This window comes from Kineococcus gurbantunggutensis (genome assembly GCF_050871925.1).
Classification (GTDB): Bacteria; Actinomycetota; Actinomycetes; order Actinomycetales; family Kineococcaceae; genus Kineococcus.
In genome coordinates this window covers 1-57,671 of the sequence record NZ_JBJLSG010000004.1, presented here as the reverse complement: position 1 = coordinate 57,671, position 57,671 = coordinate 1, and the positions used below count along the sequence as shown (strand labels likewise).

Below are 57,671 nucleotides of genomic sequence, written 5' to 3'. Positions count from 1 at the left end.
CGGGGTGAACTCCTTCAGCAGCACCGTGCGCTGGGTGAAGGGCGCGGGGTCGACCGGGTCGTCGTGGATCGAGGCGTTCTCCCGGTAAGGCATCTCCCCGACCGTGTCGAGGACGACCGGGGCGCAGGCGCGCAGCGGCGCGAGCAGCGCGTCGGCCGTGGCGGCGTCTCCCACCAGGGAGAAGCGCACGTGCACCGCGAACCTGCCGCTGAGGAAGTCCGGCAGGAAGGGCAGCGGGGGGAAGCGCGTCAGGCCGATGGAGGTGGTCAGCTCGTCCGGGGCGCCCGCGGTCAGCTCGGCGTAGGCGGCCAGCACGGCGGCGGCGTGCTCACCGGCGAAGAACAACCCGCCGGCGTGCAGGTGCGTCACGGGGAAGAGCCCGAACTCCAGGGCCGTGACGACGCCGACGTTGCTCTTCGAGGCGAGCAGGCCCCACAGCAGGTCCGCCTCGGGGGAGTCCTCCCCCCGGTTCTCCAGCTGGTGCAGCTCCCCGTCGGCGGTGACCACCTCCACGGCGGTGACGTGGTCGGAGGCCCACCCGTGCAGACGGCCCATCGTGGGGCTCAGGCCCCCGCCGAGGGTGTACCCGACGACGCCGACCAGCGGCGAGGAGCCGTTGAGCGGGGCCAGCCCGTGCTCGGCGGCGGCGTCGACCACCGCCCGCCAGCGGACCCCGGCCCCCACGCGCGCCGTGCGCCGTGCGGGGTCGATGCTCACCCGGTCCATGCGGCGGGTGGTGATGAGCACCGCGCCGTCGGCGGGCAGGGAGGCCTGGTGCCCGGTGGCCATCACCGCCACCGGCAGGTCGTTGCGCACCGCGAAGCGCACCGCGGCCTGCACGTCGGCGGGACCGGCGGCACCGACGACGACGGCCGGTGCGTGCGAGACGGCCAGGTTGTACGGGGAGCACTCCTCGGCGTACCCGTCGTCCCCGGGCAGCAGGACCTGCCCGTCCACCGCCGCGGTGAGCGCGTCGAGGCCGTCCAGCACGGGGGCCGGCGCGGACGAGGGGGCGGTGTCCGAGGGGTGTTCGGCAGAGAGGGTCACGGGATCTCCTCCAGCGGGTCGAGGGGTCAGCGGGTCGGTAGGTCGGTGGGTCGGCGGGTCGGTGGGGCGGTGCGTGCGGTCGCCGCGGTCGGCGGTGTGCGACCAGTGCACCGCGCGGACGTCGACGGGGCGTCGACGGGGCGTCGATGGGGCGTGGACGTCTCGGGGAGGTCGCCGCCAGCACGATCTCCGTCGGCGCGGCCCGTGCGGTTGAGGGGCCGGGGCACGCGGCGCCTGGTCAGCACGAACGACGGGACGCGGGGGTTGGACCGTCGCGGGGCCTGGTGCAGCGCGACGACGGTGGCGCCGCCGGCCTCGGCGAGGCACGACGCCTCGTCCGGCAGCAGGGTGTTCGAGACGATGACGTCCGCGTCCGCGCAGGCCCTGACCACCGCGGGGTGCAGCACCTGCGCGTGCGCGGCCTTCATCTTCACGAACCCGTCCAGGTACTGGTGCACGTCCGTGTTCCGGAGGAGCTCCTGCCCCTGGTCGGAGCGCAGGAACGCGCGCATGTCGAACCCGAGCGGCACCACCGGGATGCCGACGGCCTCGCCGAAGCGCGTGAGGTCGTCCGTGGTGGCCAGCACGACCTCGTGCCCGCGCTGGACCAGTTCGGCCCCGAGCACGGCGGCCGGCTGGACGTCGCCGCGGGAACCCGTGGCCGGGACGGTGGTGCGCACGGTCAGTGCACCTCGCTTGCGGGTGCGGCACTGGGCCGTCGACGCGACGTCCCGTCGACGGGCTGCCTGCTGCCGCCGGTCGTGGCGACCGCCGGGCGCGGTTCAGGCGGGGACCTGCGCGAACCACGCCGAGCAGGCCGCGGCGAAGGCGGCAGGCTGCTCGACCCAGGGCATGTGCCCCGCCTCGGCGATCAGCTCCAGCCGCGAGGTCGGCACGGCCGCGTGGGCCCGCGCTCCCTGGGTGACCGGGTCGCACTGGAAGTCGTCCTCGCCGTAGAGCAGCAGGGTGGGGACGGTGATGCGGGACAGGCGGGGCAGGAGGTTCTCGCTCTGGAACCCCGAGGCCTGCGAGTAGGCGAGGACGGTGTCGTCGAACTCCATCCTCGAGAAGGCGTCGGCGGCCAGTTCCGGCCGGTGGAAGTAGAACGCCCCCGTGGCGTCCAGGACCTCCTGGATCGTGGGCCGGCGCTCGCCGCCGCCGCTCATCAGCGCCACGGCGGTGTCGACGTAGTCCGGGTGCTCCCGGTAGAACGGCTCGGCCCGCTTGGCCTCGATGCGCCGCAGCAGCTCCGCCGTCCGGACGTCGTCGGCCGCGACGATCGCGTCGATGGCGATGATGCCGAGCAGGTGGTCGCTGTGCTCGGTGCCGTAGGCGAGGACCTGGTGCCCCCCGCCGGAGTGGCCGGCGAGGAAGACGCGCTCGGCGCCGAGGTGGACGCGCAGGGCGTCGATGTCGGCGGTGAAGTGCTGCAGGGTGTACTGGTCCGCCTGCTCCGGGCCGGTCGAGGCACCGCTGTGCCGGGTGTCGAAGTAGACGACCGTGCAGTGCTCCTCCAGCACCGGCAGGGGGACGAGGTGGCTCACCGCCGGCCCCCAGCCCGAGGCCGGGACCAGCATCACCGGTCCGGCGCCCCGGACCGTGTAGTGCATCGTGAAGCCGTTGACCGGGGCGAAGTGCTCGCCGGGGGACAGGTGGGGCGACCGGGGGGTCGGGGTCTCGGGCACCGTGGTCCTCCTCGTCGTGCCGTCGGCGTGGTGCGTGCGGTGCGTGCGGTGCGTGGCTCCCCGGCCGGCCGGGGCGCCGCGCCCGTCGTGGGCGTGGGCGTGGGCGTGGGCGCGTGCGCGCGGGACCAGGGGCCCACCGTCCGGGCGCGGCCCGGGCTGCGCCGGGGTGAGGACCTGCCGCAGGGCGCGCAACCCGTAGTGGCAGCGCGACTTCACGGTGCCGGCGGGGACGCCCAGCACCGCGGCGGCCTCCTCGATGGACAGCTCGGCGAGGTGGACCAGCTCCAGGGCCTCGCGGTGCTCGGGCGACAGGCGCGCCAGCGCGTCGCGCACCGTCAGCGCCGCGACCACCCGGTCGGCGTGGTCGTGCTGCTGCGGGACGGTGGTCGGGGACTCGTCCACCTCCTGCGGTCGGGCGGCTCGCGCCCGCGCCGCGTCGGTGACGAGGTTGCGCACGACGGTGAGCAGCCAGCCGCGCACGGAACCGCGGTCGGCGACGAGCTCGTCGGAGTGGCGCCAGGCGCGCACCAGCGCCTCCTGCACGACGTCCTGCGCTGCGGCGTGGTCGCCCGTCAGCAGGAGGGCGTAGCTGCGCATCGCGCCGCCGTGCTCGTGGACGACGTCGAGGAGGACGCTCTCGGCGCGGTGGGCGGTGCGGTCCTGCGCGGCTGCGCGGGGCCGGTGGATCGTGGTGGTGGACACGGGGACTCCTCGGACTGCGGCGTGCTGGGAGCGGTCGGTGCGAGCAGTCGCTGTGAGCAGTTGCTGCGAGCAACCGACCGGGGGCGGTCCTCGGCCCCGGTGACGGGACGGAGGTCCGCGGCGGACGGCCGATCCCGCGGGGCGGACACGAGCACGGCCCAGCGGGGAACGTCCCGGAAACTACGCGGGCGGCGCCGAGCGCGCCAGGGGTTCCGGGAGATCCCCAGGGAGTTCCCAGGGTCGCTGCCTACCGTCGCCGGCGTGACGAGATCCGCAGGACCGGTTCGTGCCCGTCGCGCCGCGGGGGAGCTCCTCGAGGTGGCCCCCGGCGTGTTCTGCGTGCGGACGCCGCTGGCGAACTGGTACCTCCTGCGCGCCGGTCGCGACCTCACCCTGGTCGACGCCGGCTACCCCGGCCAGGCCGGGCTGCTGCTGTCCTCCATCGCCCGGCTCGGGCACGAACCGCGCGACGTGCGCGCGGTCCTGGTGACCCACGCCCACGTCGACCACGTCGGGGGCCTGCCGGACCTGCTGCGGGCGGCGCCCGGCCTGCCCGTGCTGCTGGACCCCGTCGAGGTGGCGCACGCGCGGCGCGAGCGCGTCGAGCAGGTCGGCACGGCCACGGTCCTGCGCCACGCCTGGCGGCCCCGGGTGGCCGCCTGGGCGGTGCGCGCGGTGCGGTGCGGCGGCACGGCGCACGTGCGGGTGCGGCGGGCGGCGGCGTTCCCGGCCCCGTCCCGGGGCGGGGCCCTCGACGTCCCGGGAGGGCCGGTGCCGGTCCCCACCCCGGGCCACACCAGCGGGCACAGCGCGTTCCTGCTGCCCGAGCACGGGATCGTCCTGACCGGTGACGCGCTGGTGACGGGGCACCCGCTGAGCGCCGAGCGCGGTCCGCAGCTGCTGGAGGGTTTCTTCCACCACGACCCCGCCGGGACCGTCGCGAGCCTGGACGTGCTCGCCGCGCTGCCCGCCGACGTCGTGGCCCCCGGGCACGGGGAGCCGTGGCGCGGCCCCCTCGACCGCGCCGTCGCCCGGGCCCGCCGGAGCTGACCAGCCCCCGCGGCGGGGCGCGCGCCGCTCCGGAGGTTCCCGTCCACGACCCGTCGACACCTCGTCGACGCGCGTGCGCTGCAGTGGAGCGGTCGTCGGGGCACCGGCGCCGACAGGTTCCTCACCCCCGGGAGGTGGCGGTGGACACGACCGTCAGCAGGTCCCGCGCCGCCGTGCTGGCCCCCGCGGCGCTCGTGCTCGCGGCGGCCTGCTCCGCCGCCGTCCTGGCCGTCCACCGCGCCGCCGCCCAGGTCGTCGACGACTTCCGCCACGCCTGTTCGCCCCCCGCGCCCCGGGACGCGCCCGGCGTGCACCGGCCGGGCGCCCGGCGGCTCCGCAGCCCGTGACCGCTCAGCCGTCCCGGCTCCAGTCGACCAGGAGCGTGCGGCACAACCCGTCCCAGGTCATCGGGTCCCACCCCGTCAGGGTGCGCCAGCGCCCCAGCCGGTACCGGACCGTGTTGACGTGCACGTGCAGCGCCGCAGCCGTCGTCGACAGCGAGGACCCCGCGTCGGCGAAGGCGGTGACCGTCTGGAGCAGGTGCGGGTTGTCCGCGGCCGCCCGCAGCCCGGGTTCCAGCACCTGGCGCAACCGCGGCGCCTGCCCGCTCAAGCTGACGGGGAGCCACCACCGCTCGAACGGCACCACCTCGCGGCGGGGGTCGGCGTGCGCCAGGCACAGCACGGCGTCGCGGTAGCTGTCGACCGCCCCCTGCACCCCCGGCCGGCTCAGGCCCACGCCCGCCCGCACCTCGGCGCCCACCCGCCGCACCCTCGCCACGAGCGCCGCGGGGTCCACCCCCTGCAGGACGGCGACCATGACCTGCCCGACGTCGGCGACGTGCAGGTGCTGCAGGGCCCGCCGCGGTTCGCGGTCCCGTTCGTGCCAGCGGCGCACCTGCTGCTCCGACCAGCCGCTGATCGACCAGCACACCACCTGGAAGCGCCCCGTCAGGTCGTAGCCCAGGCTGGCCGCGGTGCGCTCGACGGCCTCGCGCTCGACGGCTCCCTGGCTGAGCGCCTGCACGAAGCGGTGGGTGGAGCGGATGTCGACCTCTTCCAGCACCCGGGTGGTCTCGCTGTGCCCCTGCGCGGCCGCGGCGGTGATGGCCTGCATCCAGGACCACACGCCGTCCACCCGGCCCAGCAGGTCCAGCTGCAGCTGCTGGTCCCCCGACTCGTCGGCGAGCTGCTGGATCTGCGCCCACAACCGCTGGAACCCGACCTGGTACGCGCCGATCAGCGCGTCCAGGGGAACGCCGTCGTGGGCCCGCTGGCGCCCCAGGTCCCGCGCGGCCTCGAGCTCGCGGGGACCGGGGCCGCGCCCGGCCGCCAGCCCGGTCACCATGCCGCGCAGCTGGCCCTCGGTGTGCCGCACCTGCTCGGACACCGCCACGGTGCCGTACGAGGCCACCCGCTCGCGGATCAGCTCGATGACCTCCACGGTCAGGGCGGGCACCCGGCTCTGCGCCCGGGCGTAGAGCTGCTCGATCGCCTCCACCGGTCCCCCCACCCCCGACCCGCCGGGCGTCCCGGCGCCCCATCCTGACCGGAGGCGCGCACGCGGCGCACCTTGTGGGATCCACAAGGTGCGGGCGCCCATCTCTGACGCCCTGGACCTGTCGCCCCGCCGGCGCGGCGAGGACCCTACGAGTACCGCCCGGCAGCAGGGCGGGGCCTGCGCGCACGACCCGGCAGCAGGCACCGGTGACGTCGCCCGTCACCCGAGGGGGGAGTGCCCGCACGTGTTCCACGACGACGCAGAAGACCCCGGGATGTTCCCGCAGCACCTCGAACTCAGGCTCCTCGGACCCGTCTCGATGCGCTGGCGAGGGGCCGAGGTGGACCTCGGCACCCCCCAGCAACGGGCGTTGTGGGCGGTGCTGCTCCTGCGCGCGCGCCAGCTCGTGCCCGCCGAGGAGCTCGTGGACGCGCTGTGGGACGAGCAGGCGCCCGTCGGTGCCCGCACGACGGTGCGCACCTACGTCTCCCGGCTGCGCAAGGCGCTCGCGGCCTGCGGGGCCGGCGAGCACGTCCGGCTGGAGTCCCGCTCGGGCGGTTACCTGCTCTCGGTCCCGCGCGGTTCGGTGGACGTGGAGCTGTTCCAGCACGAGGTCGCCGCGGCGCGGCGCAGCGCCCGCACCGGGGAGCGCGACCGGGCGCGCGAGCAGCTGCGCACGGCGCTGTCGCGCTGGAGCGGTCGCGCGCTCACCGGGGTCGACGGCCCCTGGCCGGCCGCGCAGCGCGCGCACCTGGAACTGCTGCGCACGGACGCGCTGGAGGAGTCCTGGACCCTGGAGGTCGAGGCGGGGCCCGAGCCGGGCACCGTCGCCGACCTCGTGGACGCGGTCGCCGCGCAACCCCTGCGGGAGCGGCGCCGGGAGCTGCTGATGCTGGCGCTCTACCGCTCCGGCCGGCAGGCCGAGGCGCTGGCCGCCTACCGCGAGGCCCGCGAGTTCCTCGCGGGCGAGCTGGGCATCGACCCCGGTCCGGCCCTGCAGGCGCTGCACCAGCGGGTGCTGCGCTCCGACCCCGAGCTGATGGGGCCCGGACCCGCCGGACCCACCGGTGCCCGCGAGCCGGGCGGGGACCCGGCCGGAGCCGACCGGGTCCCCGTCGCACCGGTCCCCCCGGCGCGGGCACCCCTCGCCCCGGTCCCCGCCCAGCTGCCGCCGCCCGCCGAGCCGTTCACCGGGCGCGGTGAGCTCCTGCACCGCCTGACGACGGCCCTGACGGGCGTGCAGGGCCTGGTGGTGGAGGGGCTGACCGGGCTGGCCAGCACCGGGACCAGCGCGCTGGCCGTGCAGGTGGCCCACCGGGTGCGCGAGCACTTCCCCGGCGGGCAGCTGTACGTCGACCTGCGCGGGCCCGACGCTCCGGTGCAGGCCCACGAGGTGCTGGGCGCGTTCCTGCGCGCCCTGGGCGTCCCCGCCGCCGCGGTGCCCGCCGCGAGCGCCGAGCGGGTGGCCAGCTGGCGCACCGCGACCAGCGGCCGGCGCCTGCTGGTGCTGCTGGACCACGCCAGCAGCGCCGCCCAGGTGCGCGACCTGCTGCCCGCCGGGGCCGGCAGCGCCGTGCTGCTCACCAGCGCCCGCCGCTTGGCGGACCTGGTCCCGGTGCGGTGGAGCACCGTGGGGGCCCTGGAGCCGGCGCAGTCGCTGGAGCTGCTGGCCTCGGTCGCCGGCCGCGAGCGCGTCCTGGCCGAGCGGGAGGTGTCCGAGCAGGTGGTGGCCGCGTGCTCGCACCTGCCGCTGGCCGTGCGCGTCGCCGCCGCGCGCCTGCTGGACCGCCCGGGCTGGAGCGTGGCGCAGATCGCGGCGCAGCTGGCCGACGACCTGCGCGAGCCGGTGGTCATGGCCGCCGACTGCGCGATCGTCGACGCACCGCTGCAGCGCGCCCAGGACGGTCTCGGACCGGTCCTGGCACAGGCGTTCTGCCTGCTGGCCGTCCCCGACTGCGCCTGGCTGGACGAGGGCGCCGCCGCCGCCGTGCTGGAGGTCCCGCCGGTGCGGGCCCGGGGCGTGCTGGAGGAGCTGGTGGACGCGCACCTGCTGCTGGCCGCCGCGGACGGCACCTACCGCTTCCCCGGGCTGGTCAAGGCCTTCGCGCGCCGGCAGGCGTGGGCGCAGCAGGGCCACGAGCGGTGCCGCTCGGCCCTGCAGCGCCTGGTGCAGCACCACGCGCGCACGCTGCGCGGGGCGGTGCCCGCCCAGGGCGGCGCGGTGCGCGCGCCGGGGACGGCGCGCGCGGAACTGCCGGTGCCGGTGCTGCAGGAGTTCCTGGCCGCGCTCCCGGTCGCCTGAGCGGGAGCGCGGCACGTCCGCGCCGGGCGCACGCCGCCCCGGCGCCGAACCACCCCGTCCACCGGAGGAGAACCGTGCACGAACCCGACCTGCGCACCCGCGCGACCGCTCCCGCCCTGCCGGGTGACCAGCTGCGCAACTGCGCCTCCTACTACTCCGGGTACGGCCGGCGGGAGGACGGTGCCGGTGCGCTGCTCTACCGCAGCGGCCTGGAGCACCCCCTGTACAACGGGGTGCTGCGCTGGCGCGGCACCGACGGCACCGACGGCACCGACGGCACCGACGGCACCGACGGTGCCGGTGCGGCCGTCACCGCGGCCGGTTCCCGGCTCGCCGGCCTGCCGTGGTTCTGGTGGGTCGGACCGGACAGCGACGAGGGCGTGCGGGACGCCCTGCGGGCCCGGGGCGCGGTACCGGCGGGACGGATGCCCGTGATGGGCGCGGCGATCCGGGAACGTCCCGTCACCACGCCCGTCGAGGGCGTCGACGTCGTCCGGGTCCGGACGCCGCAGGACCTCACCCGGTGGGCGCAGGCGTACGCGCGGGCCTTCGGGATCGAGGAGCGGCTCACGCTGCCCGCGGAGCGGGGGAGGCCGCCGGCCGAGCCGCTGGTGCGCTTCTCCGCGCGCGCCGGCGACCGGGTGGTCGGCACCGCCGCCCTGCTGCCGGCGCACGGCGTCGCCGGCGTGTACGTCGTGAGCACGCACCCCGAGCACCGCGGCCGGGGCATCGGCACGCTGATGTCGCAGACCGTCCTGCAGGCCGGTTTCGACGCCGGTCTGCGGGTGGCCACGCTGCAGGCGAGCGAGCAGGGGGAACCGCTCTACCGCCGCCTGGGTTTCGAGGAGTGGACGGCGTACGAGCTGTTCACCCTCCCGGCGCGCTGAAACCCGCCGGGCCGACGGGATCGACGCCGACTGCGCGGCGTCGTCGCCGACCGTCTCGTCCACCGCGCTGTCGACGCCCGTCGACGTGCTGTCGACGTGCTGTCGACGTCCTGTCGACGCGGCGCGCGGGGGTGAACCCCGGCGCCGCGCGGGCCGTGTGCAAGGAGCGGTGGGAACCGGCGGGCACGCCCGGCAGCGCACCGCCGAGGGGTTCCGCGGACAGCGGCCCCGAGGCGGTCGCGGCTGACGGGCGCGACGCGGTTCCGGTTGCACCGCAACCGCACAGCTCACCTGAGGAGAAGACCATGCGCACCAAGATCCTCGTCGCCACTGCCCTGACCGGCGCCGCCCTCGTCGCCGCCGCCGCGCCCTCGTCCGCGGCGGTCCCCCCGCAGACGGCGATCCGCTTCGCCCGCGGTGCGGAGTCCGCCACCGTCTCCGGGCACGTGGCCGCGCACGGCGACCGCCGCTACGTCTTCGACGCCACCGGCGGGCAGACGGTCAGCATCCGCTTCACGCGCAGCACCTCCGCCGAGACCTGGACCCTGGTCGGCCCGACCGGCCCGTCGGTGCACAACGCCGGGAGCCCGTCGCAGACGAGCTTCACCTACCGCCTGCCGGACACGGGGCGCTACTACCTCGACGTCGTCTCCCCGCGCGCGGCCGACTACCGCCTGCAGGTGAGCATCCCGCGCGGGCAGACCATCGCCTTCCCGGCCGGGGGCACCAGCGCCACCGTCTCCGCCCGCGTGGCGGCGCAGCGGCCGGCCGAGTACGTCTTCGCCGCCCGCGCCGGTCAGCGGGCGCACGTGCAGCTGTCCGGCTCGCCCACCGCGGCGTTCACCCTGACCGCGCCGGACGGGCAGCCCCTGCACACCGCCGCGTCCGAGCAGCAGCGCGACGTCAGCGTGACCCTGCCGGCCACGGGCCTGTACCGGCTCGCGGTGCAGGACGCCACGGCCGGCACGCGCACCCTGACCCTGAGCATCCCGGCGCGCTGACGGGCCCCACCACCGCACCCCCCGGCGAGCGGTGCACGCCGGCGGCCCGGGCGTCCGCGCTCCCGAGCCGCCGGCTCGGCCGCACCGCTCCCGGCGAGTTCTTGACCAGTCGGTCCACCACGCGTACCGTTTGAGACCAACCAGTCAACAACATGGACGGAGACCCACCGTGACCGCAGCACTCACCGGCAAGACCGCCCTCGTCACGGGCGGCACCTCCGGCATCGGCCTGGCCGTCGTGCGCCGCTTCGTGCAGGAGGGGGCGCACGTCGTCCTGACCGGGCGGCGGCAGCCCCAGCTCGACGCGGTCGCGGCCGAGCTCGGGGACGCGGTGACCGCCGTGCGCGCCGACGCCTCGGACCCCGCCGACGTGGCCGCCCTGTTCGAGGCCGTCGCCGCCCGCGGGAGCGGCCTGCACGCGGTGCACGCCAACGCCGGCAGCGGCGAGTTCAAGCCCCTGGCCGAGGTGACGGCCGCCGACGTCGACACCGCCTTCGCCACCAACGTGCGGGGCACCACCCTCACGGTGCGGGGCGCGCTGCCCTTCCTGGAGGAGGGCGCCGCGATCGTGGTGACCGGTTCCACCGCCGCCTCGGGCACGGAGAAGAGCTTCGGCCTCTACGGCGCCTCCAAGGCGGCGGTCGCCACCTTGACGCGCACCTGGGCCGCCGAGCTGGCCCCGCGCGGGGTGCGCATCAACACCGTCATCCCCGGCCCGACCGAGACGCCCGGCCTGAAGGGCCTGGCCCCCGGCAACGAGGACGCGCTCGTGCAGCAGATCGCCGGTGGCCTGCCGTTCGGGCGGGTGCTGCGCCCCGAGGAGGTCGCCGCCGTCGTGCTGTTCCTGGTCTCCGAGCAGAGCTCGGGCATGACCGGCAGCGAGGTCTTCGTCGACGGCGGCTCCACCATCGCCTGACCCCGAACCCCACCCGCGACCCACCCGCACCCGCCCGCACCCGCCCGCGAGGAGGACACCCGTGATCGACCGCACCACCCCCGCCCCGTTCACGGCCGGGCGCGCGCCCGCGCCGCTGCCCCTGCCGCGGGCCGGCGCCCTCGACGGGGGCGACCCCTGCGTCCCGACGGCGGCGACCCCGTGAGCCGGCCGCTGCCCACGAGCACCCCGGCGGCGGGCCGGGGGTGGATCGGCGTCTCCTCCGTCGCCCTGGGCTCCTTCGCCATCGTCCTCTCCGAGTTCCTGCCCGTCGGGCTCCTGCCCTCCATCGCCTCCGACCTGGACGTCCGCATCGGCACCGCCGGCCTCGTGGTCGTCACCACCGGCCTCTTCGCCGCGATCGCCGCTCCCGCCGTCACGGTGGCCGCCTCCGGCCTCGACCGCCGGGTCGTGCTCGTGGGCCTCAGCGCCCTGCTGGTCGTCTCCGACGCCCTGGCCGCCCTGGCCCCGGCCTTCCCCGTCCTCCTGCTGGCCCGGGTGCTGCTGGGGGTCAGCCTCGGCGGGTTCTGGGCGATCGGTGCCGGCATCGCCGGGCGGCTGGTGCCGGCCGGGGACGCGATCCGGGCGACGTCGCTGATCACCGCGGGCATCTCCGTGGCCACCGTCGTCAGTCTCCCGCTGGGCGCGGCGGTCTCCGCGCTGGCCAGCTGGCGGCTCGCCTTCGTCATCGGCGCCGTGGTGGGCCTGCTCGCGCTCGGCCTGCAGCTGCTGACGCTGCCGAGCACCCCCGCGACGCACCGCGTGCGGGTCTCCACGCTCGGCGCGCTGTTCCGCGTCCCGCGGGCCCGGATCGGGCTGGTCGCGGCCGCGTTCGCCTTCGCCGCGCAGTTCGCCGCCTCCACCTACGTCACCCCCTTCCTGCAGGACCGGGCCGCCGCCGGTCCCGGCACCGTGACCTTCGCGCTCCTGGCCTTCGGCGTGGCCGGGATCGCGGGCAACTTCGCGGCCGGCGCGACGCTGGGCCGCAGCGTGCTGGGCACCACGGCGGTCGCGAAGGTCGTGCTCGCGGTGACGGTGGTGCTGCTGCCGCTGCTGGCGCGCTCGACCGCCGCGGTCGTCGTGCTCGTCGTGGTGTGGGGCTTCGTGTGGGGCGCCCTCCCGCTGGCGCTGCAGACCTGGATGTCCACCGCCTCGCCGGCCGGTGCGGAGACCGGGCTGGCGCTGTTCGTCACCACGATCCAGCTCGCCCTCGCGGCGGGCTCGGTCCTCGGCGGCGCTGCGGTGACCTCCTCCGGCCTGGACGCGGACTTCCGGCTCGCCGGCGCGATCGCGCTCGTCGGCGCTGTCGTGTTCACCGCGGCGGGCTCCCGGCGCGCCGCGGCCGCCCCCGCCACCACCGCCCCCACCGAGGACCCGACCGGCGGTGCGCACGAGCGCGCGAGCGCGCAGGCCGCACCGCCCCGGGGGTGACCCGCGCCGCGCGCAGCAGCGCTGGCATTCCCGTCCTGCCCGCCCCGTCCGCCCGACACCACCTGGAGCGACCGTGAACGCCTCTCCCGCACCCACCACGAGCCTCGACCTCGGAGGCACCACCCTCACGTACGTGCCGGACGGCGAGTTCCGCGCCGAACCCGCCGTGGCCTACCCGTCCGGCCACGAGGACCTGTTCACCGACGGCCTCGACGTCGTGGACGAGAACGGCATGCTCGTCCTCAGCGTCGGAGCGCTCCTGCTCACCACCGGCGACCGGCGGGTGCTCGTCGACGCCGGCATCGGCGCCCGGACCATCCCCCTCGTCCGGCCGGGGACGACGCGCGACGCGTACATGCGCGGCGGCACCCTGCTGCAGAACCTCCACGAGATCGGGGTCGAACCCGACGAGGTCGACGCCGTGCTGCTCACGCACCTGCACGCCGACCACGTGGGCTGGCTCGGCGACGAGTCCGCGGACGGCGCGCCCACGTTCCCGAACGCCGAGTACTGGGTCACCGACGAGGAGCGGGAGTTCTGGTCGCGCCCGGAGCACGACGGCGACCCCGTCGGCCCCCGGCCCCACGAGCTGCGCATCGTCGACGCACGACGTCGGCACCTGGTCGAGGGCTCCGAACCGGTCGAGGGGGTGAGGGCCGTGCGCACCGCCGGACACACCCCGGGACACGTCGCCTTCTCGGTGGCGGGGACCCGCGCCCGCGCGCTCGTCGTGGGCGACGCCGTGCACTGCCCGGCGGAGGTCCTGCACCCGGGGATGGCGTGGGTGGGCGACCACGACGCCGCGACGGCCGCCCGCACCCGCGAGGGCCTCGCCGACCGCGTCGCCCGCGACGGCGCCGTCCTGGTCGGCCCGCACTTCCCGGACGCGGTCTTCCGCCGGTACGACCCCGCCGCGACGCCGCCGCTCACCCCCCACGCGGCGTAGCGGCGCGCGGGGACGGGCGTCCCCGCTCCCGCGGTGGGGGACCGCCGCACCCGGTGGGCAGCCGCGGTCGGGGCACGTGCCCTCGCCGCCGTGCGCCATGATGGACGAAGCGGTCGAGAACCCGATCCGAAGGACGGCCATGCCCAGACCCCGCACGTTCGACGAAGCCGACGTCATCGCCCGCGCCCGGACGGCGTTCGCCGAGACCGGCTTCGCCGGCACGTCCCTGGACACCCTCCTGGAGGCCACGGGCCTGGCGCGCCAGAGCCTGTACAACGCCTTCGGCGGCAAGAAGGAACTGTTCATGCGGGCGTTCCTCAGCGACGCCGCCGAGGCCGTCGACGCCGTCGAGTCGATCCGGCACGGTTCGGACAGCCCCCTCACGCGCATCCGCTCCCAGCTCGTCAAGGTGGCCGTCGAGCACGGCTCGGCCCAGGCCGCCCCGTCCCTGTTCACCAAGGCCGCCGTCGAGCTCTCGGCGCGCGACCCCGAGGTCGCCTCGGCGGTCGCAGCCGCCTTCGCGTCGATGAGCGAGCACTACGCCGCCTGCATCGCCGAGGCCCAGGCCGCCGGCGAGATCGACGCCGCCGCCGACGCGGACTCCCTCGGGGCGTTCTTCTGCGCCGTCATCGAGGGCATGTCCACCCTCGGCGGGACGGGCGCGCCCCGTGCGACGCTGCTCGACATCGGGCTCACCAGCATGGCGGCCATCCCGATCACCGACCTCGGCCGCGACCACCTCGGCACCGACGACGGCGACTGGTCCTGAGGGGGCGGCGTCGAGGGGTGGTGCGCGGTTCCCGCGCGGTGACCGCACCACCCCGCCGGGCCCACGGCCGGCCGAGCGGCACGGCGGCGGGGGCGGTGCCGAGGGCGCGCACCGGGCTCGCCGTCCTGGCGGGCGCCGCCAACGCCAACTTCCTGCTCGCCCCGCTGCTGGGCACCCGGGTCGACCTCGCAGCGGGGGTCATCAGCGAGCTGTCGGTGCCCGGTCAGCCGGGAGCGGTGTGGTTCCGCCTCGGTGACGGGTCGGCGGGCCTGCTGTGCTCGCTCCTGGCGCTGCCGGTGGCCCTCGGGTGGTACCGGTCCCGGCACGACCGGTCCCGGCGCGATCGGTCGCGTCACGGGCGTTCCCGGCGCGAGGGGTTCGGTGCGCTCTGCCTGGGGGTGTTCGGCGTGTCGACCCTGCTCTCGGCGATCGTCCCGCTCGCCTGCGCGCCCTCCCTCGGCCCGTGCCCGGCGTCCGCGGCACCCGCGGAACTCGTCCACGACGCGGTCAGCGTCGTGGGGACCCTGGCGGCGGTGGTGGGTGTCGCGGCGCTGGCCCACCGGGCCCGGGGGTGGTGGCTGTGGCCCGCGGTCGTGCTGACCGCGCTCGTGACGGCGGGGACGGGCGCCTACGAGGTCGTCACGTTCCTGCAGGGCGGCGGCGGCGCCGGGGGGGCGGCTCAGCGGCTGCAGGTCGTCGCGGTGTCGTGCTGGGTGGTGCTGGAGGTCGCGCACCGGGAACCGGACCGGGGCCCGGGTCGAGGCCGAGCCCGGGGCCGAGTCCGGGGTCGAGCCCGGGGTCGAGCCCGGGGGCCAGCCCAGGGTTGAGCGTGCGGTGGGGCCGGGGGACGCGTGGCGGTGCGGGTCCTCAGCTCGCCGGCAGGTACCGCGCGGCGAACACCAGCCCGTAGGGCAGGTCGTCGCGGGCGGTGGTCCAGGTGTGCCCCTGCCCGGCGACGTCGCGGCGCGCCACGGGCCAGCCCCTGGCCTGCAGCGCCCGCGTCAGCGCGTCGACCCCGGGCACCTCCGTGGCCCGGGTACCGGTGCCCAGGAACACCGGGACCGGGGCCGGCACCGGCAGCGAGGGCAGGTACGAGGAGGGCGAGACCGCTGCGAACCCCTCGGCCGGGAGCACGTCGCGGAAGGAGTCCCCGGGGTCGCCGAAGGGTTCCAGCGCGATGAGCGGCCCCCAGGTCCCGCGGTGGCGCAGGCCCTGGTCGAGGGCGCAGTAACCGCCGGCGCTCATCCCCGCCAGCACCCGCGACGACGCCTGGGCCCGCGTGCGGTAGAGCGCGTCGACGCGGGGCACGAGGTCGCGGTAGAGGTAGGTCTCCCACTCGGGTCCGCCGGGGGAGTCCAGGCACTCGGTGTCGGCCAGGCCGGAGTTCTGGTCGGGGGTGACGGCGATCACCGGCGGGATCAGCTCGCGTGCGATGAGGACGTCGAGGGTGCGGGCGGCGTCCCCGGCGCCGAACCAGTCGGTGGAGCGCCCCGGCGAGCCCGGCAGCAGGAACACCACCGGGTAGCGGCGCTGGGGGTGGGTGGTGTACCCGGGCGGCAGGTACACGTAGGTCGTCGTCTCCGGCACGCCGAGCGCGTCCGACCCCAGCCGGAAGGAGGTGATCGTGCCGCCCCCGGAGCGCAGCTCACCGGTCACCGCGAACCGCGCGGCCTCCAGGGTCGGGACGTAGCCCGTGACCGCGTTGGCCGTCGTCGCCGCGGTCAGCACCAGCGCCACCAGCGAGCCCGCGGCCCAGGGCACCCGGTGCCGCCGCCGGCGGCAGGAGCGCACCGCACCGACCAGCACGCACAGCAGCACGAGCGCGCACGCCACCGCCGGCCACGGCGAGCTCAGCCACTCCGACGGCGGGGCGAGGGCCCTGACGACGGCCGGGGGGAGGTGCACCGGTGCGACCGTCACGACTCCTCCGACACCGCTGGTGACCCGGCCAGCACCACCGAGCAGACCACCACGACGAGCAGGGCGGCGGCGGTGGCGGGCAGCCACCCGGCCCGCACCGAGTCGCCCAGCAGCACCGGACCCGCCAGCGCCGGCACCACCACCTCCACCGCCCACAGCAGCGCCGTCACCGGCCCGACCGCCCCGCGCTCCAGGGCCGCCGCGTACCCCAGGGTCCCCGCGACCCCGGCGAGCACCACCGCCCACCCCGCGGGTTCCAGCGCCGTGCGCCACCACGCGCCGGGGACCGTCACGGCGCGCGCGCTCAGCGCCGCCACGGAGCACCCCAGCCCCGCCAGGACCGCCAGCGCGACGGGGCCGCCGCGCCGCAGGGCCAGGACGCCCAGCAGGAGCACGGCGGCGACGACGCACGACCCCACCTCGACACCCCTGCCGACCGCGGCGGGTGCTCCTTCGCGCCCCGCCCGTGCGAGCACCCCCAGGGCCGCGACCAGCGCCAGCACCGCCGCGGTGTCGCGGCGGCGCAGCCGCGTCCCGAGCACCACCCGGGCCAGCAGCACGGTCAGCGCGAGCGAGGCCGCCAGCAGCGACTGCACCGCGAACGCCGGCAACCGCCTCAAGGCGACCAGGGACAGCAGCCAGGCGACGGCGTCGCAACCGAGCCCCGCGAGGTAGAGCGGGGAACGCAGGCCGGCGGCGCGCACCCCCACGGCCTGCAGCAGCGAACCCGCCGCGTAGCCGAAGGCCGCGAGCGCCGTCACCGCCGCGGGAGCGGTCAGCGCCGCGGTCACGGCGCGCGCCGTCCCAGGAAGCGCCCGATGACGGGCAGTTCGGCGACCCCCTCGGCGCCGGCGATGGTGAGGCCCTGCGCGGCGGCGAACTCCACGGAGTCCAGGACGACGTACCGCGGGCGCCACTGCGGGTCGTACTTGGCGTTGAAGCGCCACAGCGACTCGATCTGCGCGTTGCGCGACAGGGCGTGCAGCGCCCGCCGGCCGAGGTCGGCCACCGCGCCCGAGCGCTCGCCGGCGACGAGCTCGCGCAGGACGGCGAAGTTCAGGCCCAGTCCGCGCATCCCGTTCTCGGCCAGGTGCTGGGCGGTGGCGACGACGAGGGCGTCGGTGAGGCCGTTGGGGACGTCCTCCGCGGTGGAGCGGCGCATCACGTCCAGGGAGTACCCCTGCACGTCGGCGGCGGGGACCCACTGGACGAACCCCGCGGGGCGCCCGTCGGCGAAGCGCGCCACGCTCAGCAGCAGCCCGGTGTCGGCGGGGTCGAACAACCGGGACAGCGTCATGGAGTAGCCGCGCTCGCTCCCGCCCTGACGGGACTCCCCGGCGATGGCCAGCAGCTCGTCCCGCTCGCTCGCGCTCAGCGCCGCGGGGTCGTGGAAGGTGATCGCGATGCCCGTCCTGGCGACCCGGTTGACCGCGCCGCGCAGGCTCTTCGCGTGCGACCCCTTGAGGCTGAAGGTGGTGCAGTCCAGGACGGCCTCGTCGCCCAGGTAGACCGGGCGCAACCCGACGGCCTCGTACGCCGGCAGCCAGTCCGCCGCCGCGCCGACCACGGCGATGGACCACCCGTTGCGCTCGACGTGGTCGAGGAACTCCGTCAGCAGCTCCCCGCGGCGTCGCGCCGGGCCGACGGGGTCGGGCGAGACGAGGCAGACGCCGTTGCGGACGCTGTGGGCGACCACGCCCTCGCCGAGGTCGGTGCCGACGAAGAAGAAGTCCTTGTCGTCGCGCAGCGCGAAGTAGTCCAGGGTGCCGCCACCGTGGCGGGCGACGATCCCCCTGGCCCGCTCCCGGTCGGCCAGGCGCTGGTCCACGCTGAGCGCGCGGGGCCGGTGCGGGGAGGACGAGGTCCAGCCGAGCACCACCAGCAGCACGAGGCCCAGCGCCAGCAGGGCGGGGTTCAGCAGCGGCAGGAACACGTGCCCCTCGCCGCCGTGCAGCTTCGGCAGCGGGGTCCGCCGGTCCCCCACGAGGCGTTCCACGACGGCCTCCACCGTCTCCCCCGGGTGCCGCTCGGCGCCGACCGCGACGACCATCGCGGTGGAGACCGCGAGGGTGAGCAGCGCGCCGAGGCTCAGCACGCGCACCGCGCGCCGAGCCCCGGCGGCGCTGGGCAGGACGGGGAAGGCGCGGGCGTTCAGCGCCAGCCAGACCAGCGCGACGACGTCGAGCAGGGCCTCCTCGACGTCGATCCCCTTCAGCAGGTGCAGACCGGCGGACGCGCCCAGCAGGCCGACCGTCGTGCCCCAGGCCAGGCGCTGGCCCCGGCGCAGGCCGCGGGCCAGCAGCAGCAGCGCGACGGAGACCGGCACGAGCACCGTCGTCGCGCTCAGCGGGACGACCAGCGGCAGGACCTGCAGCAGGGGTGCGAAGCGTTCGCGCAGCGGCGGGGTGAGGGCGGAGAGGACGCCGACGACACCGAGCGCGGCGACGAGGGCCGCGCCCAGGCGCCGGGTCCGTGCCCGGCGGGCCCTGCCGGCGAGCAGAGGAGGGAGCACGTTCCGCAGTGTGCTCCGGCGCGCACGGTTCCGGCCCGCAGGACAGCACTTCCCCGGTCAACTCCCGGGCAACTCCCAGACGAGGGGGCGGGCGTCAGCTTGCGGCTCGGGTGCGGCGGGGCGAGATGCGATCTTCATGCTCGGGAAACACGGTCGAAACACGCCTCGCCCCAGACTCGTCGCAGTACCTGTCGAGCGACAGGTATCTCCCCGCCACCCACCGGAGGGACCGACGATGTCCGTTCCCGCTCCACGTGCGCGTCCCGGTGCCGCCGGCTCGCCCGACAGCAGCGACCTCGGCCGCTTCGGCTACGGCCAGCAGCTGCGCCGCGACGTCGGCCCCTTCGCCTCCTTCGCCGCCGGCTTCTCCTTCGTCTCCATCCTCACCACCGTCTTCCAGCTCTTCGGGCTGGGCTTCAGCTTCGGTGGCGCCGGGTTCTTCTGGACCTGGCCGCTGGTCTTCGCCGGTCAGCTCCTCGTGGCCCTGTGCTTCGCCGAGCTCGCCGCGCGCTACCCCATCTCCGGGGCGGTGTTCCAGTGGTCCAGCCGTCTGGCGGGAACCGACATCGGCTGGTTCACCGGCTGGGTCATGGTGATCGGGCAGGTCCTCACCGTCGCCACCGCCGCCATCGCCCTGCAGGCGGTGGTGCCCGCGATCTGGTCCGGCTTCCAGCTCGTCGGCGGAGCGGGTGCCGACTCCTCCCCGCTGTCGGCGACCGGCGCGCAGAACGCCGTCGTCCTGGGCTCGGCCCTGCTGGTGCTGACCACCGTCGTCAACGCCATCGGGGTCCGGCTGATGGCCGTCATCACCTCCGTCGGAGTGGTCGTCGAGATCGTCGGTGTCATCGCCCTGATCGTCGCCCTGTTCAGCCACGCCGAACGCAGCCCTGCGGTCGTCATGACCACCCGGGGCGCGGGGGAGGGGAACTACCTCTTCCTGTGGTTGGCCAGTTCCCTCATGGCCGCCTACGTCATGGTCGGCTTCGACTCCGCCGGTGAGCTGGCCGAGGAGACCCGCGCCCCGCGGGCCACCACCCCGCGCACCATCCTGCGCGCCCTGATCGCCTCCGGGGTCGGTGGTGCGCTGATCCTCGTCGGCGGGGTCGTCGCCGCCCCCAGCCTGCTGGACGGCGAGCTCGCCGCCGGGGGCCTGGCCCACGTCCTCACCGCCCGCCTCGGCGACGTGGGGGGCCGCCTGCTGCTGGCCACCGTCGCGATCGCCGTCGTCGTGTGCACCCTCGCCGTGCAGACGTCGGGGTCGCGGATGGTGTACTCCATGGCCCGGGAGCGGGCCTTCCCGTTCGCCTCGGCGCTGGGCAGGGTCTCCGCACGCACCGGGACCCCGATCGGCGCGGCCGTCCTCGTCGGCCTCGGCGCCGCCCTCACGCTGGCGGTGAACTGGAAGCAGTCCGCGGTCTTCACCGCCCTGACCAGCTTGTGCATCGCCCTGCTCTACCTGGCCTACCTCGGGGTCACGCTGCCGCTGCTGGTGCGCCGGCTGCGCGGGCAGCTGCCCGACGGTGTCGACGAGTTCGGCCGGCCCCTGTTCTCCCTGGGGCGCTGGGGCGTCCCCGTCAACGTCCTGGCGGTGCTCTACCAGGTGGTCATGGTGGTCAACCTCGCCTGGCCGCGGGCCAGCGTCTACGACCTGACCGGAGGCACCTGGTGGCTGCAGTACTCCGCCCTGCTGTTCATCGCCGCGACGCTGCTGGTGGGGGCCCTGTGCCACAGCCGCAACCGGGCGCGCCACGGCGGTCCCATCGTCCTGGGGGCTGCGCAGACCAGCACCCCGAACCCCGCCCCCGTGGAGGAGCCCGCATGAGCACCGCTGCCGAGCGCAACACCTCGACGGTCCTCGCCGCGCGCGCCGACGCCCGCGCTCGGGCCGCCGAGACGGCGCCGTGGACGCCGTACCTGCCCGCCTCCTCCTCGCCGTTCGCCCCCGCCGACGTCGATCCGGCGACCCTGACCTGGGCGGAGACCGTCGCCCCCGGCGGGTACACCTCCAGGGTCCTGGCTCGCGGCACCCGGCTGCGCTTCAGCGACCCCACCGGGGACGCGTGCGCCAACGTGCTGCTGTTCTCCGCGGTGGCGCCGTGGGAGCGGCTCAACGTCGCCGACACCCAGAAGATCCCCTGGCAGGCGTACCTGGGGGAGGGCCACCCGCTGCTCTCGGGGGACGGACGGGTCCTGGCCAGCGTCGTCGCCGACACCTCCTGCCGCCACGACGCGTTCTGCGGCACGTCCTCCGACGCGTGGAACGTGCGCAAGTACGGCGACGCGGCCCCGGAGGGGCCCAGCCCGTCCGGTCGGGGACTGCTCACCCTGGCCGCCTCCAAGCACGGCCTGGAGCCGCGCGACCTGCCGCCCAGCATCAGCTTCTTCCAGGGCGTGCGGGTCGAGGCCGACGGCGCCTTCCGCTGGCTGGGCTCGGCCGGCCCCGCCGAGGTCGACCTGCTCGCCGAGCTGCCGCTGACCGTGCTCGTCGCCAACACCGCGCACCCGCTGGACCCGCGCCCGGACTACACCGTCGGGCCGCTGCGGATCCACGCGTGGCGCTCGGTCCCGACCGGGCCCGCCGACGAACGGTTCAGCCGGAGCCCCGAGCTGCACCGCGCCTACCTGAACACCCTGGACCACGCGGAGGCACGAGGACTGTGACCACCCCTGCGACCACCCTCGTGAACGGCACCGCGAGCGGCACCGCGACCGGTGCCGGCACCCCGCTGGACTGGAGCGGACCGCTGGTGGACGGTGAGGTCGTCCTGGACGAGCGCATCGCCGCCCGCGCCCCCTGGTCCGCCGTCGTGCGCGCCGGGCACGTCCTGACCATCGTCGACGTCGGGGGCAACCAGTCGGCCGACTGCCTGCTCTTCGCCGAGGCGGACCGCTCCGAGCGCTACAGCGCGCCGGACACCCTGGCCTGGCAGGGCAACGCGTACGTGCGCACCGGCACGGTCCTGCGCAGCCAGCACGGCAACCCGCTGGCCACGGTCGTCGCCAACGAGGTGGAGCGCCAGGACACCATCGGCGGTGCCTGCGGCAAGGAGTCCAACACCCTGCGCTACGGCCACCACACCGCCCACCAGCACGGCTGCCGGGAGAACTTCCTGGCCGAGGGCGCGCGCCGGGGGCTGTCCGCCCGCGACCTGGTCTCCAACCTCAACTGGTTCATGAACGTGCCGGTCGAGGCCGACGGCACCCTCGGCATCGTCGACGGCATCTCCGCGCCCGGCAAGCGCGTCGCCCTGCGCGCGGAGGTCGACCTGCTGGTGGTCATCTCCAACTGCCCGCAGGTCAACAACCCCTGCAACGACTTCAACCCCACGCCGCTGCGCACCGTCGTGACCGCGCCCCGGGAAGTGATCGCATGAGCTTCGACACCCTGCTCGTCGCCAACCGCGGCGAGATCGCCCGTCGCGTGCTGCGCTCGGCCAGGCACCTGGGCCTCAAGACCGTGGCCGTCTACTCCGACGCCGACCGCGCCGCCCCGCACGTGCGTGAGGCCGACACCGCCGTCCGCCTGGGGCCGGCGCCGGCGCGGGAGTCCTACCTGCGCAGCGAGGCGATCCTGCAGGCGGCGCTGGACACCGGCGCGGGTGCCGTGCACCCCGGCTACGGGTTCCTCTCCGAGAACGTCGACTTCGCCCGCGCCTGCGAGCAGGCCGGGATCGCCTTCGTGGGCCCCACCCCCGCCCAGATCACCGCCTTCGGCAGCAAGCACACCGCCCGGGAGCTGGCCGGCGGGGCCGGGGTGCCCATGCTCGCGGGCACCGGGCTGCTGGCCTCGGCGCAGGAGGCCGTGGCCGCGGCCGAGAGCATCGGCCTGCCCGTGATGCTCAAGGCCACCGGCGGCGGCGGGGGCATCGGCATGCAGGCCTGCGCCAGCGCGCAGGAGGTCCACGAGGCCTACGAGCGCATCGTGCGCCAGGCCGCCGCCAACTTCGGCTCCACCGGCGTCTTCCTGGAGCGCCTGGTCCGCCCGGCCCGCCACGTCGAGGTGCAGGTCTTCGGCGACGGCCACGGCCGCGTCGCCGTCATCGGCGACCGCGACTGCTCCCTGCAGCGCCGCAACCAGAAGGTCGTCGAGGAGGCCCCGGCCCCGGCGCTGCCCGGCCACGTGCGCGCGCAGATCGCCTCCACCGCCGCCGAGCTCATGGCCTCGGTCGCCTACCGCTCGGCGGGCACGGTGGAGTTCGTCTACGACCCGGTCCGCGAGCAGGCCTCCTTCCTGGAGGTCAACACCCGCCTGCAGGTCGAGCACCCGGTCACCGAACTGGCCTACGGCGTCGACCTCGTCGACCTCATGCTGCGCCTGGCGCGCGACGGCGCGAGCGACCCCGCGCTGCAGGACGTCTTCGAGCGCGAGTGGGCGCCCAGCGGTGTCGCGGTCGAGGCGCGCGTCTACGCCGAGGACCCCGCCAAGGACAACGCCCCCAGCCCCGGGCTCGTGACCAACGCCGAGTTCGCGGCGCTGTCCGGGGTCCGCGTCGACGGCTGGGTCGAGACCGGCTCGGAGGTCACCCCCTTCTACGACCCCATGCTGGCCAAGGTCATCGCCTGCGCCCCCGGCCGCGACGCGGCCCTGGACCTGCTGGGGGAGGCCCTGGGCGGCTCCCGCGTCGACGGCGTCGTCACCAACCTCGGCCTGCTGCGCTCCCTCGTGGACGACCTCCCGCTGCGCTCGGCCACCCACTCCACCTCCACCCTCGACGTCACCGCCGACCCCGACCCGCGCATCGACGTCCTGGCTCCCGGCGCCATGACGACGGTGCAGGACCTGCCCGGCCGCCTGGGGTACTGGCAGGTCGGCGTGCCGCCGTCGGGGCCGATGGACCCGTGGTCGCTGCGCGAGGCCAACCTCGCCGTCGGCAACCCGGCGGGAGCACCGGGGTTGGAGATCACCGCGACCGGCCCCACGCTGCGGTTCTCCACCGACACCGTGGTGTGCGTCACCGGGGCGCCCGCGCCGATCACGCTGGACGGGGCCGCCGTCCCGATGTGGGAGCCCGTGGAGGTGCCCGCGGGCGGGCACCTGGCCATCGGCACCGCGACCGGGCCGGGCCTGCGCCTGGCCCTGGCCGTGCGCGGCGGCATCGACGTGCCGCGCTACCTGGGCAGCGCCTCCACCTTCACCCTCGGCGGGTTCGGCGGCCACGGCGGCCGCGCGCTGCAGGCCGGCGACGTCCTGCGCCCGGGCACCCCCGAGGGCGAGGGCTTCACGACCATCGCCGGCCCCGTGCCGGTGGAGCGCCGCCCCGAGTACACCGGCGACTGGGTCATCGGGGTCACCGAGGGGCCCCACGGCGCGCCGGAGTTCTTCACCCGCGCCGACCTCGAGGAGTTCTACGCCACCGACTACGAGGTGCACCTGAACTCCGCGCGCACCGGGGTCCGCCTCGTCGGCCCGCGCCCGCGCTGGGCGCGCACCGACGGCGGTGAGGCCGGGCTGCACCCCTCCAACATCCACGACACCCCCTACGCCGTGGGCGCCGTCGACTTCACCGGGGACACCCCCATCGTGCTCGGCCCCGACGGCCCGTCGCTGGGCGGCTTCGTCTGCCCCGCCGTCGTCACCTCCGGGGAGCTGTGGAAGCTGGGCCAGCTGCGCCCGGGGGACCGGGTGCGGTTCGTGCCCGTCCGCGAAGCCGAAGCCGCGAACCCCCGGCTGCGGCGCGCCGACCCGGCCGCGGCAGCCGGACGGGGTGACGGTGACGACGGCGTCCTGGCCCGCGTCCCCGCCACCCCCGGCCGCCCGGCCACGACCTACCGGCGCGACGGCGACGACAACGTCCTCGTCGAGTTCGGCGACATGGTCCTCGACCTCGGCCTGCGCATGCGGGTCCACGCGCTCATGCGAGCCCTGGAGGAGCACCGCCCCGCCGGGGTCCTCGACGTCACCCCCGGCATCCGCTCGCTGCAGGTCCACACCGACGCGAGCGTGCTGCGCGCCTCGCAGCTGGTCGGCCTGCTGCGCGAACTCGACGACGCGCTGCCGCCGACGAGCGACCTCGTGGTCCCGTCCCGGCGCGTCCGGCTGCCGCTGTCCTGGGACGACCCCGCGACCCACCTGGCCATCGAGCGGTACATGGCCGGCGTGCGCGACGACGCCCCGTGGACGCCCTCGAACCTGGAGTTCATCCGCCGCGTCAACGGCCTGGGCTCGATCGACGACGTCTTCCGCACCGTGTTCGAGGCCAGCTACCTCGTCCTGGGGCTCGGCGACGTCTACCTCGGCGCCCCCGTGGCGACCCCGCTGGACCCCCGCCACCGCCTGGTGACCACCAAGTACAACCCGGCGAGGACCTGGACGGCCGAGAACTCCGTCGGCATCGGCGGGGCGTACCTGTGCATCTACGGCATGGAAGGGCCCGGCGGGTACCAGTTCGTCGGCCGGACGACGCAGGTCTGGAACCGCTTCCGCCGCGGCGGGCTGTTCCAGGAGGACCCGTGGGCGCTGCGCTTCTTCGACCGCATCGAGTGGTACCCCGTCTCCGCCGAGGAGCTGCTGGAGCTGCGGGCGGAGACCGACGCCGGCCGCGGTCACGTCGAGACCGAGGAGGGCACGTTCTCCCTGGCCGAGCACCAGCGCTTCCTCGACGACAACGCCGACACGATCCGGGCCTTCCGCGACCAGCAGGCGGCGGCCTTCGCGGCGGAGAAGGACCGCTGGCGCGCCTCGGGGGAGTTCGACGTCAAGGCCGAACCCGCCCCGGTCGTCCCCGCCGGAGCGGTGGACGTGCCCGCCGGGGCGGTCGGGGTGCAGGCGCCGTTCGCCGCGACCGTGTGGCAGGTGTCCGCCGGAGCCGGTGCTCACCTCGGCGACGGCGAGCGCGTGGTGGCCCTGGAGGCGATGAAGATGGAGACCGCCGTGACCACGCCCGTCGCCGGCGAGCTGCTCGAGGTGTACGTCAAGCCCGGCGAGGCCGTCAGCGCCGGACAGGTCCTCTTCGCCGTCCGTCCCGCCGAGGAGGCCGCCGCGTGAACCGCACCGAGCTGGAGCAGAGGATCCGGCGGGCCTACGCCCGCATCGCCGCCGCCGAGCGACCCGAGGTGTGGATCTCGCTGCGCCCGCTGGAGGACGTCCTGGCCGAGGCCGTGACGATCGACCACCGGGCGCCGCTGGCGGGCACCCTCGTCGCGGTCAAGGACAACATCGACGTCGCCGGTCTGCCCACCACCGCCGCCGCGCCGTCGTACGCCCACGAGCCCGAGCGGGACGCCACCGCCGTCGCCCGCCTGCGGGCGGGTGGTGCGCTGGTGCTGGGCAAGACGAACATGGACCAGTTCGCCACCGGTCTGGTCGGCACCCGGAGCCCCTACGGCGCCGTGCGCCACGCCTTCGCCCCCGAGCGCGTCTCCGGCGGCTCCAGCTCGGGCTCGGCCGTCGCCGTCGCCCTCGGCTTCGTCGACGTCGCGCTGGGCACCGACACCGCCGGCTCCGGGCGGGTCCCCGCGGCCCTGCACGGCCTGGTGGGCGTGAAGCCGACGCGCGGGCTGATCCCGACCACCGGCGTGGTCCCGGCCTGCCGCAGCCTGGACTGCGTCACGGTGTTCGCCCGCGACCTGGACACCGCTCGCCGGGTCGCCGAGCACCTCGCCGGGCCCGACGGGCGCGACCCGTCGGCCCGCCCGGACGCACCGCTGCCCGCACCGGCCGCCCGCCCGCGCATCGCGGTCCCCGCGCCCGAGCACCTCGAGGGTCTCGCCGACGGGTGGGCCGAGGCGTTCACCCGCTACGTCGAGACGGTCCGCGCCACCGGCGCGCAGGTCGTCGAGGTCGACATCGCCCCGCTGCTGGAGGCGGCCGAACTGCTCTACGGCGGTGCGTTCGTCGCCGAGCGGACGGCCGCGGTCGGCGCGCACATCGCCGAGCACGCGCACCTGGTCGGCACCGACCTCGACCCCACCGTCGCCGGCATCGTGCGGGCCGGGCACGACGTCACCGCCGTCGAGGTCTTCCGCGACCGCGAGCGGCTGGACCACCTGGGCGCCCGTGCGGGTGAGCTGCTGGCCGGCACCACCGCCCTGCTCACCCCCACGACCACGTGGCACCCCACGCTCGCCGACGTCGCGGCGGACCCCGTCGGTGCGAACTCCCGGATGGGGCGCTTCACCAACTTCGCCAACCTGCTCGACATGGCCTCCCTGGCCGTCCCGGCCGGGACCGTGGCCGGCCTGCCGTTCGGGGTGATGCTCACCGGACCCGCCTTCAGCGACCGCACGCTGGCGGCGCTGGCGGCGCGCTGGGCCAACCCGGCGGTGGACCTCTTCGTCGTGGGCGCCCACCTCAGCGGCCAGCCGCTCAACCACCAGCTCGTCGCCGCCGGCGCCACCCTCCTCGGCCCCGCCGCGACCGCCCCGCAGTACCGGCTCTTCACCCTCGACACCGCACCCCCCAAGCCGGGCATGGTGCGCGATCCGCGAGGCGCCCGCATCGAGGGGGAGGTGTGGCGGCTGCCGGCCAGCGGCTTCGGGACCTTCGTCGCCGCCCTGCCGCAGCCGATGAGCATCGGCGCGGTGACCCTGGAGGACGAGCGCGTGGTGCGGGGCTTCCTCGCCGAACCGGTCGCCCTGCGCCAGGCGCAGGAGATCACCGCCTCCGGTTCCTGGCCTGCCGCGCAGGCGGCGGCTCAGGCGGCGGTGCGCACGCGGGCGCACCGGGTGGCCGTGGCAGGATCGCTGCCGTGAGCGGGCAGGCGGGCGCCGGTCGGGTGGGTCGCCCCCGCACGCGCGGGCGCGCCGCGGGAGCCGGGACCGCGCGCGAGGAGATCCTGCGGGCGGCTGCCGCGCTGTTCGGCGAGTTCGGGTACGCCGCGACCTCCACCCGCGCCATCGCCGACCGGGTCGGTGTCCGGCAGGCCTCGCTCTACTACCACTTCGCCGGCAAGGACGAGATCCTGGCCGAGCTGCTGGAGGGCTCGGTCCGTCCCACCCTGGACGTGGTCGACGCGGTGCGCGCGGTGGCGGGCGACCCGGCAGCCGCCCTGTACGCCCTCGTCGTCGCCGACGTCGAGACCCTGCTCGCCGGCCCGCCGGGCATCGCCGCGCTCTACACCGCGCCGGAGGTGCGCCAGCCCCGCTTCGACCTCTTCCGCGAGCACCGGCAGGACCTGCTCGCCGTCTACACCGAGCTCGCCGCGGACCTCGTCCCGGCCGACCACCCGGTGACGCCGCAGGTGGCGGGCGCAGCCTGCATGCACCTGGTGGAGATGGTGGGGGCCTTGCCGTCGCGACCGGACCTGGGTGGACAGATCGCCCTGTGCTGCCTGGGAGTGGTCGGGATCACCGGGGAGGGTGCTGATCGAGCGGCGCGGACGGCGGCCCGGGTCGCGCAACCGGCGACCTGACGGCGCCACCGGGGCGCGAGCCCGACCACCGGCGCAGCCGGCTCGGACGGCGCGCCGCTGCTGCTGACCGCAGCTCGGGAACCGTCACCGATCGACGGGTGCCACCCGTCGCGAGAACGAAGGGTCTGACGATGTCCGTTCCGCCTCAGGGCGAGCACCCCCGGGACACCGAGACGTCCACCGACCTCCACGAACGCGACGTGGCCGCCCCGCACGGGGACGGCGCTCCGCGGTGGCGGCTCGGCCGATCGCGCCCCAGCCGGCCTCCGCGCGGTGCGCAGCCCCCGACGAGCGGGCGAGCGAGCCCCTCGCCACCCGGCCGGCAGACGTGGCGGACGCTCATCGCACGTGCACTGCTCAACCGGACCTTCATCCGCTGACCCGGACGCACCGGAGCTCGACCCGGCGGCCGGCGGACGGCTCAGGTGCCGGCCCGCCGCGCGTCCGCTCCGGCTGCGGGTGCACCGCGGTGCACCCGCACCAGCTGCTCCCCGAGCTCTGCGAGGCGCTCGCGCAGCTCGGGCGGGTCGAGGACCTGCACCCCGGGCACCGCGCACAGCTGGTCGGCGGCGACGTCGACGCCCTCCAGCCCCAGCCGCACCTCCACCCGCCCACCGGGCAGCTCGGCGGCGTCGTGCACGGCCGAGGCGGTGAGCCGGCCCGGGACGTGCCGCAGCAGGTCGGGCAGGCTCCGGGCGGGCAGGACCAGACGGACCCGGAGGCGGCGCAGGTCGGCGTCGAAGGCGTCGGCGGCGGCCTGCCAGTAGCGCTGCAGGTCGAAGCCGTCCGGGCGCACGACGGCCTCGGCGCGCACGGTGGCCCTCTCCACCCGCGAGGTGCGGTACGTGCGCGGCGCCCCGCGGTGGGCCGCGACCAGGTACCACCGCCCCGCCTTGAGCACCAGGCCCAGCGGGTCGAGCCGGCGGGCCACGGTGCCCCCGCCGCGCCGGTAGCGGACGTCGACGCGGTGCCCGCTCCAGACGGCCCGCGCGAGGTCGCCCAGCGCCTGCTCCGGCACCGCGGGGCTGAACCAGCCGGTCGTGTCGAGCAGCACGCGCTGGTTCACCACGTCCAGCTGCGCCTGCACGCGGGCGGGCAGGCCGGAGCGCAGCTTGGAGCGGGCGACGGCGAGCACGGCCCCCAGGCCCAGGTCGGCGGCCGCTGCGCCGCCGAGCCCGAGGGCGGTCACCTCGTCGGGCGAGAGGCCTTCGACGGGGGAGCGCCACCGCTCGACGATGCCGATCCCCCCGCCGGCGCCCTGCAGCGCGTACAACGGCGCCCCGGCCAGCTGCAGCGCCTGGACGTCGCGGTAGATCGTGCGGACCGAGACGCCGAGCTCGGCCGCCAGCGCGGGCGCCGTGGTGCGGTGGTCGCGCTGGACGCACAGCAGCAGGGCGACGAGCCGGGAGGAACGCACCTCCCGAGCGTAGTGACGGACCTGACAGCAGCTGTCAGGTCCGTGCCCCAGGGTGGGTCCTGTGACCTCCGCTGAAGGACCCCTGTCCGGTGCGGTCGCGCTCGTCGCCGGCGCCACCCGCGGCGCCGGGCGCGGGATCGCCGTCGCCCTCGGCGCCGCCGGCGCCACCGTCTACGCCAGCGGCCGCAGCAGCCGCGCCGGCCGGTCGGACTACGGCCGGCCCGAGACGATCGAGCAGACCGCCGACCTGGTCCGGGCCGCCGGCGGCAGGGGCGTCGCGTGCGTGACCGACCACCTCGATCCCGCCCAGGTCAGGGCGCTCGTGCGACGCATCGACGACGAGCAGGGGCGGCTGGACGTCCTCGTCAACGACATCGGCGGCGAGCACTACGTCGACTTCGGCAGGACGTTGTGGGAGTACGACCTCGAGCGCGGCCTGGCCCTGCTGCGCGCCGGCCTGGAGACGCACCTGATCACCAGCGCCGTCGCGCTGGGCCTGCTCACCCGCCGGCCCGGTGGGCTCGTCGTGGAGGTCACCGACGGCACGACGGCGTTCAACACCCCGCGCTTCCGCGAGACGGTGTTCATGGACGTCACCAAGCACGCGGTCAACCGCCTGGCCTGGGCGCAGGGGCACGAGCTGGAGCGCGTGGGCGGCACGGCCGTCGCGGTCACCCCCGGCTGGCTGCGCTCGGAGATGATGCTCGACGTCTTCGGCGTGAGCGAGGACACCTGGCTCGAGGCGACCAAGCGGCCGAGGACCGACGGTCCCGATCCGGCGGACTTCGCCGTCTCTGAGTCGCCGGCGATGATCGGGCGCGCGGTGGCCGCGCTGGCCGCCGACCCCGCCAGGGCGCGGTGGAACAAGGCGTCGGTCACCTCCCACCGGCTGGCCGAGCACTACGGCACCACCGACGCCGACGGTTCGCGTCCGGACGCCTGGCGGTACGTGCAGGAGGTCCGCGAGAGGGGTCTGCCCGCCGACGTCACCGGGTACCGCTGAGCGGGGCCCTGCACCTGGTCGGGTCCGCCGCGCGGTGCGGTGACGGGAGGGTGGGGCGGGTCGACCCGTCCTGGCCGGTCGAGCGCGCCGCAGCGGCCGGGTCGTCGGCACCGCCGGCGCCCGCCGCGGTGACGGAGCGGGAATTCCCGATGCGGATCACCGTGCGGCGCTAGCGTGGTCACCTCCGTCGCCCGATCGGCTGACGGAGGCGTCGGCGCAGCGGCCGGCGCGACGACCGGTCCCGGGTTCCGACGCCCCCGGCGGTCACCAGGAACCCGTGGGCTCTGCGCCGGGCGCGCACCGTGCCCGGCGGTGCCGTGGACCCACCAGCGAACCACCCGAGGAGAACCTGTGAAGCGCACCACCACCGCCACGGCCGCCCTGGCGGCCGCCCTCGTCCTCGCCGGCGCGCCTCCCGCGTCGGCCACCGGGCCGGGCGTCCACGACGCCGCCGGACGCGGCGACGACCTCGCGCCCGTCGCGCTCGGCGTGCTGCCGGGGTCGCAGGGTTCCTTCGCGACGGACCTCGACGACCGCGACCGGGTCGTCGGATGGGCGTACGTGGACATCTCCACCGCGCGCAGCCACGCGTGGCGGTGGAGCGACGGGCGGCTGACGGACCTGGGGACCCTGGCCGGGCCCGAGGGGTACAGCTTCGCCTCCGCCACGAACGACCGCGGCCAGGTCGTGGGCACCAGTTCCGCGCCCGACGGCGCCGGGCAGGTGGGTTTCCTGTGGGAGGACGGCGTCATGACCGCGCTCAGCACGCCCCAGGACGCCTTCTCACCCGCCGACATCGACGACCGCGGCCGCGTCGTGGGCACCGGCGGCGGCTCCGGCAGCCTGCGCGCCCAGGTGTGGCGGAACGGGGTCCTGACCACGCTGCCGGCGCCGGCCGAGTGCGCCCAGACCACCGCCGGCGTGCTGAACGACCGAGGCACGATCGTCGGCGCCTGCTACACCAGCGGCGGCGAGGGGTACGCGCTGCTGTGGCAGGGCGCCGGGCGCAGCGTGCGCGCCCTGGACGCGTCGATGCAGGTGCACGACGTCGACGACCGCGGCTGGCTGGCCGGGCAGGACCTGACCACGGGCCGGGCCACGGTGTGGGCGCCGCAGCGCGGCGGCGGGTGGCGCGCGGTCGACCTGGGCGCCGGCGAGTCCTCCACCGCGCTGGACTTCGGCCGCGCCGGCGAGGTCGCCGTCAGGGGCGCCACCGGTTCCGGGACGGGGGTGCGCGCCCTGCTGTGGCGGCGCGGGGAACTGACCGTGCTGCCCGGCGGTGACGGCTACGAACCCGCGGCGGCCAACGCGCGCGGGCATGTCGTGGGGTCCTCCTTCCAGGTCACGCCCCTGCTGTGGCGCTGAGGCGCTCACCGTGCTGACGCCGGCCCCGCTGTCGGTCACCCGCGCTCGCAGGCACGTGCGCGTGACCGCGCTGAGCGGGCCGCCGCGACGCTCACGCGGGGGGCCGACCCGCCCCCCGGTCACCTCCTGCGGTGCCACCGCCCTCGCGCTCTCGGGCCGCAGCGGCGCGCAGGGCGGCACCGGCGTCGTCGTACAACTGCTGCACGCCCCCGCCCGGGCGGTGGTCCGCGCTGCCGGTGGAGACGGTGACCCACCACCCGGCGATGTCGTCCTCGGCGACCGCGCGGCGCACCCGCTGGGCCAGGCGCTCGGCGGACTGCGCGTCCGTGTCCGGCAGCAGCACGGCGAACTCGTCGTCGCCCACCCGCGCCAGCAGGTCCGTGCGGCGCAACGTCACCTGCACGCGCGCGGCGACCTCGGCCAGCACCGCCTCACCGGTCCGCTGCCCCGCGATGTGGCGGATGCGCTCGAAGCGGTCCACGTCGACCAGGGTCACCGCCAGGGGAGCGGGGTGGCGCTCGAGGCGGGCGAGCTCGTCGGCCGCGCGCTCCTCGAACCGGCGGCGGTCCGCGGCGCCGGTGAGGGGGTCGGTGCGCGACTGCTCGTGCAGCCGGCGCGTGAGCAGGCGCACCTGCTCCCGGGACGCCTCGGCCTCCTGCGCGGCGCTGCGCACGGCCAGTTCCGCGGCGACCACCGCGGCCAGGTCCTCCAGCAGCTCCAGGTCGTCCTCGGACCACCGCCGGACCACGACGTCGGCCGCGCAGAAGGCGCCCAGGGTGTGCTCGCCCTGGCGCAGCGGGAAGCCCGCGTAGGCGCGCGCGCCCATCTCCAGCACCGCGGCGTGCTCGCGGTAGGCCGGGTCCCCGCGCGCGTCGAAGAGGACCACCGGCCCGTCCAGGCGCACGACGTGCGCGCACAGCGAGTGCGACAGCGGCGCCCAGCCGCGCGAGGCCCACGGCTCGGGCAGGCCCACCGCGGCCTGGACGACCTCCCGGTCGGCGTCGACGCACGAGACCATCGCCAGCGGCACCCGCAGCACGCGCGCGGCCAGGCGCACCAGGCGCTGCAGCTCGTCCGCGTGCTCCCCGGCGCGCACGGCCGCGCGGACCGCCCGGAGGCGCTCGGCCTCCGCCAGCGGCCCGGTCGGCGGCTGTGCGGACCGGGGCACCGGTTCATGCTCACCCCGCGCGGGCACCCCGGCAAGCCGCGCCGGGCCCGCGGTGCGGGTGCAGCCGCCGCGCCGCCACCGCAGCCGCCCCGCACCCGCCGCTGCGGCAGCGGGGCGGGTGCGGGGCGGGTGCGGGGCGGGGAGGCGGTGCCCGGTCAGCGCCCCGAGGAGCGCTTCGACTGGGCGAAGAGCCAGTCGAGCATCACGCCGTTGGAGTACGTCGGCACCCAGGAGAAGTGCGGGTTGACCGGCGTGGTGCCCTCGGTGAACGCGGTGAAGAGCGTGTGGCTGCCGACGGCCTGCGCGCGCCGCCACTGCGCCCTGGCGCGCGCCTCGTTCTCGGCGTCCGGCAGGTTCCCGGCCCACTCGTCGCGCACCACCGGCGTGCCGGTGGCCTCGATGGCGTCCATCATGTGCCAGTCGGAGTCGGCCCGGTCGAAGAGCACCGACGCGTCGTCGATCGAGTGCGTGGCCCAGATCGGGATGTCCGCGACCACCGGCGCGCTGTCCAGGTCGGCGTACCCGGTCACCGGCAGCGCCGCCGCGAACAGGTCCGGGTGGCGCGGCAGGATGTCCCACGTGCCCATGGAGCCCATCGACAGCCCCGTGATGTAGATCCGGTCGGGGTCGACGGGGTTCTCGCGCACGGTCCGCTCGATGAGCTCCATGAGCGCGGACTGCACCGAGGGCACCTCCCACACCGACGAGCCCGCCGGCACCGGTGTCACCGACGGCGGCGGAGCCTGCGGGGCCAGCACGATGCTGGGGTTGCGCGCCTGGCGCTCGGGGCGCGTGAACGAGACCGCCAGCTCGTTGGCGATCAGGTTGACCGTCCCGTCGGTGCCGCGCTCACCGGCACCGTGCAGCGCCACCACCAGCGGCACGCGCCCCGCTCCGGAGGGCCGGCCGCGCTCGCGCCCGTCCGCCCACGGCCCGCGCCCGCCGCCGCGCCCGTCGCGCTGCGGGGAGAACAGGCCGTACGCCAGCGTCTGCCCGGAGGTGCCGGTGTACGACCCGCGCGCGAAACCGGCGTCGTCGGGGCTGAGGACGCCGTCGTTCACCACCGCGGGCCCCTCCGGGACCACCACCCGCCCGCGCTCGTCGCGCACGTCGGCGACCTGGTCGATCGAGTACGCCCCCTCCAGCGGCAGCACGTGGGTCAGCTGCCCGTCGTAGGTGGAGGCGCTCGCGTTCGCGTCCTCGGTGCTCAGCTCGACGATGACCCAGTCCCCGGAGCGGTCCCCGCGGCCGGCGCGCTCGGGCTCGTCGTTGAGGTACGCGCGCGTCACCGTGCGCGCGGACGTGCTGCCCTGCACGCTCGCGCTGACCTCGAACGCCTCCGCGGGGACCTCACCACCGCGCAGGTGCACGTCGCGGTCGTAGTGCACGGCCACGGCCGTGACGAAGTAGCCCAGCGGCTGCACCTCGGCGATGACGTCCGCGCCCAGGACCCGCGGCTGCGACTGGCCCGGCGGCGACCACGACGACGGCGCCGCCGCCGCGGCTCCGCAGGGGGCCAGGAGCAGCGCTCCGGTCGTCACGGCCAACGCCACGCGCACTGCTCTCTTCACCGGGCACCTCTTCGTCGGGGCGGCGCGGCGCGATGCTCCCGCTGCCGCAGACCGGAGCGAACACCACGTGCAGTAGTGCCGTCAACACACCACGTAGGACGTGGACTGCCGAGTGCGGCGGTGCACCGCGCGACCGAGCGTTGTGCGCGGTGGCCGGCAGGGCTGATCGTGCTGTGCACCGGCCAGCCGCAGCAGCGAGCTGCAGCGCTGGGGGAGACGCCTCCTCAGGAGGGCCGGGCCGTCGGGGGGTGCGCGTGGTGCGGTGTCGGTGGGCTGTCGCCGGCGCGGTCCTGGTGGTGCCGTTCCTCGCCGCCTGCGGCGGTGCTGAGCCGCCGCGGTCTCGCGATCTCGCGGTGGAGACCTGCCGGGACACGGCGGTGCGCCAGTACGAGCTGTCCGGCGCGGGTGGTGACGTCGAGGTGCGCGAGGTGCCGGTGCAGCAGGGGGAGGGTTTCGAGGTGACGGGCTCCTGGCAGGACGTGGACCGGGTGTGCAGGTGGACGCAGGTGCGCACCGGTGCTCAGGCGCGGACCGAAACGTCGATCGATCGTCGTCGAGCTGGAGCGCGCAGCACGAGGCGGCGGGCGGGGCCGGCCAGGAGGGCGCGCGCCGCACGCTGCCGTCGCGCGGGTCCAGGACGCGGCGGCCACCGGTCGGGTGGCGTCCACCGCGCACGGGCCGGAGCCGAGCTCGGTGCGGGCAGACCACGGGCACCACGAGCACCCCTGCGACAGGATTGCCCGGTGCAGACCTCCTCCGCCGTCCCCGAGCTCCTGGCGGTCCCGGACCGCGCACCCGACGACGTCCTGCAGGACCTGCGCCGGCGGCTGCTGGCCCACCGGCCCGTGCCGCTGCCCGCGCTGCCGGCCGGCGCGTCCTGGGACCGCGGCACCGACGCCGCCTTCCTGGCCGAGCTGGTGCACCACTGGGCCGGCGCCTACGACTGGCGGGCCCACGAGCAGCGCATCCGCTCCTGGCCCTGGCACCTGGCCCACGTCGACGTCGTCGACGGGACCGGCACGAGCAGCGGGGCCCGGGCCACCCGCAGGACGCCGGTGCGGGCGGTGCACCAGCGCGCCGCTTCCCCCGGTGCCACCGCGGTGCTGCTGCTGCACGGCTGGCCGGACTCGGTCCTGCGCTTCGAGCGGGTCCTGCCCCTGCTGGCGCGCCACCACGTCGTGGTCCCGGCGCTGCCCGGCTTCCCCTTCGCAGCGCCCGTGGCGGGTGCGGGCATGTCGGCGCGGCAGATCGCCGTGGCGGTGGCCGGGCTGATGGCCGACCTGGGGTACGCCCGCTACGTCGTCTCCGCGGGCGACGTGGGCTGCGACGTCGCCGAGCACCTCGCCGACCTGCACCCGGACCGGGTCGGCGCGCTGCACCTGACCGACGTGTCCCAGTACCACTTCCTGGTCCACCCCCCGAGCGACCCGAGCCCGGCCGAGCGGGACTACCTCGCCCACGGCCACGACTGGCAGGCCCGCGAGGGGGGCTACATGCACGAGCAGCGCACCAAGCCCCACACCCTGGCGGTCGGGCTGGGGGACTCCCCCGCGGGGCTGCTGGCGTGGCTGCTGGAGAAGCTGCACGGCTGGACCGACTGCGGCGGCGACGTCGAGACGGTCTTCTCCCGCGACGAGCTGCTCACCTGGGTGGCTTCGTACTGGGTCAGCGGGTGCATCGGCACCTCCTTCACCCCCTACGCCACCGGCGGGGACCTGCCGCGCAGGGTCACCCCGCCGGCGGTGTTCACCGTCTTCCCGCACGACCTGGTCAACGCACCGGAGGAGTTCGCCCGCCGGATCTTCGACGTGCGCTCCTGGCGCCGGGAACGCTCGGGAGGGCACTTCGCCGCCTGGGAGCAGCCGCAGGCCTACGCCGCCGGGGTGCACGAGGCCGTGGAGCTGGCAGCGACCTCCTCCCGCTGAGGTGCCCCGGCCACCGCTGCCCCGATCCCCGGTGGGGGCCGCCCCCGCTCCCGAGCGAGTCGACCGCGACTGGACCGCACCGTGACCGCGACGCCGCGTCAGCTCGCGGAACCCCTCCGGCGGTGCACCCCTCGTGCCCCCGCGCGCCGAGGTGCTCAGCCCTCGAACTGCACGACCCGACGCACCTGGACCGTGCCGTAGGCGGCGGTCGGCACCCTGGCCGCGAGCCTCAGGGCCTCGTCCAGGCCGGGGACGTCGACGACGTAGAGACCGGCGACGGTGCTCGCAGGTGCGGGGGTGCCGGGGTGCTGCACCGACCGCCTGAACCCGCGTCAGTCGTGGCTGCGGTGGATCACCATGGTCGGGTGCGACCCGAGACCGCCGCCGTGCTGGGTCCCGTGCTGCGCGACTGGGACAGCAGCGGGATCGGCTACCGGGTGCAGGAGGACTGGGCGCCCTCGCCCTACGACCCGCCCTGTGGGCCGCGCTCGGCTGCGGCGGTCGCGGTGGTCTGGACCGCGGACGGCTGCGGCACCGGCGTCCTCACCGGCGCGCCCGGGGAGCCGGTGACCGCGCAGATGGTGCTCGCCGCCGCCGACGCCTTGCACGACGCCGTCGTCGAGGGCCGCCTGCTGGGGACGACGACCTGGCCGCCGTGCCCGCTGCACCCGGGCACGCACCCCCTCACCCCACGCCTGCACGAGCCCGACCGGGAGCAGAGCCGCCACCCGGGGCGGGACCTGCACCCGCACCCCGGTCCGGACCGGGTCCGCCACCCGGACCCCGACGTGGTCTGGGCGTGCGCGCGGACCGGTCAGGCGGTCTGCCGGGTGGGGGAGCTGGGGAGCGTTCCGGCTGAGCGGGCGCCGGGGTGAGCTGAGCGCGGTCGGCGGCCGGTGACCGTTCACCGAGCGCGCCGTGGCTGGACGCACCGCACGTCGTGTCGCCGATCAGGATCCTGCTGTTTGCCCGCCCACCTGCAGGTCGACCAGGACCCCTTCGTCGAGCCCGTGCGTGACGTCGCCCAGCACCGGTGGACATGTCTGGTCGCGGAGCGCGCGAGCTCGGAACCCCTCGTCGTCGAAGGTCCAGTCCGCGCCGCTGACCTCCCGCAAGCGCAGGCTGCCGGGAACCGGCAGCCACGACCGGTCCTGCTCTCCGTCCGGCACGCCCAGACGCCGGTCACACACGATGACGCGGGTGCGCACGGTGGTGCCGGCCAGCGGCTCGGACCCGTGCAGAGCTCCCTCCTCCGGGGTGACGTGCCACTCCGCGCGCAGGTGGCCACGGCTCACGCCACGGCCCGCACCCGCGGGGACGAGCACCTGGGGCGGCAAGGCGTCGAGGTCGACGTCCTCGTCCAAGGCTGCGCGGTCCCAGCGGTCCTGCGGATCGGCGGGGACGAAGACGACCCGGTAGCCCTGCAGCGGCTGGCCGACCACGGGCCGCGGAGAGCAGCACTCGATCTCCCAGCTCGCGATCTCGAACCGCAGGACCTGGCCGCTTCCCGACGAAGGAGGTCTGGTGACCGCCCGCACGCCGGAGGGAACTGCTTCGGTGGAGCGCTCCATGCTGAAGACCCGCGCACTCGACGAGTCCGGAGCGCGAAGGCTCCGGGCGCGGGGTACCCGACGACGCTGAGGTTAGCCGTCGGATCAGCGCGGGGACAAGATCGGTGGTGGTGGCGAACCCCGCGCGCCGATGCAGGAGGAGCAGCGAGACGACCCGAGGGTGCGCCGCGGCTCGTGATGACCTCCGGGCCATCGACACGGGCGTCGAGCCGTCGACCGCGAGCGCTGAACTGCACGCGGCGCGGGCCGAGGTGCACCGAAGCCACGGGGAGGTTCGAGGACTTCAAAGGGGACCTCGATGCCGGCAGGACCGCCCTGCGGCGAACGATGCGCGAACACACCTCTCACCCCGGTCGGTGACGACGACGCCTACCGGGCCTGCACTCGATGCGCGGCGCTCGACGACGGTGCTGGCGTCACCACGTCCTCCGTCGAGCAGGAGAGGTGTCTGTGCCCGTGTCCCTGGCTGCCCCGCGCCCGCGCAGCGTCAAGCGCGGGGCAGCCAGGGACTGGCGCAGCTGCACGGGCACCGGCGCCGGCTGCGGTGGGGGAGGGCCGCCCTCGCTGTCGGCGTGGGCGAGGAGCGAAGGAGGGAGGGCCGTGCGGCCAGCCGCAGCCCTCCCGCAGGGCGTGCTGGTCCTGCCCACCGGTGAAGAAGGCCAGCGTCCAGCAGTGCGGCCGGGGCGATCGGCTCCAACGTGCCCTCCTGGACGCTGGCCTCCTCCTGCAGGCCCTGGTCGGTCACGGGCAGCTGCGGCTGGCCGGCTGTGCCGCCGGTGGGTGCGGGGGGCGTCGGCGGATGCCGGTCAGAGTTCGATCTTGCGGAAACTCCACTGGTGCGGGGCGCGCCGGACGAGTGCAGCCGGCGGTTCGGGCAGCTGGAGCGGGCCCTGGCCGGTGGCGATGACGACGATCCGCTCGTCGGCCGAGACGTACACGTCCCTCGTCCACCCGGTGCGCACGGCACCGCGCAGCCAGTCGACGAGGTCGTCGAGGCGGCCCTCGGCGGCGCGGACCTCCCACATGGTGGTCATCGTGCGCCGCGCAGCGGCGGGACGGTCGGCATCTCCTGTGCTGCGTCCAGATCGGCCTGCGTGAGCCGGAAGGCTTGCGGGTAGTCCGACCGCGTGGTCCGCCGCGCGGGTTCACTGGTGCGCCAGGTGTAGTGGCACCGCAGGCACTGCAGCACTTCCCACACGCCGGGGACGGGGCTGGTGGTCAGGACGTCGAGCGTCTCGTGCGCGCAGCGCGGGCACATGGTCTCCTCCTTCAGGGGCATGGGGTTCACCGGGACGCCAGGAGCGCCGTGAGCTTGGCGACCCACTCGGGCGTCTCCGGCAGGTCGTTCACCGGCTGGCTGTAGTGGCCACGGGTGTCGGGCGCCACCGGTGTCGTCGCGTCGATGACGAGCTTGTCCGTGATGCCGGCGGGGTTCGACCCCGGGTCGAGCGCGACGACCGACATGTTCGGCAGCTGCACGAGGTCCCCGGCCGGGTTGACCTTGCTGGACAGGGCCCACATGACCTGCGGCAGGTTGAACGGGTCGACGTCCTCGTCCACGACGATGGCCATCTTCACGTAGCCCAGACCGTGCGGGGTGGTCATCGCGCGCAGGCCGACGGCCTTGGCGAAACCGCCGTAGCGCTTCTTGGTGGAGATGATGGCCAGCAACCCGTGGGTGTACATGGCGTTGACGGCCTGCACCTCCGGGAAGTCGGCCTTGAGCTGCTGGTACAGCGGCACGCAGGTCGCCGGGCCGATGAGGTAGTCGACCTCGGTCCAGGGCATGCCCAGGTACAGCGACTCGAAGATCGGCGAGGTCCGGTGCGAGACGCGGTCGATGCGGACGACGGGCATGCTGCGCCCGCCGGAGTAGTGACCGGTGAACTCCCCGAACGGGCCCTCGGCCTCGCGCACCCGGGACTCGATGACGCCCTCGAGGACGACCTCCGAACCCCACGGCACGTCGAAACCGGTGAGTGGGGCGGTGGCGATCGGGTACGGCGACTCTCGCAGCGCCCCGGCCATCTCGTACTCTGACTGGTCGTAGCGCAGCGGTGTGGAGGCCATCAGCGTGATGATCGGGTCGTTGCCCAGGGTGATGGCGACGGGCAGGTCCTCGCCTCGCTCCTCGGCCTTGGCCAGGTGCAGGGCGATGTCGTGCACGGGAACGGGCTGGATGCCCAGGCGCCGGCGGCCCTTGACCTCCATGCGGTAGATCCCGACGTTCTGCTTGTCGAAGTCCTCCGGGTCGTCGGGGTCGCGGGAGACCGTGGCGGCCTTGTCGAGGTAGAACCCGCCGTCACCTTCGTTGAGCCGGAACAGCGGCAGCAGGTCGAAGAGGTTGATGTCGTCACCGGAGACGGTGTTCTCCCGCCAGGGCGCGTCCTCGCGGCGCACCGGGGCGACGGGGAACCGCTCCCAGCGGCGGATGAACTCCGCGACCTGGTCCTTGGTCGGGGTGGTGGGTTCCAGGCCGAGCGCGATGGCGTGGTTGGGCCAGGAGCCGAGGGTGTTCAGGGCGATGCGGGCGTCGGTGAAGCCCTCGACGTCGTCGAACCACAGCGCGGGGGCCTGGTCGCCGAGGCGGCCGGTGGCGTTGGCCGCGGCGGCCAGGTCGGGTTCGGGCTTCACGCGCTCGGCAACGCGCAGCAGCTGGCCCTTGGCCTCGAGGGCGTCGAGGAAGGACCGCAGGTCGTCGTGGGACACGACTCTCCTCCAGTGTCGCTGGATCAGTTCTCGGGGTGTTCGTCGACGAACTCGGTGCGGGCGGCCTTGAGGCCGTCCCACCGCTTGGCGCGGGGGGACTCCAGGCCGAACTGGTCGAGGATCCGGGCGACGACGTGGTCGACCACGTCGTCGATGGTCAACGGGTGGTTGTAGAACGCCGGCATCGGCGGGACGATCCGCACGCCCATCCGGGACAGTGCGAGCATGTTCTCCAGGTGGATGTCCGACAGGGGCGTCTCGCGCGGGACGAGCACCAGCGGGCGACGTTCCTTGAGCACGACGTCCGCGGCCCGGCCGAGCAGCCCGTCGGCGTACCCGGCGCGGATGCCGGCGAGCGTCTTCATGCTGCACGGGACGACGACCATGCCCTCGGTCTTGAACGACCCCGAGCTGATGGTCGCGGCCTGGTCGCCCGGGCCGTGGACGACGTCGGCGAGGTCGGCGACCTGCCGGACGGTCAGCCCGGTCTCCAGCTCGACGGTCGTGCGCGCCCACCGGGACATCACCAGGTGGGTCTCGACGTCCCCCAGCTCGCGCAGCGCACGCAGCAGCGCCACGCCGAGGGGGGCTCCGGTGGCGCCGGACATGCCGACGATCAGCCTCATGCTCACCTCAAGACGTTCGTGTACGAACTGGTGTTGACTGTACTCGTTCGCCTACGAACGAGCAACGGAGGGGTCGTGTTCGACGACGAGCTGTTCCACGTCCTGCGCCGCGTCGTGCAGGAGCACACCGCGCGCTGGCAGGTCGCGGTCCCGGAGCTGACCAAGCCCCAGTACGCCGTGCTGCGCGCCGTGCAGCAGGAACCGGGCATCGAGCAGTCCGCGCTCATCGCCGCGGCGGCCAGCACCAAGGCGACGCTGGCCGAGATGCTCCAGCGACTGGAGCGCCGCGGGCTCATCGAGCGTCAAGGCGACCCGCGGGACCGCCGGCGGCGCTACGTGCACCTGAGCGCGGAGGGGCGGCGAGTGCTCGACGAGGTGGTGCCGCGCGCGGGGGAGGTCGACACCTCCTTCACCCGCCACCTGTCCGCCGCCGACCAGGACCGGCTGCTGCGGCAGCTGCACCGGATGCTGGCGGGCTGAGGGTCAGGCCGGGCCGTCGGCCCCGACGTCTCGGCCGACCCGCAGCCGAGTTCGACCCGGCCACTTCTGCAGTCCGGCTCCTGCGCGACGTGACCGGGCCCGCAAGCTGTGGCCCGGCCCGGTCACGTCAGCTCGGCAGAGGTCACGTCAGCCCCGCGGAAGGGGGAAGTGACCTGTCGGTGCTGTGCCGAGCTTGTCACCGGCCGGCGAAGAGCGGGCCAGGCTCACAGCCGCCGTGCGCAGTGCGCCCGCTACCGCTGGCAGCGGCCGGGCGATGCCCAGGCCGCGTCCGTGGAGAGCGCGCCACAGCACCACGGGCACCCGCCCGCAGGCGGTTCGGATCTCATGCCGTGGTGGGCCTCGATGATGTGCTCCAGCGTGTGCCGGTCGGCCTGGCCGGTGGGTCAGCTGCAGGACGCGGCCGTGGACCATCACGCCCCCGCCTTCGCTGCGATCTTCTGCCACGTTCACGGCAGGTTCTTGGACCTTCGCCGCGCGTGTGCGTAGCGTGCAGCCCGCCCCGGCGCTGCAGCGCCCAGTGGCCAGCTGCTTCGAAGGAGAACAGCATGAAGCTCCGTCTCGTCCCCACCACGCTCGTCGCGGCCGCGAGCTGCCTCGTGCTCAGCGCCCCGGCCACCCCGGCTGCTCCGCGCCCCGCGGCGCACGGCACCAGCGCATCCGCCGCTACCGGCACCTCTGCCGCTACCGGAATCGACGGCGCCGACGGCGCGGGCGGTGACCGCTCCGGGGACTGGGTCGCCGCCTGGACCACCTCCCCGCAGGGCGTGTACCCCTACGGCTACACCGTCGGCCAGCCAGGGACCCCCGGCGAGGTGCTTCAGGGGTTCGAGCAGCCCCTGCTGACCCAGGCCCTGCCCGAGCGCCAGGCCCAGGACCAGACCCTGCGCATGATCGTGCACCCCGGCATCGGCGGTGAGACCTGGCGCGTGAAGCTGTCCAACCGCTTCGGCACCCGGCCCGTCACCTTCGCCCGGGCCAGCGCCGCCCTGCAGGAGAGCGGTGCCCGCCTGGTGCCGGGCACCAGCCAACCCCTCACCTTCGCCGGTCAGGCGTCGGTGACCCTGCAACCCGGTGAGGAGGTGCGCAGCGATCCCTTGCGCGCGCACCTGAGCGATGCCGACGCCCAGCGCTCCAACGTCGCCATCAGCCTGCACGTGACCGGCGCCAGCGGCCCGATGACCTGGCACGCGGCGTCCTTCACCACCTCGTACCTCACCGACCCCGGCGCCGGCGACCACACCGGTGCCGTCGGTGACGACGCCTTCGCGCACCCGACCACCTCCTGGTTCTTCGTCAGCGGCTTGGAGGTCCAGCGCCGCGATGCCGCCACCGTGGTCGCCCTGGGCGACTCCATCACCGACGGCTTCTTCTCCACCGTCAACGGCGACGACCGCTGGCCGGACCTGCTGCAGCGCCGCCTGCTGGACACCCGCGCCGGCAGCGGCGGTGGCGGCTGGGGCGGTGGCGGCTGGAGCCGCGGCGGCAGCGGCCGGGACAGCGGCGAGGAGGTCATCTCCGTGGTCAACCAGGGCATCGGGGGCAACATGGTCACCCGCGTCGGGCGCCTGCCCGGTGGCTGTCAGCCGTGCGACGGGCCCAGCGCCGCCGACCGCCTCGAGCAGGACGTCCTGAGCCAGCCCGGCGTGCGCGCGGTCATCTGGCTGGAGGGCATCAACGACCTCGGCGGCGGTGGTGCCGCCACCGCCGAGCAGGTGATCGCCGGCATGCGCGAAGTCGCCGCCCGCCTGGACGAGCGCGGCATCGCGCTCATCGGCGCCACGTTGACCCCCTCGGGCGGCAGCGCGGTGGGCCCGGACTACGGCTCGGCGCGCACCGACGCCGAACGGCGCGAGATCAACGACTTCATCCGCTCCAGCGACGTCTTCGACGCCGTGGCCGACTTCGCCGCCGCCACCGAGGACCCCGCCGACCCCAGCCGGCTGCTGCCCGCCTACGACACCAACACCTCCGTGGGCGGCGCCGGCGACGGGCTGCACCCCAACCGCGCCGGGTTCCAGGCCATGGCCGCCACCATCGACCTGCAGCGGCTGCGCGACCTCGTCGAGGACGCCGCCGCCGCGCAGCGCGAGGCCGCCTGAGCGGCCTCTCCAGAGCACCGGGTCGGGTGGGTGCTCGAGGGACCCGACGTCCCTGCCCGTCCCCGTGCGTCCCCGTGCGCGGTCGTCGGCTCCGCGTGCGGTGCCTCGTGCCGCGAAGGGCGTTCCCGGCGCAACGTCCTGTCAGTGCCCGCGGAACGCCTCGGCCAGCCACCACGATCCGCCGTCGTCGGAGATCTTCGCGTCCAGCACGAAGGGCACCCGGCGCGGACCGGCCAACCACGCGTCGAGCGCGTGCAGGTCGTCCACCGAGCGCACGACGGCGCCCCGGGCGCCGAAGCCGCGGCCGACGGCGGCGATGTCGACGTCGGGGAAGGTGACCGTGGACAGCTCCGCCCCGCCGGGGCCGAAGTGGTGCACCTCCGCGCCGTAGGCGGCGTCGTCGTAGCAGACGATGAGCATGCCCAGGCCGAGCCTGACCGCCGTCTCCAGCTCCGCCGCGGCCATCAGCAGACCGCCGTCGCCGGTGCCCAGCACGGGCAGGCGGTCCGGGCGGGCCAGCGCCGCGCCGATGGCCGTGGCCAGCCCGAGTCCAACGGACTGGAAGGCCTGGGTGAAGCAGAAGCCGCGCTCGTCCGGGACGCTGAGGTAGGCGCTGGGGTAGCCCATGAAGTTGCCCGAGTCGATCGCCACGACCCGCTCGCCCGGCAGGCGGCGCTCCAGCTCGCGGCTGAGGACCCGCGGGTCGATCGTGGTCGGCGTGGAGGTGTCCGGGGTCTGCACGTCGGCCCACCGGCCCTGGGCGGCGATGCGGGCGCCGACCTCGCCGGTGCGGTAGCCCCGGGCCGGTCGCGGGTCGCGCTCGAGCAGTTCGGTGAGCACGTCGGCGGCGCTCTGCCCCACGTCGCCCAGCACCCCCAGGTCGATGCTGCGGTTCACGCCGAGGGAGGCGTCCTCCAGGTCCACCTGCACCACCGTGGCGCCGCCACCTATGAGCGCACCGTGGCGCGTGGTCCACGTGTTCAGGGTGCAGCCCCAGCCGACGAGCAGGTCCGCTGCGCTGATCAGCTCCGCTGCCAGGGGGGTGGAGAAGCCCCCGGAGATGCCCAGGCAGAACGCCTCGCCGTGGAAGAGGCCGTTGGCCACCGCGGAGGTGGCCAGCAGCGCCCCGCTGCGCTGGGCCAGCGCGCGCAGCTGCGGGCCCGCGTCGCGGGCGCCGCGCCCGGCGACGAACACCGGCCGCTGCGCGCGTTGCAGCAGGTCCGCGAGCTCGCCGACCGCTGCGCGCGCCGGGCGCACCGGCGCCGGGCGGCGCAGGGGCGCGGCCGCCGCGCCCTGCGGTGCGGGCTCTACCTGCACGTCCAGGGGCAGGGCGAGCACCACCGTGCGCCGCTCGTGCACGGCGGTGCGCACCGCGCGGGTGACGTCGGCGAGCGCGCTGGTGGCCGAGTGCACCCGCTCGGCGACCGCGCCCACGCTGCGCGCCAGGGCGTCGGTGTCGATCCGGAAGTTCGAGCGCACCGCGGAACCGGCGGTGTCCGCGGTCAGCACCAGCAGGGGGGTGCGGCTCTTGGCGGCCTCGGCGATGCCGGTGATCGCGTTGGTCAGCCCGCACCCCTGGTGGGTGCTCACCGCCGCCAGCCGGCCGCTGGTGCGCGCGTAGGCGTCGGCCATCGTGGCCGCCCCGCCCTCGTGGCGCGCGGCGGTGAACGGCACGCCCGCGGCCACCAGGGCGTTGGTGACGGCGAAGTTGCCGCTGCCCACCACGCCGAAGACGTGCGCCAGGCCCAGGTCGGCCAGGGCCCGGGCGACCAGCTCGGCGACCGTGACCGCCGCCGGCTCCACCGCCGGCTGCGCCGCTCGTCCGGTCCCGGTCCCCGTCGTCGCGCCGGAGGCGCCCACGCCCTCCAGAGCGCCCACGTCAGCTCCTCTCCACCAGGGCGTACACGCGCGCCGGGCTGCCGGTGCCGCCCACGATCGGCAACGGGGAGACGATCAGGACGGCGCCCGTGGCGGGCAGCCGGTGCAGGTTCTGCAGCTGGGTCAGCCCGTACTTGTCGGCGCCCAGGAGGAAGTGGTGCGCGGGGAAGGCCGGCTCGAAGCCCCCGGCGGCACCGGCGTCGATGCCCACGGTCTCCACGCCGAACCCGGAGATGGGGGAGTTCGCCAGCCACGTGGCCGCCCGCACGGACGGGCCAGGGGTGTGCGGCCCCTGCTCGTCGGCGTTCAGGAAGCTCTCCTGCGAGCCGGCGCGCGCGCTCCAGCCGGTGCGCAGCAGCAGCCAACTCCCCGCCGGCAGCGGACCGTGCTCGCCCTCCCAGGCCTGCAGGTGCTCCGGCTCGAGCAGGAAGTCCGGGTCCGCCTCGGCTTCGGCGCTCTTGTCGATCACCGCGACGGGCCCCAGCAGGCGCGAGGGCGGGATCTGCTCCACCGAGCGCCCCGCACGACCGGTGGCCCAGTGCACGGGGGCGTCGAGGTGGGTGCCGGTGTGCTCACCGGTGTGGATGTTGTTCCAGCTCCACGCGGGCCCGGCCTCGTCGAAGTCGCTGACGGCCTCCAGGCTCAAGGCGATGGTGTTGGCGAAGGGCGCCGGCAGCTGCAGCACCGGCGTGCTCGGGCTCAGCGGAGCGGTCAGGTCGATCACCTCGACGTCCCCGGCGGCGAGGGCGGCCTGCAAGGTGGCGAGGGTGCTCATCGTGCTCCTTCGAGGTGCTGCTCGAGCGTGCCGGACGCACGCGAGTGTGCCGAGGCAGCCGCAGCGGCAGATCGGTGGGCACGCGCCGGATCGGCGGGTGCGAGGGGCGCCGGCTCACCGCGAGGCGAACCGGCGCACCGCGGCGGCCGCGCCGCCACGGCGCACCCGGCGCTCCTGGCGCCGTTGCAGCGCCAGGAGCTCACCGGCGACCAGGTGCCCGGAGGCGCCGCCCAGGCCGGCTCCGGGGTGGGTGGAGGCACCCAGGTGCCACAGTCCGCGCACCGGTGTGCGGTGGCGCCCGCTGCCCGCCAGCGGGCGCCACAGGAAGCTCTGGTCCAGCTGGGCCGATCCGCCGTAGGGGTCGCCGTCGACGGCGTTGACGTTCGAGCGCTGCAGGTCCGCCGGCGACAGGACGTCGAGCCCGCGCACGGCGCCGGGCAGGTTCGGCGCGTGGCGCGCCAGCCGGGCCAGGACCCGCTCGGCGTAGGCCCCGGCGAGCTGCGCGCTCCAGCCCCGCGAGGTGTCCAGCTCACCGGCGGCATCGCCCACCGGCGTGCCGGGCAGCTCCTGCAGCTGCAGCCACAGCGTCCCCGCCCCGGCCGGGGCGCGGCTGGGGTCCAGCAGCGCCTGCTGGCCCACCACGACCGTGGGGCGGCGCGGCAGCAGACCCGCCTCGGCCTCCGCGCACGCGATGCCGGTGCCGGCCGAGCCGTCGGTGAGGTGGACCAGGGGCACCTCGTCCAGGCGCGCATCGCTCCAGCGCAGCGGCTCGGACAGCGCCACGTGCACCTGCATGGCGGCGCGCCCGTAGCGGAAGGAGGCGGCCTGCTGCCGCAGCTGCGCCGGCACCGCCTCCGGCGGCAGCAGGTCGCCGTACAGGGCGGTGGGGCTCACGCTGGCCAGCACCGCCCGGCGCGCCGCCAGCACGGAGCCGTCCGCCAGATCCACACCGCTCACCCGCCCCTCGCGCACCCTGAAGCGGCGCACCTCGGCGCCGGTGCGGATCACCACCGCGCGCTCGCGCAGCAGGGCGCTGAACGCCTCCACGAAGCGGGCGGCCCCACCCACGACGACGGGCAGGCCCGCGCCGTGCAGGGTCGCGGCGAACACCGGGATCATCAGCCCGCCGCAGGCGTGGTCGGGGGACAGGCCGGCGTGCAGCAGCCAGGGCACCCACAGGTGGTCGACCTCCGGGCCGCGGAACTCGCGCGCGGCGAAGGCGCGCCCGCTGCTGAGCGCGTCGCGCACCCAGCCCTCGCTGCCCCGCACGCCGTTGGCCCGCAGCATCTGCAGCACCGGGCGCAGCACCGACACCGAGCGCAGCTCCGTGCCGAAGAAGCCGCCCAGGGCAGCGGCGCTGCGCCCGAAGCGCTCCAGCTGCGCCAGGTAGGCCCGCGCGTCCGCCGGGTCGGCGAAACCCGCTGCGGTGCGCTGCGGGTCGCGCTGGGCCAGGGTGACGCGGCCGTCGTCGGCCACGCTGGCGGTGAGCGCCGCCTCGGTGTTGGCGTAGCTCAGGCCGTGCCGGTGCAGGTCGGCGCCCAGCGCGGCGTAGGCGCCGCCGGTGACGAACAGCGGGTGCCAGGAGGAGAAGGTGTCGTGCACGTACCCCGGCACGGTCCGCTCGCCGGAGGCGATGAACCCGCCGATCTGCGCTGAGCGTTCCAGCAGGGTGACCGACCACCCCGCTCCCGCCAGCTCGGCGGCGGCGACCATGCCGTTGATGCCCGAGCCGACCACGATCGCGTCGCTGTGCGCTTGGTCCATGCTCGAGCAGGGTAGGCCGGTGTCGCAGCCGCGACCAGGGCCGCCGGCAGCGCGACGACCGATCTCCTGGCCCGAGACCCGGTTGCTGGCCAGAGCGGCCGGCCCGGCGACCGTCGTGGTCGCCGGGCCGGTGTCCTCTCCGGGCGCTGGGGTCGCCTGGGGGTGCCTGCGCGGGCAGCGCTGCCTACGGGCGGGCGGGTGCCTGCGGCAGTGCCGGTGCGGTGCCCGGAGCGACGTGGCCGTCGGCGAGGTGCTCGAAGGCGTAGGCCATGGCGACCAGCTCGGCGTCCTGCCACGCCCGGCCCATCAGCTGCAGGCTGACGGGGGCGCCGTTGGCGTCGAGCCCGGCGGGGAAGGCCACGGTGGGCACCCCCGAGCTGCCCGAGGGGGTGTCGCGCCGGCCGAAGCTGGAGCGGTTGCCGCCGCCGTCGTTCAGGCTGATCTCGGAGAGCAGGCCCGGGTAGACCACCGCGTCCAGGTCGTTGGCGTCCATCCACGCGGCGATGTTCGCCTGGTACTGCGCGCGGTAGCCGCGCCAGGCCGCCACCTCCGCCTCGCTCATGCGCGTCTTGCCCTCGCAGTACTGCGGGCTGTAGCGGGTGTAGGGCAGCTTGTCCTGCGAGCAGACCACGTCAGTGGGGGAGGTCATGCCCAGCTCCGGGTGCGTCTCGATGTAGCGGGCCCAGCCCTCCCAGTTCACGTCCACCTGCGGGCGCTGCGGCGCCAGCGGGCCCTCTCCCAGCTGAACGACCTGCGCGCCGGCGGCCTGCAGCTGACCCAGCGCGGCCTCGGAGGCCTCGATCGTCGTGGTGGTGCCGTACGGGTCCTGCCAGGTGGAGGGCAGCAGTCCGATGCGCTTGCCCTGCAGGGCCCCCTCGTCCAGCACGCTGCGCCAGTCGGCGGGCCGGTGCGCGTCGGCCTGAGCGGTCTCGGGGTTGAGCGGGTCGGTGCCGGAGGTGACGTTGAGGATGTCGGCCAGGTCGCTCACCGAGCGGGTCATCGTGCCGGCGTAGTCCTGCAGCCACGACAGCGGCATCACGCCGCGGTCGGACTGCATGCCGTCGGTGCCGCGCAGCGTCACCAGGGACGCCGCGCTGGCCGGGGCGTACAGGGAGTCCCCCGTCTGCGAGCCCAGCCCGGCCGCGGCCATGCTCGTGGCGGTGGCCACCGCCGAGCCTCCGGAGGAGGCCAGCGCCGAGCGGGAGGGGTCGAAGGCGTTCCACACGCTGCCGTAGGCGCTGTCGGAGTACGAGCCGGAGGTGGCGTACTCCTCCATGCTGGCCTTGCCGATGATGATCGCCCCGGCGCCGCGCAGCTGGGCGACCTGGTAGGCGTCCTGGGCCGGGCGGAAGTTCTCGAAGGTCAGCGAGCCGTTGGTGGTGGGCATGTCGCGGGTGTCGTACAGGTCCTTGACCGCGATCGGGATGCCCAGCAGCGCCCCGCGCTCCCCGTTCGCGCGGCGGCGGTCGGCGGCGGCGGCCTGCCACAGCGCGTCGTCGGCGACGGTGGTGAAGGCGTTGAAGGCGAACTGACCCTCGTCGTAGGCGGCGATGCGGTCCAGGTAGGCGCGGGTGATCTCCACCGAGGTGGTGCGGCCGGCCTCCATGTCCGCCTGCAGCTGCCCGATCGTCTTGTCCACCACGTCGTAGGAGGACGTGGTCACCGCCGCCGGCGCGGTGGGCGCGTCGGGCTGGTGCACCCTGGCGGCGCCGCGCCCGCGGCAGTGCCCGGGCCTCAGGCCCGCGTCGGCGGGGGAGAGGTCCTCGAAGTTGGCGATCGAGCAGATCTCCTGGCGGCTCAGGCCTTCCAGGTCCGGCCGGTCGGCCAGCCGCGCTGCCACCTCGGTGACCGCGCTCAGCTCCGCCGCGGCGCTGGTGGCGGTGACGGGCTGGCCCACGACCACGAAGTGCAGCAGCGAGGCGCTGCGCCCCGGCGCCAGGGTGAGGGTGTTGACGTAGGCGGGGAAGTTCGCCGCGTGCCCCTCGGTGCCCATCGGCTGGGTGAAGGTGTCGCGCAGCCAGTTGCCGGTGCGCTCGAAGGAGCCCAGCACGGTGGCGCTGGGCCCGCCCGTGGTGGGCGTGGTGCCGGGGGTGGTGCCCGGTGCGGTGGGCTCGGCGGTGCCGCTGGCGCTGGCCGTCCACACGTCGCCCGGTGCCGCGGTCGCGTCGCCGCTGGAGGTGGCCGCGATCCGGCTGGCGGTGGTGCCGGTGGCGCCGTAACCGGTCTGCCCCCCGAAGGCGACCTGCACGCTCAACGCGCGGCGCGTGGTGTTGGTGAAGGTGTCCAGCCAGCGCCCGAAACCCCCTGCCTGCTCGATGTCGACGGTGCGCGAGATGCGCACCCCGCTCAGGTCGATCGAGCGGGTGCTCTCGAAGCGGCCCGGCTCGCGCTCGCTCAGACCGAACCCGCGCATCAGCTCGCCGTCGAAGCGGTGCGGCTGCCCGCCGCCAGGTCCGGTGTGGGAGCCGTGCGCCTGCACGCTGACGCGGATGCCGCCGTAGCCGTTGAGCATCGTGGAGTACGGCGCCTGCACCCCGGTGCCGATCTGGGTGGCGCGGATGCTGCCGGTGTCCACGCCGGGCGCGGAGGCGTCTTGGACGCCCCAGGCGGTGCCGCGGGCGTCGCTGACGTAGGTGAAGGCGCTGGCCGTGCCGGCCGGGACGACCAGCACGGCGGCGGCCAGGGGGGCCGCGACCAACGCCGTCAGACGTGACCTTCTTGTCACGGGGGGATCTCCTCGCTCGAGGGTGCCGAGGTCGTGCGGACCCGGCGCTGCCCTGGGAGGATCGCCCGCCTGTGTTTCTGCTGTGTTTCCGCCACGTGACGATGAGTGCCTGAGCGCACCGACCGAGCGCCGGCACCGCACCCCGGTGCGCACCCGAGCCGGGTTCGCGTGCACCTCGCGCGCGCCCGGCCCGCGCGTGCGGGCGGGACGATCGGTGAGGACGTCGGTCAGCGCGGCGGTCAGATCTCCTCGACGCCGGGCAGCCCGGCGGGCTGCTCGGGCGGCAGGGTGTCGTAGGTGGCCACCGCCACCGGGGGGCGACGCCGGGGGGTGCGGCCCCGCTGCGGGTGCGCAGGCCGGTCCTGATGTGGTGCTCCAGGACGTTGCGCGACCAGCCGTGCTCCAGCGCCTCGGCGGCGTACCAGCGCCGGGTGAAGACGGTCGCGCGGCCTCGAGGAGGTATCCACCACCGTGCAGCAGCACACCTCGCTCCCGGGTGTGCTGCTCGCGGAGGGCACCTCCCGCGCGCTGGAGGAGGGGCGGCGACCCCCTCGCGCGCGGGAATCACCCTCGCTCGTGGGGTGAGGGACCGTGGAACGTGCGGTGTGCGAGGTCGTGAGCGGTGGCGCCACTGCGCAGGAGGTGTCCCCGCACCGGGACCGAGCGCTCGTCGACCCGTGCGCCTCTCGCTCGGGTGGGCTCGGCCGGGCGCGCGTCTCGCGCAGCGGGGAAGGACGAGCCGGAGCCGTGATCCCCGCTTCCCGGGAGGTTCCTCCAGCCGCGAGGCGGCGTGGAACTCGACGGGCGAGGGTCTGGGCACGATCGGAGCCTCTCGGCGGACGCTGGTCCTTCACGGGGTGTGGGGCGATCCGCGGGTGAGGCAGGTCCAGGTGGTACCGGATCGTGCGGCAGACCCCGCTGCTTGACGCTTGCTGTGAGCGATGGTTGTATCCATACAGTCCTGGTGCCGTCGCGGAGGGTGCGCTTCTCGCCTCGCGCAGCCTGCGCCGCAGCGCCAGACGCACGGTCGCCAGGATCGGATCGGTGCACGACGAGCACGGGAACGGCCCGTCGTGCGGAGGGTTCTGGTTGAGGTCGCTGTCGACGTCAACCAGGCGCTCTCGCGGGGCAGAACCCTCTCCGGGAGTCGTGCGCCGGTGGGCCTGCCCGAGGGACGTGTCGCACGCAGCGACCACGACGCAGAGGATCGAAGGAGCGGGCTCGTGCAACGACGAACGAGAACAGCCCCCACCAAGCGGGTGGCCGCAGCTGCGGTCGCGGTGACGATGACCCTGATCGGTGCAGGGCCCTCGGCGACGTCGGCCTCGGCGGCCACGGAGCTCATCAGCAACGGCGGCTTCGAGGACGGCTTGACCGGCTGGTTCGCCAACAACGGCAACGCCGGGGACAGGGCGCAGCTGGCCACCACCGACGACGCCTACTCCGGGGACAGCGCCGTGCTGGTCACCGAGCGGGGCTCCACGGGCTCCGGCCCCATGCAGGACCTGTCCGGCAAGCTGCGGGCGGGGCAGACCTACGAGCTCAGCGCCCGCATCAAGTACGACGACGCCGACAGCCCGGCCACCAAGCAGTTCTTCATGACCATCCACTTCGGCGGTGGGTCGTACGCGAACATGGGCACCGTCACCGTCCAGCGCGGTGAGTGGGGCTTGATCGAGGCCACGTTCACCGTCCCGGCCGGGCAGGACGTCAGCACCGCCCGGGTCTTCCTGGAGACCCCGTGGGTGGCGGACCCGCAGGCCAACCCGGACACCCACCTCATGGACTTCACCGTCGACGACGTCTCCCTCGAGGGCGTCGAGGCCCCGCCACCGCCGCCGCCGGCGTCGCGGACCGTCGAGGTCGTGGGCAAGCTGCCCGGCGACAGCAACCCGCTGATCTCGCACAAGTTCGGCGCCGACGCGTTCGCCATGGTCGACGGCGACCGGGTGTACCTCTACATGACGAACGACACCCAGGGCTACGCGCCCGACCCCGCCACCGGCGTCTCACCGCAGATCGACTACGGGGACATCAACCAGCTCACCGTCATCTCCTCCGAGGACCTCGTCAACTGGACCGACCACGGCGAGATCCAGGTCGCGGGCCCCAGTGGTGTCGCGCCCTACACGAACAACTCGTGGGCGCCCGGCGCGGTGCAGAAGACCGTCGACGGGGAGGAGAAGACCTTCCTCTACTACGCCAACGGCGGCGGATCCAGCAACGTCATCGTCGGGGACTCCCCGCTGGGTCCCTGGAACAACGAGCGCGACAGCACGCTCATCGACGCCCGCACGCCCGGCGCGCAGGACGTGGCGTGGAAGTTCGACCCGTCGCCGTTCGTCGACGACGACGGCGACGCCCACCTGTTCTTCGGCGGCGGCCCCGCCTCCACGTCGCTGCCGGCGATCGAGCGGTTCAACAACCCCAAGAACATCCGCGTCATCGACCTGGCCGAGGACATGGTGAGCACCGAGGGCACCGCCCGGGTCGTGGACACCCCCGTCTCCTTCGAGGCCGCCCACGTCTTCGAGCGCGAGGGCCGCTACTACCTCTCCTACTCCTCGCACTTCGGCGGCCCGGACTTCGGCGGCGACCAGCCGCGCACCCCGGGGTACCCCGGAGGCGGGGAGATCGGTTACATGATCTCCGACCAGGTCGACGCGTGGCCGAAGGAGAAGTACGCAGGCGTCCTCTTCCCCAACCAGTCGCGGTTCTTCGGCGCCGGGACCGGGGGCAACAACCACCAGTCCGTGTTCGAGCTGGGCGGGGAGCACTACTTCACCCACCACGCGCCCACGCTGAACAAGCGGATCAACGGCGACCAGACGCAGGGCTACCGCAGCCCGCACATCGAGAAGCTCGAGTTCAACGAGGACGGGACGATCCAGCAGGTCGTCGGCACCTACGAGGGGGTCGAGCAGGTCAAGGACCTCGACCCGTACCAGGTGCTCGAGGCCGAGACCATCGCCTGGCGCCAGGGCCTGACCACGGTGGCGGTCGAGGCGCCCTCGCGGCAGTTCGGGCCGGACGCGCCCAACCTGGCGCTGACCGACATCGACGACGGCGACTGGACGTCGCTGTCCTCCGTGGACTTCGGTGCCGACGGGGCCGCGTCCTTCACCGCCGGCGTGCGGGCGCTGGCCCCGGGAGCGGGCATCGAGCTGCGGCTCGACGACCGCGAGGCGCCCGTGGTGGCCACGATCGACGTCCCCGCCGGCGACGGCGGCTGGAGCGAGGTCTCCGCGCGGCTCGAGGGCGTCACCGGCGTCCACGACGTCTACATGACCTTCACCGGTCCCGAGGGTGAGGACCTCCTCGAGGTCGACACCTGGCAGTTCACCGCGGCCGAGCGCTGGGCCACCGACGTCTCGCTGGCCGACGTGCTCAGCAAGGACACCTCCGGCCCGGAGAACCCGCACCACGCGGACGGCTCCGACTTCGACCTGCTCTCCGTCGCGCTCGAGCGGGTGCTGGCCGCACGGCCGGGCAGCCCGCTCAGCGCCCTCGCCGATCCCCAGCGGGCCCTGACGGCCTTCCTGCCCGACGACGACGCCTTCACCGCCGCGCTGCGGGCCGGCTGGCGGGGTCGCGTCCCCAACGAGAAGGCCGCCGCCGCCCGGCTGCGCTGGACCCCGCCCGCGGAGCTGGAGCGCCTGCTCCTCGACCACGTGGTCCTGGACGCGACGCTGACCAGCGAGGACGTGCTCGCCGCCGACGGCACCGAGCTCACCACCGCCGGCGGGTCCACGCTCACCGTCCGCGTCGAGGGCGACCGCGTGAGGCTGCTCGATGACGACGGTCGGGTCGCGGCCACCGTCACCGCGGTCGACGTCAACCTCGGCCAGGTGCAGGTCGCCCACGTGATCGACCGGGTCCTGAAGCTCGACTGAGCCGCAGCGCCCGCGCGCGTGCAGGGAGGGTCGCCCCGGTCCATCGGGGCGACCCTCCTCGTCCGCCTAGCGCCGGCGCGCGGTCTTGGCCGCGTACATCGCCGCGTCCGCGCGGCGCAGCAGCTCGTCCAGGTCGGTGCCCGGCTCGCCGCTGAGGGCGGTGCCGATGCTGGCGGAGATGCGCACCACGGTCCCGCCCAGGTCGAAGGGCTCCTGCAGGGCGCCGGCGGCGCGGGTGGCCACCGCGTGCACCACGTCGGGCTCGCCGGTGGCCAGCACCGCGACGAACTCGTCCCCGCCCAGGCGTGCCAGGCGGTCCTGCGGGCGCAGCAGGCCGGCCAGGCGCTGCGCGGCCAGGCGCAGCAGCTCATCGCCGGCGGCGTGGCCGTACCGGTCGTTGACGGGCTTGAAGTCGTCCAGGTCGATGTAGACCACCGCGATGGCGCTTCCCGCGTCGATCCCGAACCCCGCTCGGCTCTCCTGCGAGCTGCTGCCGTCCCACCAGGTGCCCGACGGCCCGGCGCCCGGCAGCCCGGCGGTGCTGGGCAGGGCGCCGCCCAGGCGCTGGGTGAAGTGCTCCTGCAGCCCGGCGCGGTTCAGCTGCCCGGTCAGCGCGTCGTGGGTGGCCGCGTGCAGCAGCTGGTCGTGGCGGGTGCGCCGCTCGGCCTCCAGGGCGGCGCTGCCGGCCTCGCGCTGGGCGGCCAGCACCGCGATGTTGCCGATGACGAGCAGGGACAGCAGCGTGGTGATGACCGCGGCCACCAGCTCCAGCGGTGCGGACAGCGGTGCGGGCAGCCAACCGGCCTGCACGGGCACCTGCAGCGCCGCGCTGAGCGTCAGCGTCATGGCCGCGCAGGGGCGCCAGGCGCGCGCGCCGCTCCACTGCAGGTGCACGCTGGCGACCAGGGCGGCGAAGACGGGGAAGAGGAAGGCCACCCCGGTGGGGGCGATGGTGGCGGCGAAGAGCGCCCCGGCCAGGAAGACGCGCAGCCACACGCGGTTCTCCAGGCGCCCGGAGCCGATCCAGCGCTGCACCGGGTCGCAGCGCAGCAGCAGGGCCGCGGGCCAGCCGATCACCTGCGTCCACAGCGGTGAGTGCACCGCCGTGTCAGGCAGGGCCCACCACACGAGAGCGGCCAGCGCGGCGATGCCCACCGCCGCGCCGGCCAGGCGCGCCGCGTTCCGGCGCGCAGTGCTCGTGCGCACAGCCCCGGAGCTCGCGCGGGTGCGGCGGGTTGCACCGCTGGGTGCACCGCTCCGCGCGCCGCCTGGCACACCGCCTCCACGATCTCGATCCGCGCAGCACCGTCGGAGCACCGTCGGAGCACCGCTGGAGCACCGTCGGGAAGGGTGGGGCCACCCCGCCGGCACGACGTCTGGCGCCGTCGGCGCCCACCGGTCAACCAGCGCTCGTCCGACCGGTCACCGCTCGATCGGTGATCGCTCGAGCGGTGGTGGTCCCGCTGCTGCCCTGCTCGACGGTATCGGTGTCGCGCACCACCGCCTGGAGGCGGCGAACGGGTGGTCGCAGGCTGGTCGTGCGGGTGCGTCGGTCGCGCGCGCCCCACCTGAACGTCGATCTCGACGGTGGTGCCGGCACCGTCGTCCCCTGCGGGGAGTGCTCGAGCAGGTGCCGCACCCGGCGCGTGTGCTTCAGCGGCTCGACGCTCCTGCCGAGGGGTCGAGCATGCCGCTGCTGCGTCGCCTGCGCCTGGGTCACCGCCTGGCCGCCGCGTTCTCGGTGCTCGTGGCCCTGATGCTGGCGGTGGTGGCCGCCGGGCTGATCGCCGGCGCCGCGCAAGGGCGGGCCGCGCAGCGCCTGCACGCGCAGGAGCGCTTCGGCATCGCCGCCGCCACGGCCAAGCACGCCGCGGCGGACTTGAACGGCTGGCAGACCGCCTACGCCTTCGACGCCGTGCGCGGCGTGGCGGCAGCCGCGCAGGACGGCAGCGGCTCGCGCCAGGCCTACCTGGACTCCGCCGAGCGCTTCGAGCAGGCCCTGCAGGTGCTGGCTCAGCGCAGCACCGTCGCCGAGACCGACGACGACATCGCGCAGGTCGCCGAGCTGTACGAGCGCTTCGCCGCGCTGGACGAGCAGGTGGCCGCCGGGTACCGCAGCGGCGAGCCGGCTGCCGCCGCGGCGGCGACCGAGCTGGTGATGGGCGAGGAGATCGAGCTGTACACCGCCATGGGGGTGCTGCTGGACGAGGTCGTCGCCGACGCCGCGAACGCCTTCGAGGCCGCGCAGGCCGACGCGGTGGCCGCCGAGGAGCGCGGGGCGGTGCTGATGACGGTGCTGGGCGGGGCGGGTGTGGCTCTGGCGGTGCTGCTGGCGGTGCTGGTGACGCGCTCGGTCACCGCGCCGGTGGCGCGGGTGCGCGACCGCCTGGTGCTGCTGGCGCAGGGTGACCTGGCCAGCGAGGTGCACGTGGACGGGCGCGACGAGCTCAGCGAGATGGCCGGCGCCCTGCAGCACGCCGTGGGCACCCTCACCGGCACCATGCGCCGCATCGCCGGGGCCTCCACCACCCTGGCCGCCTCCTCCGAGGAGCTCTCCGCGGTGGCCACCCAGCTGTCCTCCGGGGCGGTGCAGGCCTCCAGCCAGTCCCAGGTCGTCTCCGCCGCGACCGAGGAGATCTCCGCCT

General features: G+C 75.4%; 46 protein-coding genes (1 of these 46 running past the window's edge). 25 read left to right on the top strand and 21 right to left on the bottom strand.

Features of this window, described 5'->3' with window-relative positions; genetic code table 11:
- From ACRYR7_RS01215 to ACRYR7_RS01205, 3 genes are all read right to left on the bottom strand, one after another.
- Window positions 1–1,047 carry the 5' portion of an FAD-binding oxidoreductase gene (locus tag ACRYR7_RS01215; RefSeq protein WP_432570243.1) on the bottom strand. 399 nt of this gene lie to the left of the window's left edge, so only the first 1,047 of its 1,446 coding nucleotides appear in the window; its start codon is at window positions 1,045–1,047; the stop codon falls past the left edge of the window.
- A 26-nt stretch (window positions 1,048–1,073) separates the two neighbouring features.
- Window positions 1,074–1,727, bottom strand: a complete 654-nt coding sequence (locus tag ACRYR7_RS01210; RefSeq protein ID WP_432570242.1) for a glycosyltransferase — start codon at window positions 1,725–1,727, stop codon at window positions 1,074–1,076.
- A gap of 102 nt (window positions 1,728–1,829) precedes the next feature.
- Complete coding sequence (locus ACRYR7_RS01205; protein ID WP_432570241.1) at window positions 1,830–3,434, bottom strand: alpha/beta fold hydrolase; 1,605 nt, start codon at window positions 3,432–3,434, stop codon at window positions 1,830–1,832.
- 261 nt (window positions 3,435–3,695) lie between these two features.
- Between ACRYR7_RS01205 and ACRYR7_RS01200 the strand changes: the two genes are divergently transcribed.
- Window positions 3,696–4,484, top strand: a complete 789-nt coding sequence (locus ACRYR7_RS01200; RefSeq protein ID WP_432570240.1) for an MBL fold metallo-hydrolase — start codon at window positions 3,696–3,698, stop codon at window positions 4,482–4,484.
- Window positions 4,485–4,624: 140 nt separating this feature from the next.
- A complete protein-coding gene (locus tag ACRYR7_RS01195; protein WP_432570239.1) occupies window positions 4,625–4,831 on the top strand; it encodes a hypothetical protein in 207 nt (68 codons plus the stop codon).
- A gap of 4 nt (window positions 4,832–4,835) precedes the next feature.
- Here the strand turns inward: ACRYR7_RS01195 and ACRYR7_RS01190 are convergent, their stop codons facing one another.
- Complete coding sequence (locus ACRYR7_RS01190; RefSeq protein ID WP_432570238.1) at window positions 4,836–5,984, bottom strand: PucR family transcriptional regulator; 1,149 nt, start codon at window positions 5,982–5,984, stop codon at window positions 4,836–4,838.
- A gap of 340 nt (window positions 5,985–6,324) precedes the next feature.
- On the opposite strand from ACRYR7_RS01190, the gene ACRYR7_RS01185 reads away from it, so the two are divergent.
- The 9 genes from ACRYR7_RS01185 (at window position 6,325) to ACRYR7_RS01145 (ending at window position 15,081) form a co-directional block, all read left to right on the top strand.
- Entirely contained in the window at window positions 6,325–8,286 is a 1,962-nt protein-coding gene (locus ACRYR7_RS01185; RefSeq protein ID WP_432570237.1) for an AfsR/SARP family transcriptional regulator, read from the top strand.
- 74 nt (window positions 8,287–8,360) lie between these two features.
- A complete protein-coding gene (locus tag ACRYR7_RS01180; RefSeq protein ID WP_432570236.1) occupies window positions 8,361–9,173 on the top strand; it encodes a GNAT family N-acetyltransferase in 813 nt (270 codons plus the stop codon).
- A 305-nt stretch (window positions 9,174–9,478) separates the two neighbouring features.
- Complete coding sequence (locus ACRYR7_RS01175) at window positions 9,479–10,174, top strand: peptidase (RefSeq protein ID WP_432570235.1); 696 nt, start codon at window positions 9,479–9,481, stop codon at window positions 10,172–10,174.
- Between the two features lie 169 nt (window positions 10,175–10,343).
- Window positions 10,344–11,090: an SDR family NAD(P)-dependent oxidoreductase gene (locus ACRYR7_RS01170; RefSeq protein ID WP_432570234.1), complete on the top strand. Its 747-nt coding sequence runs from the start codon at window positions 10,344–10,346 to the stop codon at window positions 11,088–11,090.
- 61 nt (window positions 11,091–11,151) lie between these two features.
- On the top strand, window positions 11,152–11,274 hold the full coding sequence (locus tag ACRYR7_RS01165) for a hypothetical protein (RefSeq protein ID WP_432570233.1): 123 nt from the start codon (window positions 11,152–11,154) through the stop codon (window positions 11,272–11,274).
- Window positions 11,271–12,539, top strand: coding sequence for an MFS transporter (locus tag ACRYR7_RS01160; protein WP_432570232.1), 1,269 nt, complete (start codon window positions 11,271–11,273; stop codon window positions 12,537–12,539). Before ACRYR7_RS01165 ends, ACRYR7_RS01160 begins: the two co-directional genes overlap by 4 nt.
- A 73-nt stretch (window positions 12,540–12,612) precedes the next feature.
- Window positions 12,613–13,485 carry an MBL fold metallo-hydrolase gene (locus tag ACRYR7_RS01155; RefSeq protein ID WP_432570231.1) on the top strand — a complete coding sequence of 291 codons (873 nt, stop codon included), beginning with the start codon at window positions 12,613–12,615 and terminating at the stop codon, window positions 13,483–13,485.
- Between the two features lie 139 nt (window positions 13,486–13,624).
- The gene (locus ACRYR7_RS01150; RefSeq protein WP_432570230.1) at window positions 13,625–14,254 is read left to right on the top strand and encodes a TetR/AcrR family transcriptional regulator; all 630 of its coding nucleotides are present in this window, start codon (window positions 13,625–13,627) and stop codon (window positions 14,252–14,254) included.
- A 38-nt stretch (window positions 14,255–14,292) separates the two neighbouring features.
- Complete coding sequence (locus ACRYR7_RS01145) at window positions 14,293–15,081, top strand: DUF998 domain-containing protein (protein WP_432570229.1); 789 nt, start codon at window positions 14,293–14,295, stop codon at window positions 15,079–15,081.
- A 40-nt stretch (window positions 15,082–15,121) separates the two neighbouring features.
- Here the strand turns inward: ACRYR7_RS01145 and ACRYR7_RS01140 are convergent, their stop codons facing one another.
- From ACRYR7_RS01140 to ACRYR7_RS01130, 3 genes are read right to left on the bottom strand one after another with little or no spacing between them, the layout of a single operon-like run.
- A complete protein-coding gene (locus ACRYR7_RS01140) occupies window positions 15,122–16,174 on the bottom strand; it encodes an alpha/beta hydrolase (RefSeq protein WP_432570228.1) in 1,053 nt (350 codons plus the stop codon).
- On the bottom strand, window positions 16,171–16,965 hold the full coding sequence (locus ACRYR7_RS01135) for a hypothetical protein (RefSeq protein ID WP_432570227.1): 795 nt from the start codon (window positions 16,963–16,965) through the stop codon (window positions 16,171–16,173). The genes ACRYR7_RS01140 and ACRYR7_RS01135 overlap by 4 nt, the downstream gene beginning before the upstream one ends.
- Window positions 16,962–18,686 (bottom strand): bifunctional lysylphosphatidylglycerol flippase/synthetase MprF, encoded by a 1,725-nt coding sequence (locus ACRYR7_RS01130; RefSeq protein WP_432570226.1) that lies wholly within the window; start codon window positions 18,684–18,686, stop codon window positions 16,962–16,964. Before ACRYR7_RS01130 ends, ACRYR7_RS01135 begins: the two co-directional genes overlap by 4 nt.
- Window positions 18,687–18,921: 235 nt before the next feature.
- Between ACRYR7_RS01130 and ACRYR7_RS01125 the strand changes: the two genes are divergently transcribed.
- From ACRYR7_RS01125 to ACRYR7_RS01100, 6 genes are read left to right on the top strand one after another with little or no spacing between them, the layout of a single operon-like run.
- Window positions 18,922–20,508 carry an APC family permease gene (locus ACRYR7_RS01125; RefSeq protein WP_432570225.1) on the top strand — a complete coding sequence of 529 codons (1,587 nt, stop codon included), beginning with the start codon at window positions 18,922–18,924 and terminating at the stop codon, window positions 20,506–20,508.
- On the top strand, window positions 20,505–21,347 hold the full coding sequence (locus ACRYR7_RS01120; protein ID WP_432570224.1) for an urea amidolyase associated protein UAAP1: 843 nt from the start codon (window positions 20,505–20,507) through the stop codon (window positions 21,345–21,347). The genes ACRYR7_RS01125 and ACRYR7_RS01120 overlap by 4 nt, the downstream gene beginning before the upstream one ends.
- On the top strand, window positions 21,344–22,060 hold the full coding sequence (locus tag ACRYR7_RS01115) for an urea amidolyase associated protein UAAP2 (RefSeq protein ID WP_432570223.1): 717 nt from the start codon (window positions 21,344–21,346) through the stop codon (window positions 22,058–22,060). The genes ACRYR7_RS01120 and ACRYR7_RS01115 overlap by 4 nt, the downstream gene beginning before the upstream one ends.
- Window positions 22,057–25,671 carry an urea carboxylase gene (uca, locus tag ACRYR7_RS01110; RefSeq protein WP_432570222.1) on the top strand — a complete coding sequence of 1,205 codons (3,615 nt, stop codon included), beginning with the start codon at window positions 22,057–22,059 and terminating at the stop codon, window positions 25,669–25,671. The genes ACRYR7_RS01115 and uca overlap by 4 nt, the downstream gene beginning before the upstream one ends.
- Window positions 25,668–27,377, top strand: coding sequence for an allophanate hydrolase (atzF, locus tag ACRYR7_RS01105; protein WP_432570221.1), 1,710 nt, complete (start codon window positions 25,668–25,670; stop codon window positions 27,375–27,377). Before uca ends, atzF begins: the two co-directional genes overlap by 4 nt.
- Window positions 27,374–28,036 carry a TetR/AcrR family transcriptional regulator gene (locus ACRYR7_RS01100; RefSeq protein ID WP_432570220.1) on the top strand — a complete coding sequence of 221 codons (663 nt, stop codon included), beginning with the start codon at window positions 27,374–27,376 and terminating at the stop codon, window positions 28,034–28,036. The genes atzF and ACRYR7_RS01100 overlap by 4 nt, the downstream gene beginning before the upstream one ends.
- A gap of 421 nt (window positions 28,037–28,457) precedes the next feature.
- On the opposite strand, the gene ACRYR7_RS01095 is transcribed toward ACRYR7_RS01100, so the two are convergent.
- Window positions 28,458–29,453, bottom strand: a complete 996-nt coding sequence (locus ACRYR7_RS01095) for a helix-turn-helix transcriptional regulator (protein ID WP_432570219.1) — start codon at window positions 29,451–29,453, stop codon at window positions 28,458–28,460.
- Between the two features lie 61 nt (window positions 29,454–29,514).
- Here ACRYR7_RS01095 and ACRYR7_RS01090 point away from each other — a divergent pair, with 61 nt between their 5' ends.
- Together ACRYR7_RS01090 and ACRYR7_RS01085 are read left to right on the top strand one after the other, a co-directional pair.
- Entirely contained in the window at window positions 29,515–30,456 is a 942-nt protein-coding gene (locus ACRYR7_RS01090; protein WP_432570218.1) for an SDR family oxidoreductase, read from the top strand.
- 351 nt (window positions 30,457–30,807) lie between these two features.
- Window positions 30,808–31,821, top strand: coding sequence for a hypothetical protein (locus tag ACRYR7_RS01085; RefSeq protein ID WP_432570217.1), 1,014 nt, complete (start codon window positions 30,808–30,810; stop codon window positions 31,819–31,821).
- 91 nt (window positions 31,822–31,912) lie between these two features.
- Here ACRYR7_RS01085 and ACRYR7_RS01080 read toward each other — a convergent pair whose 3' ends face one another.
- Together ACRYR7_RS01080 and ACRYR7_RS01075 are read right to left on the bottom strand one after the other, a co-directional pair.
- Window positions 31,913–32,989 (bottom strand): sensor domain-containing diguanylate cyclase, encoded by a 1,077-nt coding sequence (locus ACRYR7_RS01080; protein WP_432570216.1) that lies wholly within the window; start codon window positions 32,987–32,989, stop codon window positions 31,913–31,915.
- Window positions 32,990–33,144: 155 nt separating this feature from the next.
- Window positions 33,145–34,560: a prolyl oligopeptidase family serine peptidase gene (locus tag ACRYR7_RS01075; RefSeq protein ID WP_432570215.1), complete on the bottom strand. Its 1,416-nt coding sequence runs from the start codon at window positions 34,558–34,560 to the stop codon at window positions 33,145–33,147.
- Between the two features lie 743 nt (window positions 34,561–35,303).
- Between ACRYR7_RS01075 and ACRYR7_RS01070 the strand changes: the two genes are divergently transcribed.
- A complete protein-coding gene (locus ACRYR7_RS01070; protein ID WP_432570214.1) occupies window positions 35,304–36,485 on the top strand; it encodes an epoxide hydrolase family protein in 1,182 nt (393 codons plus the stop codon).
- A 155-nt stretch (window positions 36,486–36,640) separates the two neighbouring features.
- Here ACRYR7_RS01070 and ACRYR7_RS01065 read toward each other — a convergent pair whose 3' ends face one another.
- A complete protein-coding gene (locus tag ACRYR7_RS01065) occupies window positions 36,641–36,799 on the bottom strand; it encodes a YciI family protein (RefSeq protein WP_432570213.1) in 159 nt (52 codons plus the stop codon).
- Window positions 36,800–36,850: 51 nt separating this feature from the next.
- Here ACRYR7_RS01065 and ACRYR7_RS01060 point away from each other — a divergent pair, with 51 nt between their 5' ends.
- A complete protein-coding gene (locus ACRYR7_RS01060; RefSeq protein WP_432570212.1) occupies window positions 36,851–37,360 on the top strand; it encodes a hypothetical protein in 510 nt (169 codons plus the stop codon).
- Window positions 37,361–37,435: 75 nt separating this feature from the next.
- Here the strand turns inward: ACRYR7_RS01060 and ACRYR7_RS01055 are convergent, their stop codons facing one another.
- From ACRYR7_RS01055 to ACRYR7_RS01035, 5 genes are all read right to left on the bottom strand, one after another.
- Window positions 37,436–38,023, bottom strand: coding sequence for a hypothetical protein (locus tag ACRYR7_RS01055; RefSeq protein ID WP_432570211.1), 588 nt, complete (start codon window positions 38,021–38,023; stop codon window positions 37,436–37,438).
- An 839-nt stretch (window positions 38,024–38,862) separates the two neighbouring features.
- Window positions 38,863–39,081 (bottom strand): hypothetical protein, encoded by a 219-nt coding sequence (locus ACRYR7_RS01050; protein WP_432570210.1) that lies wholly within the window; start codon window positions 39,079–39,081, stop codon window positions 38,863–38,865.
- A gap of 5 nt (window positions 39,082–39,086) precedes the next feature.
- Window positions 39,087–39,335, bottom strand: a complete 249-nt coding sequence (locus ACRYR7_RS01045; protein WP_432570209.1) for a non-oxidative hydroxyarylic acid decarboxylases subunit D — start codon at window positions 39,333–39,335, stop codon at window positions 39,087–39,089.
- Between the two features lie 5 nt (window positions 39,336–39,340).
- Window positions 39,341–40,765, bottom strand: a complete 1,425-nt coding sequence (locus ACRYR7_RS01040; RefSeq protein WP_432570208.1) for a non-oxidative hydroxyarylic acid decarboxylases subunit C — start codon at window positions 40,763–40,765, stop codon at window positions 39,341–39,343.
- Between the two features lie 23 nt (window positions 40,766–40,788).
- A complete protein-coding gene (locus ACRYR7_RS01035) occupies window positions 40,789–41,391 on the bottom strand; it encodes a non-oxidative hydroxyarylic acid decarboxylases subunit B (RefSeq protein ID WP_432570269.1) in 603 nt (200 codons plus the stop codon).
- 75 nt (window positions 41,392–41,466) lie between these two features.
- Between ACRYR7_RS01035 and ACRYR7_RS01030 the strand changes: the two genes are divergently transcribed.
- Entirely contained in the window at window positions 41,467–41,871 is a 405-nt protein-coding gene (locus tag ACRYR7_RS01030) for a MarR family winged helix-turn-helix transcriptional regulator (RefSeq protein ID WP_432570207.1), read from the top strand.
- Between the two features lie 566 nt (window positions 41,872–42,437).
- Window positions 42,438–43,991: a GDSL-type esterase/lipase family protein gene (locus ACRYR7_RS01025; protein WP_432570206.1), complete on the top strand. Its 1,554-nt coding sequence runs from the start codon at window positions 42,438–42,440 to the stop codon at window positions 43,989–43,991.
- A 141-nt stretch (window positions 43,992–44,132) separates the two neighbouring features.
- Here the strand turns inward: ACRYR7_RS01025 and ACRYR7_RS01020 are convergent, their stop codons facing one another.
- The 4 genes from ACRYR7_RS01020 to ACRYR7_RS01005 form a co-directional block, all read right to left on the bottom strand.
- Window positions 44,133–45,794, bottom strand: a complete 1,662-nt coding sequence (locus ACRYR7_RS01020) for a thiamine pyrophosphate-binding protein (RefSeq protein ID WP_432570268.1) — start codon at window positions 45,792–45,794, stop codon at window positions 44,133–44,135.
- Window positions 45,795–45,870: 76 nt separating this feature from the next.
- Window positions 45,871–46,644 carry a cyclase family protein gene (locus ACRYR7_RS01015; protein WP_432570205.1) on the bottom strand — a complete coding sequence of 258 codons (774 nt, stop codon included), beginning with the start codon at window positions 46,642–46,644 and terminating at the stop codon, window positions 45,871–45,873.
- A 114-nt stretch (window positions 46,645–46,758) separates the two neighbouring features.
- Entirely contained in the window at window positions 46,759–48,408 is a 1,650-nt protein-coding gene (locus tag ACRYR7_RS01010; RefSeq protein ID WP_432570204.1) for a phytoene desaturase family protein, read from the bottom strand.
- Window positions 48,409–48,592: 184 nt separating this feature from the next.
- Window positions 48,593–51,106 carry an amidase gene (locus ACRYR7_RS01005; protein WP_432570203.1) on the bottom strand — a complete coding sequence of 838 codons (2,514 nt, stop codon included), beginning with the start codon at window positions 51,104–51,106 and terminating at the stop codon, window positions 48,593–48,595.
- Between the two features lie 1,250 nt (window positions 51,107–52,356).
- Between ACRYR7_RS01005 and ACRYR7_RS01000 the strand changes: the two genes are divergently transcribed.
- Window positions 52,357–55,026 carry a family 43 glycosylhydrolase gene (locus ACRYR7_RS01000; protein WP_432570202.1) on the top strand — a complete coding sequence of 890 codons (2,670 nt, stop codon included), beginning with the start codon at window positions 52,357–52,359 and terminating at the stop codon, window positions 55,024–55,026.
- Window positions 55,027–55,092: 66 nt separating this feature from the next.
- Here ACRYR7_RS01000 and ACRYR7_RS00995 read toward each other — a convergent pair whose 3' ends face one another.
- The gene (locus tag ACRYR7_RS00995) at window positions 55,093–56,232 is read right to left on the bottom strand and encodes a diguanylate cyclase domain-containing protein (RefSeq protein WP_432570201.1); all 1,140 of its coding nucleotides are present in this window, start codon (window positions 56,230–56,232) and stop codon (window positions 55,093–55,095) included.
- A 481-nt stretch (window positions 56,233–56,713) separates the two neighbouring features.
- Between ACRYR7_RS00995 and ACRYR7_RS00990 the strand changes: the two genes are divergently transcribed.
- On the top strand, window positions 56,714–57,671 hold a 958-nt coding region (locus tag ACRYR7_RS00990), incomplete at its 3' end, for a HAMP domain-containing protein (RefSeq protein WP_432570200.1).

Bases quoted from the DNA above. Each gene is read 5' to 3' on its own strand.
- ACRYR7_RS01125 (WP_432570225.1), top strand. From the start codon at position 18,922: ATGTCCGTTCCCGCTCCACGTGCGCGTCCCGGTGCCGCCGGCTCGCCC.
- ACRYR7_RS01015 (WP_432570205.1), bottom strand. From the start codon at position 46,644: ATGAGCACCCTCGCCACCTTGCAGGCCGCCCTCGCCGCCGGGGACGTC.
- ACRYR7_RS01035 (WP_432570269.1), bottom strand. From the start codon at position 41,391: ATGAGGCTGATCGTCGGCATGTCCGGCGCCACCGGAGCCCCCCTCGGC.
- ACRYR7_RS01050 (WP_432570210.1), bottom strand. From the start codon at position 39,081: ATGTGGGAGGTCCGCGCCGCCGAGGGCCGCCTCGACGACCTCGTCGAC.
- ACRYR7_RS01045 (WP_432570209.1), bottom strand. From the start codon at position 39,335: ATGCCCCTGAAGGAGGAGACCATGTGCCCGCGCTGCGCGCACGAGACG.
- ACRYR7_RS01025 (WP_432570206.1), top strand. From the start codon at position 42,438: ATGAAGCTCCGTCTCGTCCCCACCACGCTCGTCGCGGCCGCGAGCTGC.
- ACRYR7_RS01150 (WP_432570230.1), top strand. From the start codon at position 13,625: ATGCCCAGACCCCGCACGTTCGACGAAGCCGACGTCATCGCCCGCGCC.
- uca (WP_432570222.1), top strand. From the start codon at position 22,057: ATGAGCTTCGACACCCTGCTCGTCGCCAACCGCGGCGAGATCGCCCGT.
- ACRYR7_RS01010 (WP_432570204.1), bottom strand. From the start codon at position 48,408: ATGGACCAAGCGCACAGCGACGCGATCGTGGTCGGCTCGGGCATCAAC.
- ACRYR7_RS01175 (WP_432570235.1), top strand. From the start codon at position 9,479: ATGCGCACCAAGATCCTCGTCGCCACTGCCCTGACCGGCGCCGCCCTC.
- ACRYR7_RS01120 (WP_432570224.1), top strand. From the start codon at position 20,505: ATGAGCACCGCTGCCGAGCGCAACACCTCGACGGTCCTCGCCGCGCGC.